Source organism: Arthrobacter sp. W4I7 (assembly GCF_030816215.1).
Lineage (GTDB): Bacteria > Actinomycetota > Actinomycetes > Actinomycetales > Micrococcaceae > Arthrobacter > Arthrobacter siccitolerans_A.
In genome coordinates this window covers 2,923,996-2,981,366 of the sequence record NZ_JAUSXU010000001.1, presented here as the reverse complement: position 1 = coordinate 2,981,366, position 57,371 = coordinate 2,923,996, and the positions used below count along the sequence as shown (strand labels likewise).

Below are 57,371 nucleotides of genomic sequence, written 5' to 3'. Positions count from 1 at the left end.
ATCAATGCGTCGATGACCGGGCCGTAGCGGCATGCCCTTGCGGTGGCTGCGACGTGTTTGTCGATCCGGGCAAGGTGCCCGGCGAGCAGTTCGGCCTGCTCCACATCTGCTTCGTAGGTGAACTGCAGTGCCGGTTGCTCAAAGCGTTGGCGATGCAGCCATAGGCTGTGTTCCTTCGTCCATCGGGTGTCGTTGGGGTAGCGGATGCCGTGACGCAGCAGGATGGCGTTGACGTGCTGACGGGCGTGCGCGAGGTCCTTAGCCGTGCCCGAGCGCAGCCGGGACAGATCCCGGAGCGCTTCTTCGTCCGGGTCCGGAATCCGCACCTCGGTAATGGAGCCGACCGCGAGCATCTCGGCCAACACCCTGGCGTCCCGCCGGTCGGTTTTGACCCGGTCGCCGGGAGCCCGCAACAGTTTCGAGGCCGCCGCGACTACACAGTTGATGCCTGCTGCGCGAAGGTACCGGGCAAGGACGAACCCGGTCGGGCCCGATTCGTAAACGACCTTGACGGGCGGCTCGAACCGGTGGACCCATTCCAAAACCATAGGCGGCTCAGAGGCCATGGTGTGGGTGCTGATTTCGCCGGTGGCCGGGCTCAGTGCATGGCCCACGATGTTTACCGCGTGAACATCCAGCCCGATGAAAGTATGCTCAAACATAGCCGGGACCTCCCAAGCTTCACATGTGGCACTACCATTGCACCCCCGATGAGCCGTCAGGCCCAAAGGGCGCCGTTAGTGGTAACCCACGGGACCTGTGACACAGAAGGCCCCGGCCCGTCCGGACAAAGGACATTCCGCCAGGGTTGCAGGCCCGGCAGCGCCGCCGCTCCACCAGAGGCAACTGATCCGGTCAAGCCGGCGCTGGCCGGACCGCCCCGGCGACAATGGCCGGGCCCGGACGGGCAGTCATCCAAGCAACGCGCCCCACTTCATATCGTCTAACCCCGATCAGTCTTTATCGGGCGGCGTGGGGGAGAGCGGCGTGAAATTGCGCCAGAGTTCCATGTAGGTCAGGTAGCCGTGAATCGAACAACCTGTGAGGAAGGCCGTCCCGATCACAGCTCCGACGATGACTGCTGCCACTGTCCCTGCGCCAAGGAGCGTCATCAGCAAGCCCGACAGGATGGCCAGCAGGGCCGCGTTTACGGCGATCATAAACGTCATGCTGCTGCCGGCGATGTGGAGGCGGGGATTCCGGTTTCCGAAAAAGAAATAGGTCCGGTCGGCTCCGGCGCGGTCGTCGTGGGCAGCCGCCATCAAATACGGCTCCACCCCGGGGTCCAGATCTACATAGGCGGCCCGCAGCCGGTTCATGGCGGTTACGTACATGAGGTCTTCCAGGCCAACGTTCGTGACCCGTATCTGTGTGAGCAACCCCATGGCCACGTCGATGCAGAGAACGATCACGGCAGGCATCACGAAAGCTTCCGAGAACTTGGTTGCCTGGCCTACCAGTGCCACGCTCACCACGCTGGCTGAGGTAAAGGTGAGGAACATGCTGATGCGGGTCAGCACCTCGCTCTGGGTGGTGCTGCGGGAGGCAAGCAGGCCCCAGTGCTCAGTGGCCAGCAGTTGCGCCCGCACTGACGCTGGGATTCCGGCCGCTGTGCCGGACGGGCTTTCGCCCTCGGTGGACATGGCGCAATTCTCTCCCATCGCGGGCAGCAGCGCGAGGAACGCGGGGAAAAGGGTTCACTGCAGGGAAAAGCAAAAGGCGGCCGACGGCGGGATCAGCGTTCCGTGGCCAGCGGCCGTTCCGGGGTGTGCAGCCGCGTCATGACCCGGGCCATGGTTTTGGGGAGTCTGTGCGCAGTGGCACGCGAGACGACCACCATCACGGCGAAGGCCGCCGGCACGGTCCACGCAGCCGGCTGGGCCAGCCAGGGCGCAAGGTTCGAAGCTCCCACCAGGGCACCGGCGATCATCGCGCCGCCACAGAGGATCCCGCCCGTGACCATTCCGGCGATGGCACCGGCGTCAGTAAGCCCCCGCCACCAGATGCCCAGCAGGAGTACCGGACAAACGGTGGAGGCAGTAAACGCGAAGACCAGCCCCACGCTGCCGGCCAGGGCCAGTGAGTCGGTCATAAAGGCAAACCCCAGCGGTACGACGGCGGAGATCACCGCCGCGAGCCGGAAGCCGCCCACTTCGCCGCCGAGGACGTCCTGGCTGATGACCCCGGCCAGGGACACCACCAGGCCGGAGGTGGTGGACAGGAAAGCGGCAAAAGCGCCGGCCACCACCAGGGCTGAGAGCAGGTCCCCGGCCGCACCGCCGACGAGTTCGCCCGGCAGCAGCAGCACCATGGCGTCGGCCTGGTGGGCGCGGGCCAGGCCAGGCGCAAACACCCTGGCCACCAGCCCGTACGCGGTGGGAAACAGGTAGAACACGGACAACAGTCCGAGGACGATCAGCGTGGTGCGCCGGGCCGATTGCCCGTCCGGGTTGGTGTAGAACCGGACCAGGACATGCGGCAGTCCGAGGGTGCCAAAGAGCAGGGCCACGAGCAACGAGACGTTCTGGTAGGCCCCGGCAGGGGCCAGGCTGGTGGGATTCACCGCAGGAGGGGACAGCGCGGGTGTTCCGTTTCCGGCCAACATAAAGATGATGAACAGGATGGGAACGGCCAGGGCGGTGAGCTTGAGCCAGTACTGGAAAGCCTGCACGAACGTGATGGAACGCATGCCGCCGGCCACTACCGTCAGGCACACCACGATCACCACCGCCACCGAACCCACCCAGGAAGGCAGTCCGGTGGTGATCCGGATGGTGAGGGCGGCGCCGTGAAGCTGCGGCACGATGTAAAGCCAGCCCACCAGCACCACCACCAGGCTGGTGACCTTCCGTACTACCTGAGAGTCCAGTCTGGCCTCGGTGAAGTCCGGGATGGTGTAGGCCCCGGAGCGGCGCAGCGGGGCGGCAACAAACAGCAGCAGCATCAGGTAGCCGGCGGTGTAGCCCACGGGAAACCACAGCGCGTCCGTCCCGGAGAGCAGGATGAGCCCGGCAACGCCCAGGAAGCTTGCGGCGGAGAGGTATTCCCCGCCGATTGCCGAGGCATTCCACCAGGGCCGGACGGTCCGGGAAGCAACGTAGAAATCGCCCGTGGTGCGGGAGATCCGCAGCCCGTAGAAGCCGATCACCGCCGTGGCCACGGAGACCACGGCGAGCGCAGCTATGGCCACGCCTGGATTCATGCTGCCGTCACCAGTCCCTGCCTATCGATTCCCGGCTTACTGGTTCCCTGCTTGGCTGGTGCCTGCTCACTGGTCACCGGCCAGGTCCCTGTACCGCGCCTCGTTCCGGGCAGCGGTCCGGACATACAGCCAGGCACTGAGCCCGATCAGGGGGTAGATCCCAACGCCCAGGAGGAGCCAGTCGAACGGGATCCCGCCGATCCGGGTCTCCGACAAGCCGGGCACCACGGCGAGCAGCAGCGGGAAGGCGCCCAGGATCAGCAGGAACCCGCCGGCCACCACCAGGGCGAGCCGCAACTGGGACCGGATCAGTGACCTCACAAACACCTGCCCCACCTCGGAGTCCTGCGCAGCCTCGCGGCTGTCCCGGGCGGGGAGGGCCGCGGAGCGCGGAGCAGTCACGCGCACCCGGTTCATGCTTGCGGCCTGATCCGGGTGGCCCCCAGCTTTTCCCGGACCGTTGGCAGGTGGCGTCGGCTGATGGGCAGTCCGGCGCCCGCGACAGTGACGCTGGGCCCGTCTGCTGCCAGCTTCATGGAGGTCACGTGCTTCAGGGCGACGAGGTAGGAGCGGTGGGTCCTGATGAAGCCGGCATCCGCCCACTGCTGCTCAAGATCGGCCAGCGGCACCCTGATCAGGTAACTCGCATCAGCCGTGTGCAGCCTCGCATAGTCACCCTGGGCCTGGACGTACGTCACGTCGTCCCGCCGGATCATCCTGGTGGTTCCGCCCTGGTCCACGGTGATCATCTCCGGTGCCGTCCCGCCGTCGCGCAGTTCACTGATGCGCCCCACTGACCGTGCCAGCCGTTCGGCCCGGACCGGCTTGAGCAAGTAATCCACGGCGGCGAGTTCGAACGCCTTCAGGGCGTGGTCCTCGTCGGCGGTCACAAACACCACGGCCGGCGGATTCCGGCTCCCGCTGATGGCGCGGGCAATATCCAGGCCGGACACCGCCGGCATGTGAATATCCAGGAAAACGGCGTCGACCTGGCCCGCGGCGAGTGCCCGCAGGGCCTCACTGCCGGAGGTGGCGCGCAGGACGGTGCCGATACGGTCGTCCCGGCCCAGGAGGAAAGCGAGTTCCTCAACGGCGGGCAGCTCATCATCGACGACGAGGACGTTAATCATCCTCCAAGGTTAGCGTCCGCCCGCGCGCACCGGATGACGCCCGGATGGGCACACATGGGGCACCGGGCTCAGGCGTCGTGGCCGGGCTGGGACTTCGGCACGCGCATGGTGATCATTGTTCCCTCCCCGGGCGCGGTGTCGATGACCAGCCCGTGGTCGTTGCCGTAGACCTGGCGGAGGCGTGCGTCCACGTTCCGCAGTCCCACATGGATTCCGTCGGTATGGCCGGCCAGCGTCGACTGCAGCTGCGCGGGATCCATGCCCACGCCGTCGTCCTCGATCGTCACCTCGGCGAACGCGCCGGCGTCGTTCGCGGTAATGCTGATATGCCCTGGCCCCTCCTTGGCCTCCAGCCCGTGGCGCACGGCGTTTTCCACCAGCGGCTGCAGGCTGAGGAAGGGGATGACCGTGCTCAGGACCTCAGGCGCCACCCGCAGGCTGACCTGGACGCGCTCGCCGAACCGGGCGCGTTCCAGGAGCAGATAACGGTCGATGCAGCGCAGTTCTTCGGCGAGGGTGGTGAAGTCGCCGTGCCGCCGGAAGGAGTAGCGGGTGAAATCGGCGAACTCCACCACCAGTTCGCGGGCACGGGCGGGATCGGTGTTGATGAAGGATGCGATGGCGTTCAGCGAGTTGTAGATGAAATGCGGGCTGATCTGCGCGCGGAGGGCCCGTACCTCCGCTTCCATCAGCAGGGTCCGGGATGCGTCCAGCTCCGCGAGTTCCACCTGGGCGGCCACCCAGTCGGCCACCTCACTGGTGGCCCGGACCAGCCCCGCACCCGCCGACGGCGCAAAAGCCGCCACCGCCCCCACCACACGCGTGCCCGCCCGCACCGGCGCAATTACCGCGGCGAGCGGACCGCCGGTCCCGTCCTTCGGTGCGCCGTCCGCGCCCGTAGGGCTTCCGGCCGGAAGAACCGCCGTCCGGCCGCCGGCCAGCACCCCTTCCGCCAGGCGCATCACCTGCGGTTTCAGCTCCTCGGACGCGCCGTCCCAAGCCAGTACGCCCGTGGTGTCAGTGATGGCCAGGGCCTCACAGCCCAGCAGCGTCCGCAGGTGCCGGCTGGCTTTGGCCGCCCCGGCCGGGTTCAGGCCGCGGCGCAGATGCTGCCCCGCCTGGGATGCCGCATGAAGGGTGTGGTAGGTGGCCCGCTCGGCGTCCGTGCCCAGGTCCCGGAAGGAGCGGAGCACCTTGAGACCCACGCCGACGACGACGGCGATCGCCATCGCGATGACGGCCACGGCCGCGGCTGTCAGGAGGGGGGAGTCCAACATGGTGCCCAGCGTAGCGTCGGGCGCCGTTTGTCGCAGCATCCCGACCGTTGAGCGACAGCGGCCGGGACAGGTATGGCATGTGATGCATGGCGGAACGCAAAGTGATTGCAGTCACACTTGCAGATTCCCTGTCCGGGATGTGCGGCGGGTGTGTCACAGGCAAGTCTCAATGAGGAGGAACGATGGGTAACGAGGCCCACACTCCGGACGCAGCGGCGTCCGTGGACTTTCAACAGGTCCAGTCGACCGGGCAGTTCCAGGAACTGCGCAAGCGTCACCGCAGCTTTGTCTTCCCCATGGCAGTCGCATTCCTGCTGTGGTACTTCGCGTACGTCCTCCTGGCGGACTACGCGGTGGGCTTTATGTCCACGAAGGTCTGGGGCAACATCAACATCGGCCTGATCCTTGGCCTGCTCCAGTTCGTTTCGACGTTTGCGATCACCGGCTGGTATGTCCACTACTCCAACAAGAGGCTTGACCCCATCGCCAAGGAGATCCGGGACGAGATCGAGGGGCACGAATTTGATAAGCACGGCAACCGGATGGGCGGTGTAGGAAAATGATCGGGATCGCCACAGCGGTGGATGTCACCGCTCTCAAGGACACCACCCTGCTGAACATGGGAATTTTCGGCCTCTTCGTCGCCGTCACCATGGTGATTGTTTTCCGCGCGAGCCGGAACAACAAGACCGCGGCCGACTACTACGCGGCCGGCCGCTCCTTCACCGGTTCCCAGAACGGAACCGCGATCGCCGGGGACTACCTCTCGGCAGCCTCCTTCCTGGGCATTACCGGCGCCATCGCCATCAACGGCTATGACGGATTCATGTACTCCATCGGCTTCCTGGTGGCCTGGCTCGTGGCGCTGCTGCTTGTTGCCGAGCTCCTGCGCAACACGGGCAAGTTCACCATGGCAGACGTCCTGTCCTTCCGGCTCAGGCAACGGCCGGTCCGTATCGCCGCCGCCATCTCCACCCTGGCGGTCTGCTTCTTCTACCTGCTGGCCCAGATGGCCGGCGCCGGAAGCCTGATCTCCCTCCTGCTTGGGATCAGTGACTGGGGCGGACAAGCCCTGGTGATCATCGTCGTCGGCGCCCTGATGATCATGTACGTCCTGATCGGCGGCATGAAGGGCACCACCTGGGTCCAGATCATCAAAGCCATGCTGCTGATTGCAGGCGCCGCCGTCATGACGCTGTGGGTTCTGGCCATCTACGGCTTCAACCTCTCGGCCCTGCTGGGCGGTGCGGTAGAGACGGCCAACAATCCCGCCGTCCTCAATCCGGGACTCCAGTACGGCAAGACCGAGACGTCCAAGCTGGACTTTATGTCCCTGGGCCTGGCCCTGGTCCTGGGCACTGCCGCCCTGCCGCACGTACTGATGCGCTTCTACACGGTCCCCACGGCCAAGGAAGCCCGCAAGTCCGTGGTGTGGTCCATCTGGCTGATCGGACTCTTCTACCTCTTCACTCTGGTGCTGGGTTACGGTGCGGCCGCCCTGGTGGGTGCGGAAACCATCAAGACTGCCCCGGGCGGAGTGAACTCGGCGGCACCCCTGCTGGCCTTCCACCTGGGCGGCCCGCTGCTGCTGGGCTTCATTTCGGCGGTGGCCTTCGCCACCATCCTCGCCGTGGTGGCCGGCCTGACCATCACCGCGGCAGCGTCCTTCGCCCACGACATCTACGCCAACGTCATCGCCAAGGGCAAGGCCGACGCCGACACTGAAGTTAAGGTGGCCCGGCGCACCGTAGTGGTGATCGGCATCCTCGCGATCCTGGGCGGCATCCTCGCCAACGGGCAGAACGTGGCGTTCCTTGTGGCCCTGGCGTTCGCCGTCGCGGCCTCGGCCAACCTGCCCACCATCATCTACTCCCTGTTCTGGCGGCGGTTCACCACGCAGGGCGCAGTCTGGAGCATGTACGGCGGGCTGGGAGCGGCGATTGTCCTGATCATTTTCTCGCCGGTGGTTTCCGGCGGAGCGACGTCCATGATCAAGGATGCCAACTTCGCGTTGTTCCCGCTGAGCAATCCCGGCATCGTGTCCATCCCGCTGGCGTTCCTGCTGGGTTGGCTCGGGACTGTCCTCGACAAGAAGCGCGAAGACACCTCCAAGCAGGCCGAAATGGAGGTCCGCTCGCTGACGGGGATCGGGGCGGAAAAGGCAGTCAACCACTGACCCGGGCTGGCCACTGATGCGGACTACTCCCGGGGGCCTGAACCGTTCCGGAACACGAAAAGAGCCTCTGCGCTTCGGGCGCGGAGGCTCTTTTCGTGTTCCCGGTGCTGTTGTGGCTAGGCCTTGGGCCGGAGTTTGATATTGGTCATCTTCAGCTCATCCGTACCTTCAAAACGGTAGGCGAGGTCCACTTCCTTGCCGTCGCAGGTGATGACGCCGGCCACGTCCGCAGCTTTGACTCCGTTTTCGGTGCTCACTTTGAGGTCGTTATAGGACGGCTTGCATGAGTCGTTCATTTCCAGGCTCTCCACACCGGTGATGAAGGCTTCCTTGGACAGCTGTTGGTACAGGGCCGGGTCCAGGTAGTCGTCATAGGCTTTGGCGTTTTCGCCCGCGATGACCAGTTTGGTGAAATCGTCGGCAAGGCCCCGTGCCTGGTTGGTGGCACTGCCCAGCACGTTCACCAGGATGATGACTCCCAGGATCACGAGCAGCAGGACGCCGCCGATGCTGCCGAGGATAATCCAAAGCTTCCGCCGGCCCTTGGCCGGAGGATGCTGGCCGGGCAAGCCGAACGGACCCGCTTCCTGATATCGCTTGGCGCGGCCCTGATAGGCGCCGTCCGGGGCCTGGTCTGAGGCGGCGGAATCCTGGTAGTCGCCGGCCGGAGCCTGGTCGGCCTGTCCACCTCGCAGCGTCGGCTGCTGCATGGGTACGGGCGGCTGCTGCGGCGCGTAACCGGGCTCTCGCGGCTGGTACGGTTCCTGAGGATTGCCCAAGATGGAGCCTTTCCGGCGGGGTGCATTGCACTGCGTGGTAGCGGGGACCTCTGCGGGCACCCCTGGATAACTTGCAACAGCCTATAGCGGGCATGGCCGCCGTCGTACTTTATGGCGTTGCACACCCAGGCGGGCGGTGCTCGCGGATTGGCACATGCTTTGGCAGGCACAGAGGAACTGTCAGGTGCCCTGCGAACCACGCTCAAGCAGGGGCTCGACCCGGAACGGGATGAGCTCGCCCATGGCCAGGGCCGTGTCCGTGCGGTCCACGCCGTCGCAGGCGAGGATCTTTCCGTTGATCCGGAAAAGGTCCTCCGCGTCCAGGGCCACCACGCGAAGCAGCAGGTCGGCGGAGCCGTGAGTCGTGAGTCCGTAACCTTCGAGGATTTCGGGCACGTCAGCCAGGTCCTTGGCCAACTGGGCAAGCTTTTGCTGCTGGACATGGACGGAGATAAAGGCCATCAGCGGGTACCCGAGGGACACTGGATTGATCCGGCGTTCGAAGGACAGGAAGACGTGCTTTTTCTCCAGTTGGGCCAACCGGGCCTGCACCGTGTTCCTGGACAGTCCGAGCTTTTGGGCCAGGGCCACAACCGTCCGTCGCGGATCCTGGGCCAAGGCCGAGAGCAGGCGGGTGTCAGTGCCATCCAGAGCTTGCATAATGCGCAACGTTAGCACCGTGGAAATCAGCCGGACAGAGCATTTTGCTCACTGACTGCCGCGGTGGTTGTACCCAATGAGCATTGTGAGTAGGGTCACAGTATCCGGGGCAACGGCGCCCGGGAGGCTGGCGGCAGCGGGACCACAAGTCCTCGAACCGCAGGTCAACTTTCGTGAGAGGTTGCGGCTATCGTGTCTACAGACAGAATGGGCCAGGACGGCGCAAGTGCCCCGGGTGCGGCTGGTAACACCGGCGCGGGTACCCCCGTGGAAAGTCCCGGAGCGGGCGCGGGGCTTGTCCAGCTGATCACCCCTTCGGGGGAGCGGGTCAGCCATCCGGAATTCGATCCCTGGTTGCAGGACATCGCCGACGAACAGTTGTGCGCCCTGTTCGAGGACATGACCGTCATCCGGCGCATCGACGTCGAAGCCACGGCCCTGCAGCGGCAGGGTGAGCTCGCGTTGTGGCCCCCGCTGCTCGGCCAGGAGGCCGCGCAGATCGGTTCCGGCCGGGCCCTTCGCCAGGATGATTTTGTCTTCTCCAGCTACCGCGAAAACGGGGTCGCGTACTGCCGGGGCGTGGACCTGACGGACATCGTCCGGGTTTGGCGTGGAAATGCGTCATCCGGCTGGGACCCGTACTCCATCAACATGGCCACGCCGCAAATCATCATCGGCGCCCAGACCCTGCACGCCACCGGCTATGCCATGGGCATCCAGAACGACGGCAGTGATTCTGTGGCGGTCACATATTTCGGAGACGGCGCAACCAGTGAGGGCGACGTCAACGAGGCGATGGTTTTTGCCGCAAGCTTCCAGGTGCCGGTGGTGTTCTTCTGCACGAACAATCACTGGGCCATCTCCGAACCCGTACGCCTTCAGTCGCACATCCAGCTGGCGGACCGGGCAGCCGGGTTCGGCATCCCCAGCCTGCGGGTGGACGGCAATGACGTCCTGGCCGTAATGGCGGCCACCAGGGTTGCCCTGGACCGCGCCCGGCGCGGCGGCGGTCCCACTTTCATTGAGGCGGTCAGCTACCGGATGGGTCCGCACACCACGGCCGATGACCCCACCCGCTACCGGGACGCCAATGAACTGGAGGACTGGGCTGCAAAGGACCCGATCAGCCGCATGGAGGCATTACTGGACCGCAAAGGCCTCCTGACGGCAGAACTGCAGCAGCAGGTCCGGGACAAGGCCGACGCCGTGGCACGGGAAATGCGCACAGGCTGCACCACCATGCCGGATCCGCAGCCGCTGGACGTTTTCAAGCACGTCTACAGCACGCCCAACAGCTGGCTGGACCGGCAGCAGGACCACTACGCCCGTTACCTGGCTTCTTTCGGTGATCCCACAGAAGCCGTATCAGAAGAAGGTGCACGCTGATGACCCAGATGACCTTTGCCCGAGCCATCAATACCGGCCTGCGCAGATCTTTGGAAAACGATCCCAAAGTGGTCCTCCTGGGTGAGGACATCGGCGCGCTGGGCGGTGTGTTCAGGGTGACTGACGGGCTGCAAAAGGACTTCGGAAAGCACCGTGTTGTGGACACCCCACTGGCTGAATCGGCCATTGTGGGAACAGCCGTGGGGCTGGCCTACCGCGGCTACCGGCCTGTGCTGGAGATCCAGTTCGACGGCTTCATCTACCCGGCCTTCGACCAAATCGTCAGCCAGGTGGCCAAGCTGCACTATCGCACCCGGGGAGCCGTCAAAATGCCCATCACCATCAGGGTTCCGTTCGGCGGCGGCATCGGTTCCCCTGAGCACCACTCCGAATCGCCGGAAGCGTACTTCACCCACACTTCCGGGCTGCGCGTTGTGACAGTCTCCAACCCGCAGGACGCCCATACCGTCATCCAGCAGGCCATTTCCTGCGACGACCCCGTGCTCTACTTCGAGCCCAAGCGCCGTTACCACGACAAAGGCGAGGTGGACGAGAACCTGGATCCACGGGCAGCCGTGCCCATGGACCAGGCCCGCGTGGTCAGCCAGGGCACGGACGTCACCCTGGTGGCCTACGGCCCGCTCGTCAAGACCGCCCGGGACGCCGCACTGGCTGCCGCGGATGAAGGGATTTCCATCGAGGTCATCGACCTGCGCTCGCTGGCCCCGGTGGATTACGACACCGTTGTGGCCTCGGTCCGCAAAACCGGCCGCCTGGTTGTGACGCATGAAGCCGGCCAGTCCGGCGGCCTCGGCGCTGAGGTGGCTGCCAGCATCACGGAACGGTGCTTCTACTATTTGGAGGCGGCTCCGGTCCGGGTGACCGGCTTCGACATCCCGTACCCGTATTCAAAGCTGGAAATGCACCACCTGCCGGGCTTGGACCGGATCCTTGATGGTGTGGACCGTGCCCTCGGCCGGCCGAACTCCCTCAGCGGGCTGGAAGGATGAGCGGCACCATGATCAAGGAATTCCGGCTGCCGGACCTGGGTGAAGGACTCACCGAATCGGAAATCCTCAGCTGGAAGGTGGGGGTGGGGGATACCGTCAGCCTGAACCAGGTGATTGCCGAGGTGGAAACCGCCAAAGCAGTGGTGGAACTGCCGTCCCCTTTTGCGGGGGTCATCAAGGAACTGCATGAGCAGCCCGGCACTGTTGTGGAGGTGGGCAAGCCGATCGTCTCGTTCGAAGTAGCGGACGACGTCGGGGCATCCTCTGGCGTGTCCGCCGCCCCTGCTTCGTCCCCGACTGGGCAGGAGCAGGAACCGGAGCAGGAGCAGGATGCGAAGCCGGCAGCAGCCAAAAGGGAACCGAACCTGGTGGGGTACGGCGCCGTCGTCGAAAGTACGGGCCGGCCGGTACGACGCCCGCGCAACCTACCCCCGGTGGTTGAGCATGTCGCAGCGCGGCCTGTCGAAACCAAAGCCCCGGTGGTTGAGCCTGTCGAAACCCAGCCTGTCGAATCCAAAGCCCCGGTGGTTGAGCCTGTCGAGACCAGGCCTGTCGAGACCAAAGCCCCGGTGGTTGAGCCTGTCGAGACCAGGCCCACTGATATCACGCCCGGAGTAACCCGGCCCCGGTCCACTCCGCCGGTTCGGAAGTTCGCCAGGGACCTCGGTGTCGACCTCGCCGTGGTGTCCGGGACCGGCCCGCGAGGACTGATCACGCGCGAGGACGTACAGCACTTTGTGGACGGGCAACAAACGGATGCTGGCTCTCCACAACCGGAGACAGTTGTTCCGGCAGGCGTCCAGTCCCACGGTGCCCGGGAAACCCGGACGCCTATCAAGGGAGTACGGAAGTTCACTGCAGCCGCCATGGTGGAGAGTGCCTTCACGGCCCCGCATGTCACGGAGTTCCTGACGGTGGACGTCACTCCGGCCATGGACCTGCTGGTCAAGCTCAAGGGCAGCCGCGAGTTCGCTGGCCACAAGCTGACGCCGCTCACACTCGCGGCGAAGGCAGTGCTGATCGCGCTGCGGCGCAACCCCGCCCTCAACGCCCGCTGGGATGAGGCGAACCAGGAGATCGTGACCTTCAACTATGTGAATCTGGGCATTGCGGCCGCAACGCCGCGCGGACTGACCGTTCCCAACATCAAGGATGCCGACGCGCTGTCCCTCCTTCAGCTCGCGGACGCTTTGACCGACTTGACGGAAGCCGCGCGTGCCGGCAAGACCACACCAGCCGACCTGTCCGGCGGGACCATCTCTATTACTAATATCGGCGTCTTCGGGATCGATGCGGGCACTCCCATCCTCAATCCGGGGGAGGCCGCCATCCTCGCCGTCGGGGCCGTGCGGAATACGCCATGGGAGTACCAGGGTGAAGTGGCCCTTCGCCAGGTCCTCACACTGAGCCTGTCCTTTGATCATCGCCTGGTGGACGGGGAACAAGGCTCGCGCTTCCTGGCGGATGTGGGCGCCATCCTCGCGGACCCCGGAATGGTCCTGGCCATGGTCTAGGGTCGGCTCCCGTAGTGCACCCGCGGCCCTGGGCCGCATACGCGTTGCTGCCCTGCACCGCCTGTGCGGCCCGGGGCCGTCCTGACGCCTCGCACGCCGGGAACCGGCAGGGGAGCAACAGGTGGGTTTCAAAACGCGTGGTGCCACCAACGAGTGGGTTCCGAAACGGCTTGGGCTTCCAGAACGCCGCGGTTCTTTAGTCCTGTGGGGCCTCGACCAGCAGCGCGGCCAGGGCCATGCTCTCCAGCAGCGGCCGGGCGGAGCGGGCCGCCATTTTCCGGCCGTGGCTGCGCACCGAGTGGGGCGTGGAGTTGATCAGCCCGAACGTTGCGTGCGCCCGCATCCGGAGCTCGGCGATGCCGGTGTCCGGGTGCAGCTTGGCGAGGACGCCCACCCACACCTCGACGTAATCCAGTTGGAGCGCCCTGACTGCCGACTGGTCCTGCTCCGAGAGGTTGCTGAAATCCCTGTCCTGGACGCGGATGACGTCCGGCTTGCCCAGGGCGAAGTCCACCTGGAACTCCACCAGGCGCCGCAGGGCCGAGGCAGGGTCCGGGGTGCGGGCTACAACCTCGCGGCCGCCGTCGAGCAACTCCTGGCTGACCGTGACCAGGAGGTCGGCGAGGACTGCCTGCTTGCCGGGAAAGTGGCGGTAGACCGCTGGTCCGCTGACCCCGGCAGCCGAGCCCAGGTCCTCGAGCGAAACACGGTTGAATCCATTGACTGCAAACAGCGCCGCGGCAGCCGAAAGCAATGCCTGCCTGCGGCTCTCTTTCGCTTGCCCGCGCTGGGTGGGGAAGCCGGGTTGCGTGGTGGCGTCGGTGCTGCGCACATTTCCTCCTCGGATCCCGCAGATCTTAGCAAGAGCAGCTATGTGTTGGACTTCACAGTTAATACAGACTAACCTGAATTTCAGTTATTGGGCGCTAACCGAGTTGCTGTAGAAGGGCTCGGATCGGAACAGGAACGGACCGTCAATGGAGACCCTTGCCACCGGGCTCGATGCAACTGCCGAGGCATATGCATCCAACCGTGCCGCCCAGCTGGAACTCAGCGAAGAGCTGCGGAAGAAACTGGCTGACGCAGCCCTCGGCGGACCGGAGAAATCCAGGCAGCGCCACGTGGCCAGGGGGAAGCTGTTGCCGCGGGAACGCATCGACCAGCTGCTGGATGACGGCAGCCCGTTCCTGGAAATTGGGCCGCTCGCAGCCAACGGGATGTACAACAACGAGGCCCCGGGCGCGGGAGTGATTGCCGGCATCGGACTGGTCCACGGCCGCCACGTGCTGGTGATCTCCAACGACGCCACGGTCAAAGGCGGAACCTACTATCCAATGACCGTCAAGAAGCACCTCAGGGCCCAGGAGATCGCCCTCGAAAACCGGTTGCCCTGCATTTACCTGGTGGACTCCGGCGGCGCCTTCCTGCCCAAACAGGATGAGGTCTTTCCGGACCGCGACCACTTCGGCCGGATCTTTTACAACCAGGCGCGGCTGTCCGCGGCCAAGATTCCGCAGATCGCCTCGGTGATGGGATCCTGCACCGCCGGCGGAGCCTACGTTCCCGCCATGAGCGACGAAACGGTGATCGTCCGTAACCAGGGCACCATCTTCCTGGGTGGTCCGCCGCTGGTAAAGGCTGCAATCGGGGAGATCGTCAGCCCGGAGGAGCTGGGCGGCGGGGAAGTGCACTCAAGGATTTCCGGTGTGACGGACCACCTTGCTGAAAATGACGAACATGCGCTGCAGATTATCCGGGACATCGTGGCCACGCTGCCGCCTCCCGCGGCGCCAGCCTGGGACGTAACTGCCGCCATCGAACCCGCCGCGGACCCCGACGGGCTCTATGGTGCGGTACCCACGGACGTCAACGCCCCCTACGACGTCCACGAGGTCATTGCCCGGCTGGTTGACGGCAGCCGGTTCCACGAATTCAAGAAGGAGTACGGCACCACCCTGGTGACCGGGTTCGCCCGGCTGCACGGCCACCCGGTGGGCATCGTGGCCAACAACGGCGTGCTGTTCAGTGAGTCCTCGCTCAAAGGCGCGCACTTCATCGAACTGTGCGACCAGCGTGGGATCCCGCTGGTGTTCCTGCAAAACATCTCGGGGTTCATGGTGGGCAAGGACTCGGAACAAGGCGGCATCGCCAAAAACGGTGCCAAGATGGTCACCGCCGTTGCTACCGCGCGCGTGCCCAAACTGACCGTGGTCATCGGCGGTTCCTTTGGCGCCGGCAACTACTCCATGTGCGGCCGGGCGTACTCGCCGCGGTTCCTGTGGATGTGGCCGGCGGCCCGCATCTCCGTGATGGGCGGCAACCAGGCGTCCAGCGTCCTGGCCACCGTCAAGCGTGACCAGTACGAAGCGGCCGGCCAGGAGTGGTCCGCCGAGGACGAGGAAGCCTTCAAAGCCCCCATCCGCCGGCAATACGAGGACCAGGGCAGCCCGTACTATTCCACGGCCCGGCTGTGGGATGACGGCGTGATAGATCCCGCCGCCACCCGGACCGTCCTGGGCCTGGCCCTGGACGTTGTGTCCCGCGCCCCGCTGCCGGAAACCTCCTTCGGCCTTTTCAGGATGTGAGCCGGATGACCACGCCTTCCCTCACCAGCACCCCCACGGCCCGCAAGCCGCTCTTCGGGACAGTCCTCGTGGCCAACCGTGGCGAGATCGCCTGCCGGGTGATCCGTACCCTTCGCGCCCTGGGCATCCGTTCGGTCGCCGTTTACAGCGATGCCGACGCCGGTGCCCGGCACGTGCGCGAAGCTGACACTGCCGTGCGGATCGGCCCCGCCGCGGCAGCAGAGAGCTACCTGAAGATCGAGGCCATTGTCGACGCCTGCCTCAGGACCGGAGCGGAAGCCGTGCACCCCGGCTACGGCTTCCTAAGCGAAAACGCCGAGTTCGCCCGCGCCCTGGACCAGGCCGGCATCACCTTCATCGGCCCCGGCGTGGAGGCGCTGAACATGATGGGGGATAAGATCCGCTCCAAGAACCACGTATCCGGTTACGGCGTCCCCGTGGTCCCCGGGGTGGCGCAGCCGGGTATGACGGACCAGCAGCTGGTCCAGGCCGCCGACGCTGTGGGATTTCCGCTGCTGATCAAACCGTCCGCGGGCGGCGGGGGCAAGGGCATGCACGTGGTGGAACACCCGGAGGACCTCCACGCGACGCTGGCCACTGCCCGGCGCGTTGCCGCAAGCGCGTTCGGCGATGACACGCTTTTCCTGGAACGGCTGGTGTCCACGCCACGGCACATCGAGGTGCAGGTGCTCGCCGACAACCACGGCAACGTCATCCACCTGGGCGAGCGTGAATGCTCCCTGCAGCGGCGGCACCAGAAAGTCATCGAGGAGGCGCCCTCGCCACTGCTTGAAGCGCATCCGGAGGGCGGCTCCATCCGCGCCCGCATCGGCGAAGCCGCCTGCAACGCTGCCCGCAGCGTCAATTACAGCGGCGCCGGAACGGTGGAGTTCCTCGTCTCAGACGAGGCGCCGGATGAGTTCTACTTCATGGAGATGAACACCCGGCTGCAGGTGGAGCATCCGGTCACCGAGATGGTCGCCGGGGTGGACCTGGTCGAATGGCAGGTGCGGATCGCCGCCGGCGAGGAACTCACGCTCCGGCAGGCCGACGTCGAACTTAACGGGCATGCCGTGGAGGCGCGCGTTTACGCCGAGGTCCCCGAGAAGAACTTCCTGCCGTCCACGGGGACGGTGCTCCTCCTGGATGAGCTGCCCGCGGGGACGGCAGGCACGGGGACGGCCGGTACAGGGACAGTCCGGGTGGATTCCTCCCTCGTGGAGGGGCTGCAGCTTTCCGCCAGCTACGACCCCTTGATGTCCAAGGTCATCGCCTGGGGCGGCGACCGCGCCGCCGCCCTCGACACGCTGGACACGGCGCTCGGCGGCTACACAGCCTTGGGGCTCGACACCAACGTCGAATACCTGCGGCTGCTGATCAACGATTCCGACGTCCGCGCCGGCCGCCTCGACACGGGCCTGATCGAACGAAAACTTCCGGATCTCGCCTTCCGACGCGCAGCCGACGCCGAACTGGTGGCAACCGCGCTCTTCACCCTTGCTGTGGAGGGGCAGGAGAACACGCCGCCCCCGGGCCCGTGGCACACCCGCAACGGCTGGCGGCTGGGCACCCCGGCACCCCGCCGGATCAGCCTGGGAACGCCCGACGGCGGCATCGCCACTTTGCGCATTAGCGGCAACGCTGGTGCGGGCCCGGCAGGGAACGGAGAAGTGATGGTCTCGGTAGACGACGGGCCGTCACGTCCGGCCCGGCTGGAGTTCCTCGCGCGCGGGCAGGCTGTCCTGACCCTGGACGGGCGCAGCATTACCTACTCCTTGGCACCGGTCTTCGGGGAAGCCGTAAGCCCTGCCGGTGGACCCCCCATAAACCCCGCACCCGCAGGACTGTTCCTCGGAAATGGCGGCTGGTCCTGCCGGCTCGAGGTACTGACCCGGGAGTCGCGGCTTGAGCGGGTGCTCGCAGCCATCCAGCGCGAGGAGGGCGCTGCCGACCCGGCCGTACGTTCGCCCATGCCGGGAACGGTGGTGTCCGTTCCGGTCATTGACGGGGATGCCGTCATCACGGGGCAGGTGCTCGTTTCCGTGGAGGCGATGAAGATGGAGCACCAATTGCTGGCTCCGCTGGACGGAACAGTACATCTCAGCACCCGGCCGGGTGACCTGGTCAAGGCGGACCAGGTGCTCGCCACCATTCATCCGCATCCCGCCGCTGACAGCAGCACCAACCCCGCAGACACAATCGCAACCCCAGGCAAAGGAGCCTAGCCATGGCAGGTTTTGAACTCAGCGAGGAATACCAGGACCTCAGCAACACCGTCCGCGAATTCGCCGACGAAGTGGTGGCCCCGGTATCGGCCAAGCACGACGAGGAGCACAGCTTCCCGTACGAGGTGGTCAAACAGATGGCCGAGATGGGCCTGTTCGGACTGCCCTTCCCGGAAGAGTTCGGCGGGATGGGCGGGGACTACTTCGCACTGGCCCTCGCGCTGGAGCAGCTGGGCCGCGTGGACCAGTCGGTGGCGATCACCCTCGAAGCGGGCGTGTCTTTGGGCGCCATGCCCGTCTACCGTTTCGGTACTGAGGAACAGAAGCAGGACTGGCTGCCCCTGCTCGCGTCAGGCCAGGCGCTCGCCGGCTTCGGCCTGACTGAACCGGAGGCAGGATCGGACGCCGGCGGCACCAAGACCCACGCCCGGCGGGAAGGCGGCGAGTGGGTGATTAACGGCAACAAGGAGTTCATCACCAACTCGGGCACGGATATCACCCGCCTCGTCACCGTCACCGCCGTCACGGGGCAGAAGGAACGCGGGGACGGATCGGTCCAGAAGGAGATCTCCACCATCCTGGTCCCCACCGACACGCCCGGATTCAAGGCGGAGAAGCCGTACAACAAGGTGGGCTGGAACGCCTCGGATACCCACCCGCTGACCCTGAAGGACGTCCGCGTCCCGGAAGCCAACCTCCTGGGCGTGGAAGGCCGCGGTTACGCCAACTTCCTGTCCATCCTTGACGAGGGCCGCATCGCCATCGCAGCCTTGGCCACCGGTGCCGCCCAGGGCTGTGTGGACCTGTCGGTCAAATACGCCAAGGAACGCAGTGCCTTCGGCCACCGGATCGGCAAGTACCAGGCCATCTCGTTCAAGATCGCCCGCATGGAAGCAAGGGCGCACACAGCCCGCCTTGCCTACTACGATGCGGCGTTCCGCATGCTTGCCGGAAAGCCGTTCAAGACCCAGGCGGCCATCGCTAAGATGGTCGCAGGCGAGGCGGCCATGGACAATGCGCGGGATGCCACCCAGGTGTTCGGCGGCTATGGCTTCATCAACGAGTTCACCGTGGCACGCCACTACCGCGACTCCAAAATCCTTGAAGTGGGGGAGGGCACCACGGAGGTCCAGCTGATGCTGATCGCTCGCGAACTGGGTCTGTAGTAACCGGGACTGTAGCAACCGGGTTTGGATGGAGACTGTAGCCGGCCTGAAAGGATCACCGATGATTAACAAGGTTGTTGCCACCGCCGAGGAAGCCGTGGCGGACATCCCGGACGGTGCTTCCTTGGCCGTGGGCGGTTTCGGTCTGTGCGGCATCCCGGTCACCCTCATCGACGCCCTGCACAAGGCAGGAACCTCGGAGCTGGAAACGGTGAGCAACAACTGCGGCGTGGACGACTGGGGCCTGGGCATCCTGCTGCGCGACGGCAGGATCCGCCGCACCATCAGCTCCTATGTCGGCGAGAACAAGGAGTTCGCCCGGCAGTACTTGGCGGGCGAACTTGAGGTGGTCCTCACGCCGCAGGGGACGCTGGCCGAAAAACTCCGTGCCGGCGGTGCCGGTGTTCCGGCTTTCTACACCAAGGCGGGGGTGGGCACGCAGGTGTCCGAGGGCGGCCTGCCGCAAAAGTACGACGCCGAGGGCCGGGTTGCGATCGCGTCCGCACCGAAGGAGGTGCGCTCCTTCGCCGGAGTCGACTATGTGCTGGAGGAGGCGTTGACTCCGGATTTCGGGCTGGTCCATGCATGGAAGGGCGACCGGCACGGGAACCTGGTCTTCCACGCCACGGCCATGAACTTCAACCCCCTCTGCGCCATGGCGGGCCGGATCACCATTGCCGAGGTGGAGGAACTGGTGGAGCCGGGAGAGCTGGACCCGGAACACATCCATACCCCCGGGATCTTCGTCCAGCGCGTGGTCCTGGCCGCCAATGCCGCGAAGCGCATCGAGAAGCGGACAGTCGCCCTCGCGCAGCCCGCGGGGAGCGGCACTTATCCGAAGGCTTCCAACCCAAACGTCTCCAACCCGAACGTCTCCAACCAGACCGGCAGCACCCCGCAGGCAGGAGCTTAACCATGGACCCGAACAGCCCCTACGCCCCGCGTCCCGAAGGTGTCCGCCCCGAGTACCGACGGGCAGCCGGGCAGCATGAAATGGCCGCGGACGGGAGCGGCACCAAAGGCTGGACCAGGAACGAACTGGCCGCCCGGGTGGCGCGCGAGCTCCATAACGGCCAGTACGTCAACCTTGGCATCGGCATGCCCACCCTGATCCCCAATTACATTACCGCCGGCGTGGAAGTTGTGCTGCACTCCGAAAACGGGATTCTCGGCGTCGGCCCTTATCCCGCGGAGGATGCCGTTGACCCGGACCTGATCAACGCGGGCAAGGAAACTGTCACGGTCAACAAGGGGGCGGCATTCTTCGATTCGGCGGCTTCCTTCGGCATGATCCGGGGTGGCCATGTGGACGTCGCCGTCCTGGGCGCGATGGAGGTGGCCGAGAACGGTGACCTCGCCAACTGGATGATTCCCGGCAAGATGGTCAAAGGTATGGGCGGCGCCATGGACCTGGTTTTTGGCGCCAAAAAGGTCATCGTGATGATGGAACACGTTGACCGGAACGGGAAGCCCAAGATCGTCAAGCAATGCTCCCTGCCCTTGACCGGCAAGGGCTGCGTGGGCCGGATCATCACGGATCTGGCAGTCATCGACGTCGTCGCAGACCGCTCAGGTTCCCGGCTGGTACTGCGGGAACTGGCGCCAAACGTGTCTGTGGAGGATGTAGCGGCGGCCACCGGCGCCGAGCTCTTCGAGGAAGACCGGGAACTGACGGTATGAGCAGTGAGAACGGGGTTTCGACCGGCCCAACCACCGGGAACGGGGTTTCGACAGGCTCAACCACCGGCTCTGACACGGGGGAGCGGCGCGTCGTTGAGCAGCGCGGGCTGTACTTCGATGAGCTGGAGGAGGGGGTGCTGTACGCCCACCGGCCCGGCCGGACGGTCACCGAAGCGGACAACGTCCTGTTCACCACCCTCACCATGAACACCCAGGCCCTGCACCTCGATGCGGCCTGGAGCGCCGGGCAGCCGTTCGGCCAGCGGCTGGTCAACTCGATGTTCACCCTGTCCACAGTGGTGGGCCAGTCCGTGTCGCAGCTGACGCAGGGAACCATCATCGCCCAGCTGGGCCTGACTGACGTTTCCTTCCCGCATCCGCTGTACCACGGCGACACTCTCTACACCGAGACCGTGATCAGCGGGAAGCGGCTCTCCTCGTCCCGGCCCGGCCAGGGCATCGTCACCATGGAGCACACCGGCCGCAACCAGGACGGCACCGTGGTGGCACTGGCCAAACGCAGCTGCCTGATGTGGACCCGTGAAGCGCACCGGCAGCAGGCCGGCGGCGAAAGGGGCACAATACCGGTATGACCTTTGTGATGGGCCCCGCCCTGCTTTTCTGCCCTGCCGACCGGCCGGAGCGCTACCAGAAGGCTGCCACCCGCGCGGACGCCGTGATCCTCGACCTTGAGGATGCCGTGGCCCCCGGGGATAAGCAACGAGCCCGCGGTGCTATCCTGGCCCAGTTGGGAACCACGGGTGTGGAACCGGAGCTCGAACCCAGCTGCACCATTGTCAGGGTCAATCCCGTTGGTACCGCGGACTTCGAAAAGGACCTGCACTGCCTGGCCCACACGCCCTACCGCACGGTGATGCTGGCCAAGGCCGAATCGGCCGAACAGCTTAAGGCGCTGGAGGGCTACCATGTGATCGCGCTGTGTGAAACGGCCTTGGGCGTGCTCAACGCCCCGGCCATCGCCGCCGCTCCCAACGTGGTGGGCCTGATGTGGGGAGCGGAGGACCTGCTGGCCACCCTGGGAGGTACCTCCAGCCGGACCGACGACGGCGGCTACCGGGCGGTGGCGCTGCACGCCCGCTCCAGCGTCCTGCTGGCCGCACGCGCTTTTGGTAAGGAAGCGGTGGATGCCGTGTACACCAACATCCCCGACCTCGACGGACTCGCTGCCGAAGCAGCTGATGCCGTGGCCTCCGGCTTCAGCTCCAAAGCGTGCATCCACCCCGACCAGGCCGCCGTGGTCCGCAAGGCTTATGCACCCACTGACGACGAGGTTGCCGCCGCTCAAGCGCTCCTGGAAGCGGCAGTGTCGGCTGGATCGGGAGTCTTCCAGTACCAGGGAAAGATGATCGACGGACCCATCCTCAAGCATGCCCAGGAGATCATCCGCCGCGCCGCTGCGGGCGCATAACCCGGCACGAAGTCATCACGGACGTTCAGCTACCGTTGCCGTCCCTGCGGCCGCCGCAGCGAAACGGGCGGAATTGGCTCGTGGATCAGCGTCCGCACCCAACGGTTCCCCGTTTCCCGGAACTCCTTCCGCGTTGAGAACCGGTAGTGGTAGCTGCGCACGCGCACCAAATGCGGGGCCACGCCGTCGAACGGGGCATCACGGAGGAGCCGCAGCATCTGGCGGTCCGCCTCCAGCAGCTTGCCCAGGAAGGCGTAAAACCACTCCTCGTGGACAGTCCTCAACGGCAGGAACCACATCAGCCAGTCCAGCCGCAGGTGGTAGGGCGCCCACTGCCGGGGGAGCCGCCGAAGGTCCCCGGGCTTGCCTTTGAAGCCGTACTCGCGCCAGTCCGAGGAGTCGTCCGGCTCGTCGTCAAGCGTTCCCTCCACGACGATTTCGATGCGCTGCTTCGTCACCGATCCGAACGCCCCGTATGTGTTGACCAGCTGCCAGCGGTTGAAGCTGGCGTTCATCAGCTGGCGTTTGGAGAACAGGTTCCGCAGCGGCCAGTAACTGAGGACCACCAGCAGCAGGGTGGCCGCCAGGGTGACCACCAGCCACCACACCGGGGTCTGCCGGTCCACACCTGCGTCGCCGTGCCAGTCCAGCGGGATCACCGGGAACACGGCGTGGGCCGCCGGGTCGCTCACCGCGGCGAAGGCCAGCACAATGGCGATCCAGTTCAGCCAGGCGAAGTTCCCGGTGGCCACGAGCCACAGCTGGGTGGCGATGACCACAGCCGCTGCCACGCTGGCAACGGGTTGCGGCGCGAACAGGAAGAAGGGCACCACGAGCTGGGCGAAATGGTTGCCCAGGACTTCCACCTTGTGCAGGGGCTTGGGCAGCAGGTGCGCCTGCCGGCTCAGGGGCCCGGGCATCGGCTGCGTCTCATGGTGGTAGTACAGGGCGGTCAGGTCGCGCCATTCCCTGCCGCCGCGGATCTTGATCATTCCCGCGCCGAATTCCAGCCGGAACACGAGCCAGACAATCAGGATCAGGATGGTGCGCGGCGGCTCCGTCTGGTTGGAACCCAGGAAGGCCACCGTGAACCCCGACTCCAGCAACAGCATTTCCCAGCCGAAGCCGTAGAACGTCTGGCCCACATTCACCACGGACATGTAGAGCAGCCACAGGGCCAGGAACGCAATCAGCGGAACCCATGGCGGCCCGAGCTGCGGGATTCCGGCCACGAGCAGGGCCGCTATCAGAAGCCCCGCCGCGCACACCCAGCGCAACAGCCGGTCAGAATACCGCCAGCGGAAAAGGGTGGGCCGGCGCAAACGGCTGAACCCCGCAAGGTACTCCGGCACCGGCAAAAGGCCCCGCTCACCCAGCAACGCCGGGAACTGGTTCAGCGAGGACAGGAACGCAACAAAATACAGTGCTGCCACCCCGCGCTGCAGCACCTGCCGGGCGAACTCGTACTCCGGCGCATCAAACCATGAGAGCCAGTCCACGCAATCCACGTTACGCCCGGCCCTGCTGGGGTCAAGGCGCTGCGGGTCAAGGATGGTGCGCGATACTTAACCAATGCAGCCACGCAAGATCGCCCTCCTCGGATCCACCGGCTCCATCGGCACCCAGGCGATTGACGTCGTCGACGGCGCCGCGCACCTTTTCGAAGTGGTGGCGCTCAGCGCCGGGGGAGGAAACCTCGAACTCCTCGCCCGCCAGGCCGTCCACACCGGCGCCCGCGCCATCGGCATTGCCGGCGGGGACGCCGGCCAACTCGCGGCGCTCGTGGCCGACGCCGCTGCCGCAGCAGGCAAGCGCGGCTACCGGCCCGAGATCTTCGCCGGGCCGGACGCCTCCACCAGGATCGCCGAAGCCGAGGCGGATGTGGTGCTCAACGGCATCACCGGATCCATTGGACTCGCACCGACGCTCGCGGCGCTGAAGTCCGGCGCCACGCTCGCCCTGGCGAACAAGGAATCCCTGATTGTGGGCGGCGAACTGGTCAAGGCTGCTGCCAGTGAAGGCCAGATCGTTCCCGTGGACTCGGAGCATTCAGCCATCGCCCAGTGCCTGCGTTCCGGGTCGGCAGAAGAGGTGGACAAACTGATCCTTACGGCCTCCGGCGGCCCTTTCCGGGGCCGGAACCGGGAGGAGCTGCACGACGTCACGCCGCAGGAGGCGCTGGCGCACCCCACCTGGGACATGGGGGTCATGGTCACCACAAACTCCGCCACCCTCGTCAACAAAGGGCTGGAAGTGATCGAGGCTCACCTGCTCTTCGACGTGCCGTTGGACCGGATCGACGTGGTGGTCCATCCCCAGTCCGTGGTGCACTCCATGGTCCAGTTCATTGACGGATCCATCATTGCGCAGGCCTCGCCGCCGGACATGCGCCTCCCCATAGCGCTGGGCCTGGGCTGGCCGGACAGGGTCCCCAAAGCGGCCGCTGCCTGCGACTGGACCCAGACCGCAACCTGGACCTTCGAGCCCTTGGACGTATCCGCCTTCCCGGCGGTGGATCTTGCCAAGGACGCCGCGAAGCAGGGCAGCACGTTCCCTGCAGTCTTCAACGCCGCCAACGAAGAAGCCGTCACGGCGTTCCACGCGGGCCGTATCCGGTTCACTGACATCGTGGACACCATCGCGGCCGTTCTCAGCGAACACTCAGGGTCCTCCGGGCTGACGGTGGAATCCGTACTGGATGCTGAGAGCTGGGCACGTGCGCGCGCCAATGAACGTTTAGCAGTCAGCAGTCTCTAAGGAAGCAGCAATACCTCCATGACCCCCGTTCTCCTTTTTGTTCTCGGTGTCGTCTTTGTGGCCATCGGCATCGCGGCCTCCATCGCGCTTCACGAGGTGGGCCACCTCCTGCCCGCCAAGCTCTTCAGGGTCCGCGTCACCAAATACATGATTGGCTTTGGCCCTACCCTGTGGTCGCGGCGGAAGGGCGAAACTGAGTACGGCGTGAAGGCGATCCCCTTGGGCGGCTACGTGTCCATGATTGGGATGTACCCGCCCAACAAGGAGGACGGAACGGTCCGCCCGTCCAGCACGGGGATGTTCCAGACCCTGGCCACCGAAGCCCGGTCCATGGCGCACGAGGAAGTGGGGCCGGGCGATGAAAACCGCGTTTTCTACCGGCTTCCGGTGTGGAAGAAGATCATCGTTATGCTCGGCGGTCCGGCCATGAACATAGTCCTCGGTGTGATCCTGACGGCCGTCCTGCTGATGGGATTCGGTATGGCCACAGCTACCACCACCATCTCTGATGTTTCCAAATGCCAGGTAGCCGCGGGTGAGACGGTGGATCCGGATTCCGCCGACTGCCAGCTCACCCCGGCCGCCGCTGCCGGCCTGAAACCGAATGACACTGTCACCTCCTTTGACGGCAAGACGGTCACCAGCTGGGACCAACTGACCGAGTGGATCCGTTCCTCCGCCGGACGGGAGGTAGCGATCACCGTCGAGCGTGACGGCTCACCCGTGTCCACCACCGTGACCCCCGTGCTGTCCGCCCGGCCCATCATCGGTGCGGACGGCCGGCAAGCGAAGGACGACGGCGGCAATCTCCTTTACCAGGACGTCGGCTTCCTCGGCATTGGTGCGCAGACTAAACTCGTGGCCCAGCCGGCGTCGTCCGTCCTGCCCATGGCCGGCGAGAACATCAAGCAGGTGGCCGGCGTGATTCTTAACCTTCCGGCCCGGGTGGTGGGCGTGGCGAAGGCTGCCTTCAGCGAGGAACCACGGGACCCCAACGGCCCCATCAGCGTGGTGGGCGTCGGCAGGGTGGCCGGTGAAGTCGCCGCCATGGAGGAGATCCCCGTCCAGTCTCGGGTGGCCACCCTGATCGGACTGCTGGCCGGGCTCAACTTTGCGCTGGCGGTCTTCAACCTGGTCCCGCTGTTGCCGCTTGACGGCGGGCACGTTGCGGGCGCGCTCTATGAAGGGGCCCGGCGCAAGGTGGCCAAACTGTTCGGCAGGCCGGACCCGGGAGCGTTCGATATAGCCAAGCTCCTCCCGGTGACCTACGTGGTGGCCGCGTTGCTGATGGGCATGAGTGCACTGCTCATTTATGCCGACATCGTGAAGCCGGTGAACCTCTTCGGCTGATACTGGAGGTACGTCGAGGGGCAGGCCAGCCACCCCCGCCGGGAGAGAGGTGGACACAGTGAACACGCAAGACACCAGCCGCTGGACCCGGGCAGGATTGTGGGCACTGCCCGTCGCATGGCTCGTCACAGCATGGGGCGGGCTCGAGCCACAGCCTGACCAGGAGGAGGACCCGGGGTCCTGGGCCCGTTTTGTCAGCTCCGATTCGTACCAGTTAGGCCACCTGCTCGGCGCTACCGCAGGCACCATCCTGGCCCTCTTCGGAGTCTTCGCCTTAGGCTGTTTCCTGGCCAACAGCCGGTCAGGGCGCCTTGCGTTGCCCGCGATGATGACCGCTGCTGCCGGTACCACTTTGCTGCTGGTTCCGGCAGTCATCTCCACGTTTGCCACTCCGGCCATTGGAGCGGCCTACCTCAAAGGCAACGAGGACGTGATGCAGTTGGAGTTTCCGGGGTCCATGACCGGAGCCTTCCTGCTCGGACTCCTGCTTGCCTTCGTGGGTTCAGTCCTCCTGGGCGTCGCGGTATGGCGTTCCGGGGTTCTGCCGCGCTGGGCAGGGGCACTTTGGGCAGCAGGCGCCGTCGTGTTTTACGTCCTGGGCGTTGTCCTGGGACTGGCTACGACAGGCAGCAGCCTGCCAACGCAATCCGCGGGCGCAGTGTTCCTGGCAGCGGCCGGGGGATGGATCGCCTGGAAGGTATCCCGGCAGGTTCCCTTACCCGCCACAGGGTGAGGATCAGACATCAGCCACTTTCGGCTGATAGTAAATAATCAGCTATTTATGATTGATTATTACCAATCAGCTGCGTACGGTTAGGGCATGTACGTTCTGACCGTTGACCAGAGGGGCAGCACCTCCGACGTCGATCGCGTGCCGGAGCTGATTTCCGCACTGCAAAGCCTCACGCCCGCGCGCTTTGAACGTTCGGTAGGTGACGAGCTCCAGGGCGTCGTGGAGCAACCCGACGAAGTGGTGGATATCGCCCTGCATGCCCTCCGCAGCGGGTACTGGTACGTCGGAATCGGTATCGGTGTGGTGCAGCTGGTTCCGGGAGGCAGCCCCCGCGAAGGGTCCGGAAGCGGATTCGTCGCCGCGCGCAAAGCCGTGGAGCTCGCGAAGAGCGCCGCGGGACAGGTGCCGTTGTCAGTGGTGGCGGGCACTATTGGCCGTGGCAAGGAAATCCCGCCCCAAGCCAAGGAAGGTGCCATGGCCGGTGCAAACGCCCAGGCTGTGCTTCGGTTGATTGGACGTCTTGTCCAGCAACGGACGCAGGCCCAGTGGCGGGTAGTGGACAGCCTTCGCGCCCTGCAGGCGGGCGACGGCAAACACGGCAGCCAGAAGCATGTAGCCCACCAGCTGGGAATAACGGAGCAATCGGTGAGCCGTGCCGTCCTTCGCTCGGGCTGGCAGGAAGAATGGGCAGCCAGGCCGGCGGCAGCAATGCTCCTCGACTACGCCCAAAGCCGGATCGTAGCTACCCAAACTGCCCCGACCCAGACTGCCGCGACCCAAACAGCCCAGCCTCAAAGCGACCCGCCCCAAACTGCCCGGCCCCGGAATGAAGGAGACATGTGACCGCACTCTGGATCACCGTCGCACTGCTCGTGGCCGGCTTCGCCGGCTGGCCGGTGACGGCCCTGGTGTTCCGGCTCGCCCGGACCATCGACGACAGGGCGGATGCCGCCAAAGCTGCAGAAGAGGCCGGGAGGGCAGCGGAGGACCCCTCGGCAGACGTCACTGTTGATTCCCCACACATCGAAACGCAAAGCGTGGACGGTGAGCTGACAGCGGCCACTGACGCGCCGCCGTCGGCCGGATCTGCTGCGGAACCGCCGGCGCCAACCCAGCGCATCCTGCGCGGCGGGGCGATCATCGGAATCCTCGAAAGGCTCGGGGTTTGCCTGGCCATCCTGACCGCGCAGCCGGTGGCAATCGCCTACATTGTGGCCATCAAGGGCCTGGGCAGGTTTGCGGAGTTGAAGGAAACACCCGTGGCGGCCGAACGCTTTATCATCGGGACACTGGCCTCCATGCTCTGGGCGGCCGGAACGGCAGCGGCCGTCAAAGTTTTGTTCCTGTCCTAGGAACAAATTGCCGATGTCCTGGGAACAAATGCCGATGCGGGTGTGGGAAGAATCCCGTTCGGGCCTCCGGATGCGTGCAACGGCAGGCAGGGCGATAGGGTAGCCGTATGACAGTTTTTGCCGTTGAGTACGTTTACGCCGCCGATTCCACCGAAGCCCGCAACGAGTCCAGGCCAGCACACCGCGAATGGCTCGCGGGCTTGGCGCAGGACGGCGCCCTCCTGGCCAGCGGTCCGTACGGCGACGGCGCCGGGGCGCTCCTGATCTTCAAGACAGCAGACGAGGCCGCCCTCAACTCGATTCTCAAGCAGGACCCCTTCGCCGCCGCCGGAGTCATCGCCGGGACCCGCATCACGGAGTGGTCACCCATCATCGGCGTGCTCGCCGGACTCGTCGCGTAGCCGCCTCAACACCTTCAAATTCTAGGAGTCCACGTGACCTCGGTCAGCTTGGGAATGCCTGCAGCACCGCCGCCCGTCCTTGCCCCCCGGCGCAAGACCCGCCAGATCAAAGTCGGTTCAGTGGGGGTCGGTTCTGATTCCCCCATCAGTGTGCAGTCCATGACCACCACGCCCACCACCGACATCAATGCCACCCTGCAGCAGATCGCGGAGCTCACGGCGTCCGGCTGTGACATCGTGCGCGTCGCCTGCCCTTCGGCAGACGACGCCGAGGCGCTGCCCATCATCGCCAGGAAGTCCCAGATCCCGGTCATCGCGGACATCCACTTTCAGCCGAAGTACGTCTTCGCCGCCATCGAAGCCGGCTGCGCCGCCGTGCGCGTGAACCCCGGAAACATCCGCAAGTTCGATGACCAGGTCAAGGAAATCGCAGCAGCAGCACGCGATCACGGGACGTCCATCCGCATCGGTGTGAACGCCGGCTCACTGGAGCCGGGCATCCTCAAGAAATACGGCAAGGCCACCCCTGAGGCGCTGGTGGAGTCTGCCGTCTGGGAAGCGTCCCTGTTTGAAGAGCACGGCTTCCACGACTTCAAGATCTCTGTGAAGCACAACGATCCCGTGATCATGGTGGCGGCTTACGAGATGCTGGCGGAGAAGGGCGACTGGCCGCTGCACCTCGGGGTGACCGAGGCCGGGCCGGCGTTCCAGGGAACCATCAAGTCCGCCACGGCCTTCGGTGCGCTCCTGTCCCGGGGCATCGGCGACACCATCCGGGTTTCCCTCTCCGCTCCGCCGGTGGAGGAAATCAAGGTGGGCAACCAGATTCTCCAGTCCCTGAACCTCCGCCCCCGGAAGCTGGAGATTGTCTCCTGCCCGTCCTGCGGCCGCGCCCAGGTGGACGTGTACACGCTCGCCGAGCAGGTGACTGCCGGCCTGGAAGGCATGGAGATCCCCCTGCGCGTGGCCGTGATGGGCTGCGTGGTGAACGGTCCGGGCGAGGCCCGCGAGGCAGATCTTGGCGTTGCTTCCGGCAACGGCAAGGGCCAGATCTTTGTGAAGGGTGAAGTCATCAAGACTGTGCCCGAGAGCCAGATTGTTGAGACACTGATCGAAGAGGCCATGCGTATCGCGGAAGAGATGGGGGAGGCCGATGGCGAAGATGCTGTCAAGGGTAGCCCCGTGGTTAGCGTCTCGTAAGGACGTCCCGGACCCGCCGGGACTTTCCGTCCGCACCCTGGACGGGACGGATACTGCCGCGCTCAGGCTGCTGGCACAGCAGGATCCGGTCGCCAATGTCTTTATCCTTGCCCACCTGCATGCCGCCGGCACTGCCGCGCCCACCAGCGGCGGCGCCGGCGTTATTGGTGTTTTTGACGACGGCATCCTGGTGGGGGCGTGCTGGGCAGGGGCCAACCTGGTTCCGGTCCAGCTGGACCCCGAGCTGGCAGGTGTGGTCGCGGAAGTAGCCAACACCTCCGGCCGCCGGTACGCCTCAGCCTTTGGCCCGGCCGAGTCGGTCCTGGCCCTGCACGCCGAACTCGTGGAACTGGGCCACCGGGCCCACGAAGTCCGCGCCGAACAGCCCCTCATGACCATCACGGGCCCGCCGTCGATCGCACCGGACCCCGGCCTGGCCCTGGGAAACCTCGCCGACTTCGACCGCATCCTTCCTGCCTGCGCCGCCATGTTCGAGGAGGAAGTGGGGTATTCCCCGTTCCTCGGCGGCAGGGAGTTCTACAGCCGGCGCGTGGAAGGGCTGATCCGCCAGGGCCATTCCCTGGTCCACTTGAATAACGCCCGCGAGGTGGTTTTCAAAGCCGAACTGGGCGCCGTTACCTCCGAGGTCACCCAGATCCAGGGCGTCTGGATGAACCCGCTCTACCGGGGCCAGGGCTTGAGTGCCGGGTACATGGCCGCCGTGGTGGAGCAGGCGCGGAAAGTTGCGCCCATCACCAGCCTGTACGTCAATGGCTTCAACCTGCGCGCCCGCGCCACCTACGAGCGGGTCGGCTTCCAGCAGGTGGGCACGTTCGCTACTGTTCTTTTCTAGCCGCCTGTTCCAGCCGCAGAGGTGCCGTTAGCAGCCAGGTCGCCGGTCAGGTACCGCTGTACATTCGGTGCCACGAGCCTGACGACCTCCTCCCGCGCAGCCGATGCCATGGGTTCCAGGCGGACCACATAGCGGACCATCATGAGTCCCACCATCTGCGTCGCCACCAGGTCTCCGCGCAAGGCAACTTCCTGGGGCGGCCCAGGCACTCCTGCCATAATCCGGCTGACGACAGTCCGGGTCACCAGTTCGCGGAGGAGTGCCGTCCGGGCCTTTGAGCTAAGGGTGCCGCGCAGGAAGGCCAGCAGGCTTGGCTGGGCGGGACTTTCCCAGAGGCGCAGGACGGCGCGGACGATCAACTCGGCCCGCTGTTCCGGGCGGGCGGCCGAAACATCCGCCAGCACGTCCTCCGGGTCGGCTGGGAGTTCCACACTCTGGGCGAAGAGCTCATCCTTGCCGTTGAAGAAATGGTGGACCATGGCAGGATCCACCCCCGCCGCGCGTGCCACCTGCCGCAGGCTGGTGCCCTCGAAACCGTGTTCGGCGAACAGCCTCCGGGCGGCATCCAGGATCCGGTCCCTGGACTCCGTTGTTCCGCCGCGCCGACCCCGCCGTGCGGGCAGGGAATCTCCTTCCTGCGCCCTCATGCAGTCCGCCTGCGCAGCGTCAGCGACGCAAGCACCAGGACGCCCAACACGATGGCACCCATGACGGCCGCATCCTGCCACATCCGTTCAGTCGCCCCCGGGTTGGCCGCAATCTCCTGCAGGGCATCCACGGAGAACGTCAACGGAAGAATATTCGAGATGGCCTCGAGGACATCATTCATGCGGTCCCGCGCCACGAACAGTCCGCATAGGAGGATTTGCGGCACCACCACTACCGGCATGAACTGGACCGCCTGGAATTCGGTGCGGGCAAACGCTGAGCAGAGCAGGCCCAGGGCCACGCCCAGGACTGCGTTGATGACGGCGATCAGGACCACGAAGCCAGGCGGGCCTTCAATATCAAGATCGAAGATCCAGTACGCCACGGCTGTGGCCACCAAGGATTGCAGGGCGGCCATGATGGAGAACGCGAGGCCATAGCCAAAGAGCAAGTCGGATTTATGGACGGGTGTGGTGAGCAACCGCTCCAAGGTCCCCGAGGTCCGCTCACGCAGCATAGTGATGGAGGTGACCAGGAACATCACCACAAACGGGAAGATGGCCAGCATCATCAGCCCTACGCGGTCGAACGTGCGCGGCGCCCCGGGCGGCAGGGTCTCATTCTCGAAGAGGAAATACACCGCCGTCAGCAGAAGCGCCGGGACCACCAGGATCATGGCGATACTGCGGTGGTCGTGCCGGAGCTGCTCCAGCACCCGGCGGGTGGTTGCGAGCATCATCAGGACATCCATCACCGCACGCTCCTGTCCTGAGTTGCCCTGTCCTGAGCTGCCTTGTCCTGAGTTGTACCACCCTGCGCGGCCCCGTCCTGGGCAAGATCGTCCTGGCCCGGATCGTCCTGGTCCGGATCGTCCCGGGCAAGGGGAGCCCGTTCTCCTCCCGCCTCCTGGATGATGTGCAGGAAGGCTTTCTCCAGGTCGGCGCTGTGCCCGCGCCGGCTCAGCTCTGCCGGCGTCAGCTGGGCCAGCAGCCGGCCTTCCCGCAGGAGAAGGAGCGTCTCGCAATGGCTTGCCTCCTCCATGACGTGGCTTGATACGAGCAGCGTGGTCCCTTGCGCGGCCATGGTGCGGAAACGGCCCCAGAGGTCCGCCCGCAGCACAGGGTCCAGCCCTACCGTCGGTTCATCCAGCACCAGCAGGCGCGGGCGGGCCACCAGCGCGCAGGCGAGGGATACGCGGCTGAGCTCGCCCCCGGACAGATCCGAGGTCTTCTGCCGCGCCAGCGGTTCCAGTCCGACGGCGGCAATCGCCTCCGCTGCGTCGGCCGCCCCTTTGCGGTGCATGGCCCCGAAGTAGCGCACGTTGCCTTCCACGGTGAGATCAGGGTAGACGCTGGGCAACTGCGTCACATACCCCACCTGGTGCCGCAGCGGGCTGCTGCCCGCAGGCTGCCCCAGGACACGCACAGAGCCTGAGGTGATGCGCTGCACCCCGACGATGGCCCGCATCAGCGTGGTTTTCCCGCTTCCGGAGGGACCCAGGAGTCCGGTAATTTGTCCGGCAGGAATAGCAAAGTCAAGGTCCCGAAGGACATGAGTCCTGCCCCGCACAACCGTCACGGCGCTGGCTGCCACCGCAGCGGTGTTGCCCTCAGTGAATGCGCTTTCGGGTGCCGAACGTGACATGGCCGCCTCCGTTGAACTGCAGGTGGTCCGGGGCCGGAAAGCCCGTTAATTCATCACCTGATGAATTAACGCTAAGCCTGCAGGTGCCCGTAATCAACCGCATTGAATGGAAAAGTACTTGATAAATGTGGGCGCTATCACTTAGGTTCGATCTAGCTGCGCTGGAGTGGCGTGGGCGGTCTCACCAGTCCTCACCAGTACTTAGGCGATAACGGCGTTGAGCCACGCCCGGATGCGATGACCAGCCTCGAGGGGGGCCAGGGGCTTTGTATTCCCGGGCGTGGCTCTACTGTGTCCGGAGGAGCCGGGGGCCTACCCGGGGAGTGGGGGCCAGGTGTCCAGTGCCGGTAGATTAGTACCCAGACGAATTTGTCCGGCCCTGCTGATCCAGCACCTCCCCAGAAACGGATATCCTCCCGTGGTTACAAGACTGTCCCAGCTTTTCCTGCGCACGCTGCGTGAAGATCCCGTCGACGCCGAGGTGGCCAGCCACCGGCTCCTGGTCCGTGCGGGCTACATCCGCCGTGCTGCCCCCGGAATCTACACCTGGCTTCCGCTGGGCCTCAGCGTCCTCCGCAAGGTCGAGGCCATCATCCGTGAGGAAATGGCGAATATCGGCGCTCAGGAAGTCCACTTCCCGGCCCTCCTGCCGCGTGAACCCTATGAGGCCACCAACCGCTGGACCGAGTATGGCGAAGGCTTGTTCCGCCTCCAGGACCGCAAGGGCGCGGATTACCTGCTGGCCCCCACGCACGAGGAAATGTTCACGCTGCTGGTCAAGGACCTTTACTCCTCCTACAAAGACCTCCCGCTCAGCCTGTATCAGATTCAGAACAAGTACCGCGATGAGGCCCGCCCCCGGGCCGGCCTGCTGCGCGGACGCGAGTTCATCATGAAGGACTCGTACTCTTTCGACGTTGACGACGCCGGCCTGGACGCCAGCTACACTGCCCACCGTGGTGCCTACCTGCGCATCTTCGAGCGCCTCGGCCTGGAAGTCATCCCCGTCACCGCAACGGCGGGGGCCATGGGCGGATCCAAGAGCGAGGAATTCCTTCACCCCACCGATGTGGGCGAGGACACCTTCGTCCGCTCCGCCGGCGGCTACGCAGCCAACGTTGAGGCGGTCACCACGGTTGTCCCTGCCGACATCGACTACAGTGACGCCCCGGCGGCTGAAGTCCTTGACACCCCGGATACCCCCACCATCGACACGCTGGTGGCTGCAGCCAACGAGCTGGCTCCCCGCAGCGAGGCCGACGGCGGTGCCTGGACCGGGGCGGACACGCTCAAGAACGTGGTGCTCGCCGTTACCCTGCCCACCGGGGAACGCCAGCTTGTGGTCATCGGACTGCCGGGCGACCGTGGCGTTGACCTGAAGCGCGTCGAAGCCAACATCGGCTCCTTCCTGCCCATCGCCGGCGAGATCGGCCTGGAGGCAGCCAACGACGACGACCTCAAAAAGCAGGCCCTCATCGTCAAGGGCTACCTCGGCCCCGGCCTCACGCTGGGCGAACCCCTGCTTGGCAGCGAAAGCGCCACCAAGCTCCTGTACCTCGTGGACCCCCGCGTTGTCAGCGGCACCACCTGGATCACCGGTGCCAACGAAGCCGGCAAGCATGTGTTCGGCCTCGTGGCCGGCCGCGACTTCACCTGGGACGGCGTCATCGAATGCACCGACGTCCACGAAGGCGATCCCGCCCCTGACGGCTCCGGTCCTTTGGAAATCGCCCGCGGCATCGAGATGGGCCACATTTTCCAGCTGGGCCCGCAAGTATGCCGCGGCCCTGGACCTGAAGGTCCTGGACCAGAACGGCAAGCAGGTGGTGGTCACCATGGGTTCCTACGGTGTGGGCGTGACCCGCGCCGTGGCAGCACTGGCCGAATCCAACCATGACGGCAAGGGCCTGGTGTGGCCCCGCGCGGTGGCACCCGCAGACGTCCATGTGGTGGCTGTGGGCAAGGGTGAGGACATCTTCGCCACCGCCGAGCAGCTGGCAGCGGAACTTGAAGCCGCAGGCCTTGACGTCCTTCTGGACGACCGGCCCAAGGTCTCGCCGGGCGTGAAGTTCGGGGACGCCGAACTCGTGGGCGTCCCCACCATCCTCGCCGTGGGCCGCGGCCTGGTGGACGGTGTTGTCGAGATCAAGGACCGCCGCAGCGGCGAAGCCGAGAACGTTGCCGTGGACAAGGCGGTTGACTACGTGGTCAACGCTGTCCGCGCCTCCTGACCCCGGAAGTGCTCCTGGGGATTGAGTCCATCCAGCTCACCACGCTGGTCCTGATCGTGGTGGCCGGTTTCGCCGCCGGCTGGGTGGATGCCGTGGTGGGCGGGGGCGGGCTGATCCAGCTCCCCGCCCTGCTGCTGGTACCGGGCATCACTCCCGTCCAGGCGCTGGCAACGAACAAGATGGGGTCCATTTTCGGTACCGCCACCAGCGCCGTCACCTACTACCGGCGGGTGGGACCGGACCTCCGGACGGCGGTGCCGATGGCCGTCATTGCCCTGGCCGGCAGTTTCGGCGGCGCCGTCCTTGCCGCCAGCCTGCCGTCCAGCGTCTTCAAACCCATCATTGTCGCCGCACTGGTGGCAGTCGCACTCTTTACGGCGCTGAGACCCGACGCCGGCCACATCACCGCGCTGCGGCACGAGGGCCACAAACACTATGTGGTGGCCTGTCTCATCGGTGCTGTGATCGGCTTCTATGACGGCCTGATTGGCCCGGGGACCGGTTCCTTCCTGGTCATCGCCCTGGTCTCGGCTATGGGGTACGCGTTCCTGGAAGCCAGCGCCAAGGCGAAGATCGTGAATATGGCAACCAACGCCGGTGCGCTGCTGTTCTTCCTGCCGCACGGTTCCATCCTGTGGGCCCTGGGCCTGCTGCTCGGCGCAGCCAACATGGCCGGCGGATACCTCGGGGCACGGACGGCGGTGGCGCAGGGCAGCAAGTTTGTCCGCGTGGTCTTCCTGGTGGTGGTAGCTGCCCTCATCATCAAACTCGGCTTTGACGTCTGGCAGGAAAATTTCGCCACCCAGGGCGTAAACGCAGCAAGGTAACGCCCACGAAGTGCAGCGGGCACCAGGGGAAGCCAAGGCTCGTGGCGGTGAACGGCCGGGCGTAGCATGCAGGTATGCCACAGGGTGACGATGAATACGCCAGCGCTTTGTCTGCAGCGGCTGGCCACGCCACGGCATGGCTTCGCAGCCTGCCTGACCGGCACGTCGGCCCCCGTGTACCGGCCCATGACCTGACCGGGGCGTTCGGCGGCCCGTTGCCAATCTCCGGCATGCCCGCGGCAGACGTCGTCGACCTCCTCGCCCGGACAGCCGAGCCCGGGCTCATGGCCATGCCGTCCGGCCGCTTCTTCGGCTGGGTCATCGGCGGAACCTTGCCCGCGGCCCTTGCCTCCGACTGGCTGGTCAGCGCCTGGGACCAGAACGCCGGCCTGCGCTATGCCACCCCCGCCATGGCAGCCATCGAGGAAATCGCCGGAACCTGGCTGCTGGAACTGCTGGGGCTTCCCGCCGGGTCCGACGTCGGCTTTGTCACCGGAGCCACGATGGCCAACTTCACCGGGATGGCAGCGGGACGGTGGCGGCTCCTCGCGGACGCCGGCTGGGACCTTGACCGTGACGGGTTGAGCGGCGCTCCCCGCATTCGCTGCTTCGTTGGCAGGGAGCGGCACGACACCGTAGACCTCGGCCTCCGATACCTCGGGCTGGGCAGGCCCGTGATCGTGGATGCCGATGACCAGGGACGCCTGATTCCCTCAGCCCTGGAAGCAGCGCTCTCTGAAGGTACCGGGCCGGCCCTCGTGTGCCTGCAGGCAGGAAACCTCCATTCGGGTGCCTTTGATCCATTTCCCGAAGCCATCCGAATCGCCAGGAAGCACGGTGCCTGGATCCACGTCGACGGCGCTTTTGGCCTCTGGGCGGCGGCCGCCCCGGACCTGCGTCATCTCATCCGCGGCTTCGAGGACGCCGATTCGTGGGGAACTGACGCGCACAAGACCCTGAACGTGCCCTACGACTGCGGCATCGCGGTGGTGCGGGACGCGTCCGCCCTCCGGTCCGCGATGGGCCTGCACACCAGCTACCTGATCCATGACGCCGAAGGGCCTGGCGACCCCTTTGAGAAGGTACCCGAGCTGTCACGCCGCGCCCGGGGCGTGCCGGTGTGGGCGGCACTGAAGAGCCTGGGCCGTGACGGCGTGGCAGCCCAGGTGCGGGGGCTGGTGGATGCCGCCTCGTCGATCGCCGCAGGGCTCGCGGATCTGGACGGCGTGGAGGTGCTGAACGACGTCGACTACACCCAGGTGAGCGTGGCGTTCGGCGACGACGCCACCACCCGTGCCGTGACGGCGCGCATCATCGAGGAGGGCAGGGTGTGGATGTCCGGCTCCCGCTGGCGGGACCGGGACATCCTGCGCGTGTCCGTGAGCAACTGGCGGACAGGGGAGGACGAAGTGGCGACTGCCGTTGCTGCTGTCGGCTCCGCCCTTGCTGCAGTGAAGGGTGCTTGATCAACTGAAAGCCTTCAGCTGACGCCTGCAGCCTTGCCGGGCTCCGGCAGACGGTGGGCCGGGGGAAGCCCGTCAAGGGTTCTGCCAGCGAGGGTGCTGGCCACCCAGAGGGAGCGGGCCAGATCGCCGCGATGGTCGGGCTTGCCCGCATACCCCAAGGCGTTTGCCACTTCCCGGGCGATGCCCCACTGCCGGGCCACGTCCGGGTCCATGCCCGCCGCAGAACTGAACTCGGCGCAGCGCCGGCGAAGACCGGCCGCAGGGTCGTCCAACGGCAAATCGGACAGGCGGTTCCACAGCAGCGGCGCCACGGCAAACTCCGGCTCCCCGATCATCGGTTGGGGATCGATGGCGGCGTAACCGGCCGCCGTCGTAAATTCCGTCTCTGCCTGTCCGGCTACTGCTTGTCCGGCCGATGCCTGTCCGTCTAGGCGCGCCAGGACGTTGAGGTAATGCAGGTCCGTATGCACCAGGGCATCACGCGCCGAACGCCGGCCCACCGCACCCCGGGTCTGGCACACCTCCAGGGCGGCCTCGAGGAGCCACCGGGGGAAGGGGCGCCTCAGCTGTTCCCAGTCGGCAGGCAGGTCATCGCTCCATTGCTCCGCCCGGGCGGCGATGTGCTCGAACTCAAACCACTGCGGCCGGTCGTCGGGGGTGAGGCTCAACTGCCGCACCAGCCCGGCCCAGACCACCACGGCGTCTTCCATGGGTACGGTGGCGAGCGAGCGTCCGCCGTCGAGCCGTTCCAGGAGCATGGCGCAGGTGCCGGCGTCGGAGGCGAGCAGCGCTACCGCGCCCCGGCCCTGCCAGAGGGCCAGGGCGTGCCGCTCGACCCTGGCTTCGTCGTGCGGAAAGGCGATCTTCAGGGCAGCCGGGGCGCCATCCTCCTGCCGGACCGGGATGACTATTCCGCCGTGGCCGTTCCAGGGCAGGGCGCCGGGGAGCAGGTCCGGGGTCAGCTGCCAGTTTTCCAGGCGGCCCCGGATGAGGTCCGGCAGCGACGCGAGCCATGCGCGCCCGGCACTGCTGCGGGTGTAGCGGGCAGCGAGGTCCGGAGGGATGGGTACTACAGCTGGCTGGCTCATCAATCCCAGCCTAAGTCCACGGGCGCGGCCAGTACCGCAGGTCCCGGTCAGACCACGCCCGTGGCCCCCAGCAGGTTGCCGATGCTGAAGGTTGCGGCGAGTGCCAGGGCTCCGCCCACCACCACGCGTACGGCGGCGCGGAGCCTGGATCCGCCGCCGATCCAGGCACCCAGTGCTCCCGTCAGCGCCAATGCCAGGAGCACAGCGACGAAGGTGACCTGAACCCGGACGTCCGGCGGCGGGAGAAGGATGGCCAGCATGGGCAGCGTTGCCCCGATCACAAAGGCCACCGCCGAAGCAAAGGCCGCATGCCAGGGGCTGACAATATCGTCTTCGTCAATGTTGAGCTCAGCGGAAAGGTGTGCCGCGAGGGCGTCGTGCGCGGTCAGTTCCGCCGCCACTTGCCCGGCCGTTTCCGCACTGAGGCCCTTGGCCTGGTAGATCGCCGTGAGTTCTGCCAGTTCCAGCTCAGGTTCTTCGGCCAGCTCGCGGCGTTCCTTGTCGATCAGGGCTTTCTGGCTGTCGCTTTGGCTGCTGACCGAGACGTACTCGCCAAGCGCCATCGACACGGCACCGCCCACCAGGCCGGCTGCTCCTGCGGCAAGGATCGCGCCGGACGCGGCAGTTGCTCCGGCGACGCCCACCACAATCGCTGCTACGGAAACGATCCCGTCGTTGGCGCCCAGGACACCGGCGCGCAGCCAGTTCAGGCGCTGGGCCATGTCGTTCCGGTGGGGTTCATTGTCGTGAAAGGAGGATGCGCCCGCGGTGTCCATCCCTACAGCAAACCATCCGGCGCCCCGGCCTGCCAGCACCCGGGGAGAAGGGGCCGGCGATCAATGTGCAGTGTGCGAGCTGCTCCCGGCCCAAGCGGAAGCTGCCCGTCGCCCGGGACAAGTGCGCCCGCCATCACTGGGGCAAGCGGAAGCTGCCCGTCGCCCGAGACAAGTGCGCCCGCCATCACTGGGGCAATGGCGGAAGTCGCCCCTCGCCCAGGACCAGCCCGCCATCACTGGGGCAATGGCGGAAGTTGCCCTTCATCCAGCACAAGGCCCGGTAGCGGGTTCGGGCCGGCGCCCCAGTGCTGTGCGCGCCGCGCTGCTGCCTGGAGGGCCGACAGGGCCCACGCCCTCGTGGCCCCGTCAGCCAGGGCCACGACGTCGCCGTAGGACGGCAAAGTGTCGGTCTCCAAGGCAGCAAGTCCGGAGGCGGGAGCGTCGAGGAACCCCGGGGCCAGGACGTACCCGGGCGGCTGCGGTGGCAGGGCCCCGCACTGCACCAGCGCATACTCGTCGGCCTGGGCTGCGAGCCCATGGTGCTGCGCCAGGAATTCCGACGCCGGGCCGGCAGCTTCCGGAGGAAGGCGGGTGAGTGCCGCCTGGTAGCCGTACACCGTCTGCAGCTCGGCGCCAGCGGCGGCGACGAGGGCGGTCCCCAGGCTGGCGGCAGCGGGAGGGGAAGTCGAGGCGGAATTGGCAGGGGAGGGCGTGGCCGGGCATGCAGGGGCGGGCAAGGTGGCGTCTTGACGTGCAGTCACTTGCGGTTCAATTTCAAGGGCGCCTGCCGCGCCAAGCCGTTCTGCTGCGAGGAGTTGCGCCGTCCCGGCGCCGGCAAGCAGACGTGCCATGCCGCCGTCGGCCGTTTCCGCGTCCTTGAGGCGCTGCCGGCCGCTGGCAGCGAGGTCTGCCGCGAATTCCGCAATTGGTACTGCGCCACGAGGGCTGGGGGATGTGGGAGCTGCGGTGGGCCGCACACTGGCCGGCGGCGCCGCTTGGGGTGAAGCTGCAGCTGCGGATGCCGCATTTCCCGGCGGCAGCAGCGCCCGGGCGTGGATGGTCAGCAACGTCACAACCTGGCCCATAGCGTCGGCGGCCGGAGTGCCGGCCGCTCCGCCCATTTCCGCAGCTGCCAGCTCCTGCCCGGCTGACCGCAGCTCCAGGGCCTCCTCCAGCGCGGCCGCCCGGGCCTGCTCGGAGAAGGGTGGTTCCGCAGGAGCAGGCGGTTCTGGCGGGATCAGGGCGAAGCCGAGGCTAAGGACAAGAAGGGCCGCGAGCGAAAAAACGGCGTACCGGAAATAGCGCATCCGCCTGCGGTTTTCCTGGTTGTCGTCTTTCACAACAGACCATGGTGTCACGTCGGGGAGGAATCTCCGTGCACCAATGAACCGGTAAAATAGCTACGCTAGTACACACAACATCATCTATAGGGAGGCGGCCGGCATCGTGAGCAATGCAGAAGCCACGGCTTCATCAGACCATACCGGAACGGGTAAGGCTGAGGCCGCACACAATCCGGAAGCTGCACGCCTCAGGGCGCTCCTTGAACCCTCGGTCCAGGCCAACCGCCTGTACCTGGAGGACGTGGCCATCCTTCCCGGATCCCACCGTGTAGTCCACGTAGTGGTGGACCTGCCGCAGGAGGAGACCGGCGGCGTCAGCCTTGATGTCATTGCCGACATCTCGAAGGTGCTCTCCGATGTTCTGGACAACGATCCCGGAGATGACGGCCGTCCCTACGATCTTGAAGTCTCCTCGCCGGGCGTCGGCCGCCCGCTGACAGAGCCCCGCCACTGGCACCGCGCCAAGGGCCGGATGGTCAAGGTCAACGTGCTCCAGGGCGACAACGTCACAGGCCGCATCCAGGCCGTTGACAATTCCGGCGTGACCATCGTGCCTGAGATCGCCGTCAAAAAGGGGATGAAGCCCAAGCAGGGCGATCCCATCAAGCTTCCTTTCGACAGGATCCGCAACGGAAAAGTCGAGATCGAATTCAGCCACCTCCTCGAGGATGGTCTGGAACCTGGACACAATGGACCTTCTGAGGAGGCCTGATGGATATTGACATGAGCGCACTGAGACTTCTGGAGCGTGAGCGTGAAATCCCGCTGGACCTCCTGATCCCCACCATTGAGCAGGCGCTCCTGGTGGCCTACCACAAGTCGCCCGGCGCCTTCGAGAAGGCCCGCGCGGAACTGGACCGCAAGAGCGGCCATGTGACCATCTGGGCTGTGGAGATTGACGACGACGGCGCCCCCATCGGCGAGTTCGAGCACACCCCGGAGGGTTTCGGCCGCATTGCTGCCAGCACCGCACGGCAGATCATCCTGCAGCGGCTCCGCGACGTTGAGGACGACAACGTACTGGGCGAGTTCAAGGGCCGTGAAGGCGAACTGGTGGCCGGCACCATCCAGCAGGGTCACAACCCGCACATGGTCCAGGTCAACCTGGGCACTGTTGAAGCGCTCCTGCCCCCGCCCGAACAGGTGCCGGGGGAGAAGTACCTTCACGGCAACCGCCTGCGCGCCCTGGTGATCGACGTGCACCGCGGCTCCAAGGGCCCGTCCGTCACGCTGTCCAGGTCCCATCCGGGGCTCGTCCGGAAGCTCTTCGAACTGGAAGTTCCCGAAATCGCCGACCGCTCCGTCGAGATCGTTGCCCTGGCCCGTGAAGCCGGGCACCGCACCAAGATCGCCGTCAAGGCCAACATCCCCGGCATCAACGCCAAGGGCGCCTGCATCGGTGAGATGGGTTCCCGGGTGCGGGCCGTGATGACGGAACTGAACGACGAAAAGATCGACATCGTCGACTTCAGCGAGAACCCCGCCACGTTCATCGCCAGTGCACTGTCGCCGTCGAGGGTGAATTCGGTCACCATCACTGACGAAGCCACTCGTTCCGCCCGCGTGGTGGTTCCCGATTACCAGCTTTCCCTGGCCATCGGCAAGGAGGGCCAGAACGCCCGTCTGGCGGCCAAGCTGACCGGCTGGCGGATCGATATCATTTCCGACGCAGCCACCACGCGCGAAAACTAGGCAGGCACGCTCCCGGGGCGGCCACGCCCCGGGAGCGTTGCGGTTTCGGGCAGAACGGCCCGGAGGGGCTAGAATAGAGAAGGCCGCGCCCAACGGCCGGCAGCCGTGTGCCTTGAGCATGCCCCTTCCGCTGACACAGCGGAGGTCAGGCATTCCCCGGGCCAGCAGATATGAATGTCAGGAAGATGACCGTGGCAGTGCTTTCCACCGGAAATCAACCGGAGCGTACCTGCATCGGATGCCGGAAGAAGGGCCTGCGGTCGGAATTGCTCCGGCTCGTCGCCGAAGGCAGCGGGTCAACCGCTGTCCTGGTGGATGAACGACGCCGGCTGGCTGGCCGGGGTGCTTGGTTGCACCCCAGCGAATCGTGCCTGGCTCTGGCGATCAAACGGCGGGCTTTCGGACGTGCCCTTCCGGGCGCAACCGGAACTGCCGCCGTCGAACACTGGATCAAGCCGGACACGAACGTTGCAGGCACCACGGCAACTGCAACACCAACCGTCCAACCTGAAAGCGGGTCAGAAATCTGATGGAAACCCGATGAGTTCCCAGCGATGAGTGCGCAACGATGACAACTTTGTTGCGCTCTGCAATGGGCCCTTCCGCAGTAATCGCGGCTGGGGTCCGCAGTAAGAAGTAGACGGTTCGTGCCTGGCTCGGTGCGGACCGAGACAGGAGAAATGTGGCCAAGGTCCGCGTACATGAGCTCGCCAAAGAGCTCGGTATTACTTCCAAAGATGCAGTGACTAAACTGCAGGAACTGGGCGAATTCGTTCGCTCCGCCTCTTCCACCATTGAGGCCCCCGTTGTGCGTAAACTCCGCAACGCCTTCCCCGACGCTGCTGCCAAGGCCTCAGCACCGGCGGCCGCGCCCAAGGCGACCGCCCCGGCCGCAGAAGCACGTCCTTCAACTCCAGCCCCCGGCCCGGCAGCTCCCAAGGCTCCGGCTCCCGCGGCGCAGGCACCGGCCCCCGCCGCTCCTGCGGCTCCGGCCCAGCCTGCTGCTTCGGCTCCGGCGGCACCTGCTGCCAGCAGGCCCTCGGCTCCGGCGGCCCCCGCTGCCGCGTCCACCGGCACTGCTCCGTCCACCGGCGCAAAGCCCGGCGCACGTCCGGCTCCCAAGGCCGAAGCTCCCGCTGCCCCCACCCGCTCCGGCGGTCAGGGCGGTTCGGCAGGCAGCTCCGCTCCCCGTCCCGGCGGTCCCCGTCCGGGCAATAACCCCTTCGCTACTTCGCAGGGCATGCCCCGCGGCCGTGGCGGCGACGGCGAGCGTCCTCCCCGTCCGGGCAACAACCCGTTTGCCACCTCACAGGGCATGCCCCGCCCCGGTGGAAGCCGCACTGACGGCGACCGTCCCGGCGGTCCCCGTCCTGCAGCTGGTGCCGGCGGGCCCCGTCCCGGCGGGCCGCGTCCCGCAGCCGGTGCGGGCGGTCCCCGTCCCGCCGCAGGTGCCGGTGGACCCCGCCCGGGTGCCCCGCGCCCCGGCGGCGCCGGTGGAAACCGTCCTACTCCGGGCATGATGCCCAACCGCACTGAGCGTCCCGCACCCGCAGGTGCAGGCCGTCCCGGTGCCGGCGGCCGCGGCCCCGGACGCCCCGGTGGCGCTCCCGGAACCGGTGGTCCCGGTGCCGGTGGCGGAGCTCCCGCAGGCGGTGGCTTCGGCAAGGGTGGCCGCGGACGCGGTGGCACCCAGGGTGCTTTCGGCAAGGGCGGCGCAGGCCGCGGCAAGCAGCGCAAGTCGAAGCGTGCAAAGCGCCAGGAACTTGAGCAGATGAGTGCCCCGTCGCTGGGTGGCGTGAGCGTACCCCGCGGCGACGGCAACACCGTCATCCGCCTCCGCCGTGGCTCGTCCATCACGGACTTCGCCGACAAGATCGAGGCGAACCCCGCCGCTCTGGTTACCGTGCTGTTCCACCTCGGTGAAATGGCAACGGCCACCCAGTCGCTGGACGAGGAAACCTTTGCGTTGCTGGGCGAAGAGCTTGGCTACAAGCTCCAGGTCGTCTCGCCGGAGGACGAGGAGCGCGAGCTGCTCTCCACCTTCGACATCGACTTCGAAGCAGAGCTTGAGGCTGAAGGCGACGAAGACCTCGAGGCACGTCCTCCGGTTGTCACGGTCATGGGCCACGTTGACCACGGTAAGACCCGCCTGCTCGATGCCATCCGCAAGTCCGACGTTATGGCGGGCGAGCACGGCGGTATCACGCAGCACATCGGTGCCTACCAGGTCACGCACAACCACGAAGGCGACGACCGTAAGATCACCTTCATCGATACCCCGGGCCACGAGGCGTTCACCGCCATGCGTGCCCGTGGTGCGAAGGTCACCGACATCGCCATCCTGGTGGTCGCAGCGGACGACGGCGTGATGCCCCAGACCGTTGAAGCCCTCAACCACGCCCAGGCCGCCAACGTGCCCATCGTGGTGGCCGTGAACAAGATCGACAAGGAAGGCGCCAACCCGGACAAGGTCCGCGGCCAGCTGACCGAGTACGGCCTGGTTCCCGAGGAATACGGTGGCGACACCATGTTCGTTGAGGTCTCTGCCCGCCAGAACCTCAACATCGACGAGCTGCTCGAGGCAGTCCTGCTCACCGCAGACGCTGCCCTGGACATGCGCGCCAACCCGAACAAGGACGCCCGCGGTATCGCCATCGAAGCCAACCTGGACAAGGGCCGCGGTTCCGTGGCCACCGTCCTGGTGCAGTCCGGCACCCTGCGCGTCGGCGACACCATCGTGGCAGGCACGGCCCACGGCCGCGTCCGTGCGATGTTCGACGACGACGGCAGCGCCCTGACCGAGGCCGGCCCGTCCCGCCCCGTCCAGGTGCTGGGTCTTTCCAACGTCCCGCGTGCAGGCGACACCTTCTTCGTGACCGCTGACGAGCGCACCGCCCGCCAGATCGCCGAGAAGCGTGAAGCTGCGGACCGCAACGCCGCCCTGGCCAAGCGCCGCAAGCGCATCAGCCTCGAAGACTTCGACCAGGCCGTCGCCGAAGGCAAGATCGACACCCTCAACCTCATCCTCAAGGGTGACGTGTCCGGTGCCGTGGAAGCCCTCGAAGACGCCCTGCTCAAGATCGACGTCGGGGAAGGCGTGCAGCTGCGCGTCATCCACCGCGGTGTTGGTGCCATCACGCAGAACGACGTCAACCTGGCAACAGTGGACAGCGCCGTCATCATCGGCTTCAACGTCAAGCCTGCCGAGCGGGTTGCCGAACTGGCAGACCGCGAAGGCGTGGACATGCGCTTCTACTCCGTCATCTACTCCGCGATCGATGACATCGAGATGGCGCTCAAGGGCATGCTCAAGCCGGAATACGAAGAATTCCAGCTGGGCACCGCCGAAGTCCGCGAAGTCTTCCGCTCCTCCAAGTTCGGAAACATCGCCGGCTCGATCGTCCGCTCGGGCATCATCCGCCGTAACACCAAGGCACGCATCAGCCGCGACGGCAAGATCATCGGTGACAACCTCACCGTTGAGACGCTCAAGCGCTTCAAGGACGACGCCACCGAGGTCCGCACGGACTTCGAGTGTGGTATCGGCCTTGGCTCGTACAACGACATCACCGAAGGCGACATCATCGAGACCTTCGAGATGCGTGAGAAGCCGCGCGTCTAGTCTGAAGTCAGTTTCATAAAGGTGCGGGGCCGTTGGAATTTTTCCGGCGGCCCCGCCCCTTCGCTGGGTGGCCTACGTCTAACGACATCGGCCACCCAGCTTTGGCAGGCCCGATGCCACTCCCTGGCCGCCGGAAAAATCCCAACGGTGCGTCGTTGACTCGCCTTTCGTGCGTGGCATCAATCCAATCGGGGTACGTCTGCTGCATCAGGCCGTTGTACCCCCAAATTTTTCTTCTTATAGGAGTTGTTCATGGCTGATCCGGCACGTGCTGCCAAGTTGGCGCAGCGGATTAAGGTTGTTGTTGCTGAGGCTTTGGGCCGGAAGGTTAAGGATCCCCGGCTGGAGGGTATTACTGTTACTGATGCCCGGGTGACCAATGATCTGCAGCATGCCACCGTGTATTACACCGTCCTGGGGGACCAGGCCGTTCAGGCTGACGCTGCCAAGGGCCTGGAGAAGGCCAAGGGTGTGCTTCGGCAGGAGGTGGGGCGCAACCTCAGTATCCGGCTGACTCCCACCCTTGAATTCGTCTCCGACGAGATTCCCGTTATCGCGTCCAACCTCGAGGAGCTGCTCCGGGAGGCCAAGAAGCGCGACGCCGAAGTGGCCGCCCTTGCCGCGCAGGCCCGGCACGCCGGGGATCCCGATCCCTACAAGAGCGACGCGTCCGCCGACGTGGACATCGACGAAGACGACTTCGACGAGGAGGACCTCGACCTCACCGACGCCGGGGAACCCGACGAAGACGGCAGCAAGTAACCGGCGGACATCACGCCAGCATGAAACAGGACCCGGATGCATATCCGGGTCCTGTTTCGTTAAGCCCTCCCCTGATCAACCGTCGACTTCAATGACCCTGCCTTCAGGCTTGGGTGCGGGGGCCTCTGGCATTGACGGATCCGGCTCCGACGGCAGTGCATCCACAGTGGCGAACACGTCGCCATCCCTAAACTCAACATCGGCGGGCTGGTTCACAGCCAGGAACTGGGACCGCTCTGACCTGGAGTCAAACTTCAGGATCTCACCGCCGAATAGGGACGCCACATACACGTCGCCATTGTCCGCCACGGCCAAACCGGTTGGGCTGAGGATGTGGTCCGCCCAGACGGTCGTGTCACCGTTCCACGGGTTGATCTTGAAGATCGCGCCACGCTTGCCCAGTTCGGGTACCTCGGGGCCGCCGGGCAGCGACGTGACGTACAGCCAACCATCCGGACCAATCTCCACATCCGTGGGGACCGGTTCGAAAGCGTACTCGAACCCTGTGCACTCAGGCACGCCCAAAAACTCTGAAACGTCCTTGGAGATCGTAGCCGGCCGCGGTGGAAGGACCACCAGCGTTGACACCTTGCCGGACTCCAGATCAACCTTGAGGACAGCATTCATGCCGGCATCGGCAACGTACGCTGTATCATTCCGGATGGCCAGGGCGTACGGATGCGAGTCGACGATTCCCGTGTACTGGGGTGGAGGGGCATCCGGAAGGGACGCTATTGCAGCAATGCATTCCTCGCTTGTGCCATCCTCCAAGCCGTAGTGCTGGTCCGCGTCCGGGTTGTGCTTCCGTTCGAAGTCCGCGAAGCTGGCGATGGTGCGGACGTCCTTCTCCGGCCCCAGAACCTTCAGATAGCCCTCGAGCTTTTCCGGGTCGCCCTGGCTGGCTCCAACACTCTCCAGGAAATAGGTGCTGGAATCATGGATTTCCACGCCGGCCACTTCCCAACCCGGTGTGGCCGTGTATACATCTTTCGTATCACCATTGGGTTCCACCCGGGTGAGTATGCCGGCGAAGTCCTGGCTGACGCGCACGGATTCGCCGCTTCCGACAGCCAGGTGGAGGGGCGAGAAGAGGCCGGTGGCCATAACCTCGATATCAGGTTCCTGGCTGGATGCGAAAGCCGGAGCGGCCGGGACCATCGTCACGGCCAGGCAGGCAATAAAGGCGAGTTTTCGTTTCATAATTGGGTACTCCGGTTTGGCGCCCTTCACGGGCCGGATAAGGAGCCTCGCGAGAGGCATAAAATTCGGAAACCCCCGGCTCAGGTTAGGCCTGCCGGGCAAGGAATGTCGCTCGGATTTCCCCCTATTGCACCCCCTAGTTTCATCCCCTAACACCAACCCTTTGGCTAGGATCGAGCTATGAACCAGGCGGACAACGGCGATGCCAACCAGTACCTCGAACGGGCGGTGGCCCTGGCCACCCGGAACGTTGCCGACGGCGGCGGTCCCTTCGGTGCTTTAGTGGTGACCAAGGACGGACGGGTACACGAAGGCGTCAACCGGGTCACGCGCGATAACGACCCCACCGCCCATGCCGAGGTGGTGGCCATCCGCACCGCCGCTGCCGCCATCCGGCACTTCGACCTGCGCGGGGCAGTCCTCTACACCAGCTGCGAGCCGTGCCCGCTGTGCCTGGCGTCTGCCCTCTGGGCACGGATCGACCGTGTCTACTTCGCCGCGGACCGCTACGGCGCTGCTTCCGCCGGCTTTGATGACGCCATCTTCTACGACTACTTCTCCGGTACGCGTCCCGAACTCCTCCCGGTCAGCAGGGGAGACGTGCCGGCGCCGGACGCCCCGTTCCTGGCCTGGGGCGAGCACAAAAGCAGGAAGGACTACTAGGTATGGAAGCGTCCCTCATCAAATGTCCGCACTGCGGGAAGACCAACCGGATCCCGGCCAGTGCCGCCGGCCGGCCCCGCTGTGGAAGCTGCCATCGCGGACTGCCGTGGATCGTGGAGGCCGGTGATGCCGATTTCGGCCCGGTGGCCGAACAGTCGCCTGTTCCGGTACTGGTGGACTTCTGGGCTGAGTGGTGCGGGCCGTGCCGCATGGTCAGCCCCGTCCTGGACAAGCTGGCCCGGGAACGGGAGGGAGCCGTCAAACTGGTCAAGGTCGACGTCGACAGGAATCCGGGACTGTCCCGCCGGTTTGATGTGCAGGCCATTCCCACGCTGATGGTTATCGTTGACGGCAAGGTCGCGGCCCGCCAGGCGGGGGCCGCGCCGGCGGAGGTGTTGCGGACGTGGCTGGACGGGGCGCTGGCCGGAACGCGGCGCTAGCGGGAAAGCCGATTAAAGGCGCCCCGGGAGCCTGGACAGGCCTTCCAGCAGTTCCTCGCGCTTGCCACACAGCGCAATCCGCACCCAGCCCTCGCCAATGGAACCGAAGGCCGTCCCTGGTGCGAGGGCCACGCCTGACTCCGCAAGGAAGCGCCGGACCCAGACGCGGACGTCCCCGCCGCTGGCATGGGACACGTCCGCCCAGAGGTAGAACGCGCCGTCGGCCTTCAGGTACGGAATGCCCTTGGAGTCGAGCACCGCGGACGCGGCGTCCCGGTTGGCCCGGTAGTGTCCGTGCGCGTGCTGGACGTAATCCTGCGGCCCGGTGAGGGCGGCGAGCGCCGCATACTGTGACGGCGACGCCACGCACGAGACGATCGACTCCATCACGTTGTTCATCTTCTGCTCCAGCCCCGGTGGGCATACCAGCGCGCCGATCCGGAGCCCCGTGAGGCCGTACGTCTTGGAAAGTGTCAGCGAAGTGAAGACGCGCGCTTCGCCCGGCAGCCCGCCGTCGAACCTTGCCGGACTCACGTGCGGCACATCGTAGGTGAACGCTTCGTAGCACTCGTCCGAGATGACCCAGAGATCGTGCTGCCGGGCCAGTTCCAAGAGTTCCCGCGTCAGCTCTTCGCTGAGGACCGCGCCCAGCGGATTGGACGGCGAGTTCAGGACCAGTACGCGGGTCCGGTCCGTGATGAGCGCCTCGATGTCCCGGGTCCTGGGCTGGAAGCCCTGCTCCGGGTACAGCGGGTAGCCCACGGGAACAGCATTGAGGAGCCGGCTGGTCATGGCAAAAGTGGGGTAGCCCGGGTTCGGGATCAGGATCTCGTCGCCGGGGGAGAGCAGCAGGCTCATGGCGAAGTGCAGCCCCTGCTGGGCGCCGTCCACCACGTACACGCGGTCGGCGTTAATATCGCAGCCCTGCTGCGCCCGGAACCTGGCTGCGAACGCTTCGCGCAGGGCGGGAATGCCGGCGTTGGGGGTGTAGTTGGTTTCGTCGCGGTCGAGGCAGGCCATGCCGGCGTCGAGGACGTGGCGGGGAAGCGGGAACCCGGGCTCGCCGATGCTGAGCACCAGGGCGCCGGGGGTGCACCACGCGGCCTCGGTGATCTCACGGATCTGATTGACGGGCACGTCGCGGACATGGGCGGCAAGCTCAGGCATGCCTGCCATCCTAACCGGCTCTTCAGCAGCTGCGTTCAAGCTGCGGCAGCGCCTGGTGGGGCGTGGGCGGGGGCCGGGACCAGCGCCGATATACTGGGAAGCGTGCTTTCTGGACTGGTGATAGTGGACAAACCGCAGGGATGGACCAGCCATGATGTGGTTGGCCGGATGCGGCGCATCGCCGGTACCCGGAAAGTAGGGCACGCCGGCACCCTGGATCCCATGGCAACCGGCGTCCTGGTGGTGGGCATCAACAAGGCCACCCGCCTGCTCACCTACATCGTGGGCACCTCCAAGACGTATACGGCCACCATCAGGTTGGGCCAGTCCACAGTGACGGACGACGCCGAAGGTGAAGTCACTGCCACAGCCGCCGCTGCCGGGGTGGACGAGCAGGCAATTCACCGCGGTGTCGCCGATCTCACCGGGCAGATCCAGCAGGTGCCCAGCAGCGTGAGCGCGATCAAGGTCAACGGCGAACGTGCCTACGCCCGTGTCCGCTCCGGTGAAGAGGTCAAGCTCGCGTCCCGCCCGGTCACTATCCACAGGTTCGAGGTGCACAGCATCAGCAGGGATAACGGGGCGGACGTGGTGGACCTGGACGTCACCGTTGAATGCTCGTCGGGAACCTACATCCGCGCGCTGGCCCGCGACCTTGGCAACGCCCTCGGCGTCGGCGGACACCTCACCGCCCTGCGGCGCACCCATGTGGGACCATACTCCCTGGAGCAGGCGCGCACCCTCGAGCAGCTTGCGGAAGAGCTCGACGTCCTCGACATGGCCGAGGCTGCCCGGGCGCTGATGCCCAACCGAGAGCTCAGCCCGGAGGAAACCACCGAGATTTCATTCGGCCGCCGGATCGCCGCCGGTGCAGCCTCAGGCAGCCCTGCCGCTGCCACTGCCGAACACCCCGCGGCCGCCTTCGCCCCTGACGGAAGCCTGGTGGCACTGCTGGCCGATGCTGGCAGCTTCGCCAAACCCGTATTGGTCTTCGCCCCCGGCACCGGCGGATCCGCGAACGGCCCGGGCACGGGCGCCCCTGGGGCGGCCTGAGCGTGGACGCGTATTTTTACATCATCCTGGTGGTGGGTCTCCTGTCCACCGGGATCTGCCTGCTGGCCGGCATCCTGAAGAAGGCGCCGAACGACGTCACCATCCTCTCGGTGGCCGCCGTCGAGGTGGCACTCCTGGTGTACCTGGTGGGATCTATCGTGCGGGTCATCGCGGGTGAGCCTATCGCCGGGGAGGCGTGGGAGTTCTGGGGCTACCTGGCCACGGCCATGCTCCTGCCGCCCGCCGCCGTCTACTGGTCCGTCCTGGAGCGGACCCGGTGGAGCAACTTTGTCCTGGCCGCCGTCGGCGTCACCGCACTGGTGATGGCCGCCCGAATGAACCAGATCTGGTACTGAAGTGGAAGAAGCACGCAACGTGAAAAACCAGAAACCCGCCGCCAAGGGCGCATCCGCCGCCGTGGCTAGCAAGCAAGCTCCGGTGCGGAACACCCGCAACACCGGGCCGGGCCGCCTGCTGATCGCCGTCTATGCGGTGTTCGCCATCTCAGCGACGGCCCGCGCCGGGTACCAGATCTTCACCAAGTTTTCCGAGGCGCCGCTGGCCTACCTGCTGTCCGCGTTCGCCGCGCTGGTGTACGTGGTGGCCACGGTGTCTCTGGCCAAAGCCGGCAGCACGTGGTTTAAGGTGTCCGTCGCAGCGGTGCTGGTTGAACTGGTGGGCGTCCTGGTTGTGGGTGCCCTGAGCGTCGTTGACTCCGTCCAGTTCCCGCACGAGACGGTTTGGTCCCTGTTTGGCCGCGGCTACGGATTCATTCCGCTGCTCCTGCCGGTCCTGGGCCTGGTGTGGCTGTACCGCCGCCGGCCCTCACGTACAGACTCCAAACGCCGCTAGTCCCACCTACTCTGGTTTAGCGTTGACAGGACGGCCTGCAGCGTCATAAGCAGTTTGTCGGTAGCAGCGCGGGCTTCCGGGTGGTGGTGTCCGTACTTATTTTGGAGTTCAGCTACATTCAACAGTTCCAGCTCGATGGCGTCCTCGTAGCGGAACGGATCCGGCAGCCTCTCGCGCAACTCAGTCTCGGTCACTTCCTGCGGGAGTGGGAATTGGTCGGACAAGATACTGATCACTCGCCGATAAGCCTCCGGCACATCTGTTGACCGCCCGCTTTCACGCAAGGTGTCCGCGAGGGTCCGCAGCATGGGCAGCACACTAACCAGTCCACCTCCGGTGCGCGCATGGTCATCCACGGCCGCTTGGAGAATTTCCACCGATTCGTGAGCATGACCAGCGTCTGCAAGGGCATTTGCCAGGCTGTAACGGATTCTCGTGGTGTCGCTGTGTTCCTCTCCCAGAATCCGTGTTGACTCCACCACGTTCCACCTCAGCAACTCAAAGGCCTGCTCATGTTGGCCCTCTTCGTACAGGCTGCGGGCAAAATCGTTCCTCGCCGCCAGTAGTCGGGCATCATCCGGCAGGAGCCGCACCGCCAGCTCATAGTTGGAACGGAACGTCTCATGCGCCTCGGAGAGCCCCAGCTCATGCTGCAAGTGCGCGAACTCCAATCGGGATTCCAGAGATTCAGGCGTGTCCTTGCCGTCGCTGTTTCGCTGCGCCTTGATCAGGTGCTCATAGTGGGGCACCGCATCGCTTGGTTTGTCGGATCGAAGGTAGAGGCGGGCTACCGCCTGTTGAACGCGGACTGTCCGCGGGTGGGCAGCGCCGAGCGTCGCCCGTTGAGTATCGAGTAGGTGTCCAAGGCGTTCTTGCGCCTCTTCATCCTTGCCTGCGGCAGCCAAGGCGTCGGCCAACGCGAACTCAAGGTCCTGGACAATCCGGATGTCAGCCGCTTCACTCATGACCTCTTTCAACGCTTTGCGCCGCAACGAGATCAGGGCCTCCCACTCACCCTGCAGTTCAAGCAACCTGGCAAGAGTTGCATGCGACTTTAGAGTCTTCTCATCCGTTCCGCCGAGCCGCTGACAGCGGTCATCGTAGAAACCAGCTGCTTCCCGCGCCGCCGTACCGAGGTCTCCAAACATCACGTACGCAGCTATCAGGCACTCTTCTCCCTCTAAAGTCTGTTCACTGTCGGGCCCAGTCGTCAGACGCCACGACCGAAGTAACCGGCGACGGGAATCCAGGGCCTGGTCCGGAACCTCCAAACCCTCACACCACTCCGCAAGCACTGTAAGGGCGTCGACGGTCTGCTGGGCAGAACTACCGAAACAGGTTTCAACAAGGTTCGCCCAGCGGGAGGTATGCTCCAGTGCCGATTCCCAATCGCCAGCCTCATACAAATTGCGCGCAAAGAGGGAAAGCATTTTGAGGCTAACGTCGTCATGCTCTCCGTGAGCTGCTATTTGGTTTTGCAACGCGGTGGTCAAGAGGGGCAGTGCATTTTCCTGCTCCCCGGCCTTGAATAGTTGCCGCGCCGCGCTCCAGCGGTTTTTTATCACATCGCGGTCAGATTCCCCCCGCTGCCTGCTCAGAAGGTCCGCTACGTAGCCGTACTGGTCTGAAGCTTCATGGTGCCTTTTCAACCAGGCAAGCGTGTGTGCTACTACTATCTCGGACTCCACAGTCCCCTGGTGATCAGGGCCCAGCAGGCGCCGTCGGCCTGATGCAGCCAGCAGTGCAAATTCCAGGCCCTCCGCGTGTTCTTTAGCCCAACTCAGGCCTGATGCCAGGATATGGTGCGCCCAAAACTTCATGAGGTGGCATTCGCTGAAAGCCTCCATCGCTGCTGCATGGATCGTGCGTCTCACCGCCGTGGCGGCTGGTATCTCGCCCCTTTCGACAAGCCGCTCGGCCATGGACTCATGGCAAAAGAGAGTCGTCGGGTGTGCGAAACCGTACGCTTCTATGCAGTCCTCGCTGATTTTCGTATGGAGCGCGAAGGCTTCCTCCTTCAAGCCTGAGAACCATAGGAGCGCAACCAACTCCAGTTTCGCCTGGGTCATCTGGGGATGTTTGGCACCCAGATTTCCCGATGCGCTGTCGATGGCTCCCTCGAGGATGTTCAGGGCTTCGGTGTAGTCCCCAAGTTCCCTCAGTTGTCCGCAGAGGTTCATCGTGGACCGCAAAATCATGACCTGGTTCGGTTCTCCGGTCCGGAGGCGTTCGCCATAGACATGCCCGTGGACGGCTGCACTTTCGGCGTGTCGCCGAACGGCGCCAAGCGCATTTGCGTAATTGTTGCGAATGCTTAGAAGAAGGGAGGAATCTGCATCAAAAGTACCTTCGGCAGTTGGCAGTAACTCCTCATAAAGTCCAACAGCTTCGTGTTGGCGATTAAGTGTGGCCAGAGCCATTCCCACGCCGTTCCGCGCAAGCAGGGTTTCGCGGCTGGTGGGGCCGCTCAAGCGGAGCCGGGCTGCATACAGTTGCTCGTACGTGGACAAAGCAGCGGGGCCGTCGGAGAGGGCGCGGTGCCTTGCGCCGATGCTGTCCAGGCTCTCAAGGGTGTCCTTGTGGTCGGGACCAAGTACCCGGACACGAAGATTGTGGACCCGCTGATGCAAATTCAGAGATTCCACATCCCTGGATACTGCACCTAGGGCTTCTGCATGTTCGTGGGCCAAGGTAAGTGTTAGTGGATGTTCCAGGCCTAACACCCGCTGGGCCCGGTTGAAGAGTTCGTCCGTGGAAGAAACCAGAGTGTGCCGGAGCCCGGCGTCGCTGGATGCAGTGAAAAGTGCGAGGTGGGCGGCAAACACATCGGGATGCTCCGGGCCATGCTGAGTCGTCAGCGTGAGGATCATTTCCTGCGCGCGAGAGATGGCACTTTTCATTGCTTGAACCCCCAGGTTATGCCTGCGGCGGCCGCAGAAACACAGTTCCGCCTATTGAGTGCAACAGTATCCGAACCGCAAGGTCTAAATCTGAGACAGACTCGTCAGGCAACAGAAGTACCGGCAGCAATAGAACGAGGTCAAAGTCGAGGGCGAATGTGACAGAAGCCTGGCCAGCGCCTCAAACGGGCGACTGTCTTGCTCGTCAAAGTGGCCCACTAACTACAGGTAATCTTTAGAGAGTTCCGTGGCCGCTACGGTCCTGAACGTTGATACTTGCACGCAGTTAAAGGCGAGGGTGATGGTCTACATCTGGAACGATCCGTCCGAGGTCCCGGCGGACTTCGGCCCATCTGTTGTCACCTTCGGGAACTTCGATGGGGTGCACCGCGGCCACCAGCAGGTGCTGTCCGAACTGATCCGCACCGCCAGGCTCACCCAGTCCAAGTCCGTGGCCGTCACCTTTGATCCCCACCCGGCCCTCATCCACCGGCCCGAGTCCGCGCCCGAGCTGATCATGGGGCTGGAGGACAAACTGGAGGCACTGGGGGAGCTGGGCCTGGACGGGATCCTGGTGATGAAGTACTCCCTGGACCTCGCCAGCCTCACCTCTGAAGAATTCGTGGAGCAGTTCCTTGTGGACTGCCTGCACGCCAGCCACGTCGTCATCGGCCATGACGCCAGGTTCGGACGCGGCAACTCGGGCGACCTGGACACCATGAAGGCGCTCGGCGGAAAGTTCGGTTTCGAGGTCCACGTCATAAGCGAGTTCGGTTCAGAAGGCTACCCGCTGCATGACGACGACGGTACGGACCGTCGCTGCTCCTCAACCTGGGTGCGCGAAGCCCTCCAGGAAGGGGACGTGTCCACTGCCGCCGCGGTGCTCGGCCGCCCGCACCGGATGCGCGGCGAAGTGGTCCATGGCGCCGCCCGCGGCCGTGCCCTTGGCTTTCCCACTGCCAACCTTGCCTCCGCCGCCAGCGGACTCATTCCCGCTGACGGCATTTACGCCGGCTGGCTGGTTGACCAGGCCGGGACGCGCTGGCCCGCTGCCATCTCCGTCGGTTCCAATCCCACCTTCGACGGCGTCAGCCGCCAGGTAGAGGCCCACGTCATTGACCGGCCGCGGGAAGCCGTGGAGGACTTCGATCTGTACGGCCAGACAGTAGTTGTTGAATTTGTGGCGCGGCTGCGGGGCATGGTGGCCTACCGTGGGCCTGAGGCGCTGGTGGACCAGATGCGGCTGGACGTGGTCCAGGCCCACAACCTGCTGGCCAGGCGCTAACCGTCCGCAGGGCGAACCCCGCAGCGAAAGGCAGCACCGTGTCCGTTGAGAAGAACACCAGGAAGCTGGACGAAGGCATCGTCCGTGATTTCAGCTCGCGGATGAGCTATGCCTCCTATCTGCAACTGCCAACCCTGCTCAGCGCACAGCACCCGGTCAGCCATCCGGAACACCACGACGAAATGCTGTTCATCATCCAGCACCAGACCACCGAGCTGTGGCTCAAACTGGTACTTCATGAGCTGCGCAGCACCTCCGCCTGGCTCCGGGACGATGACCTGGGTTCGGCGCTCAAGGGCATTGCACGGGTCAAGCACATCCAGAAAACCCTCACCGAACAGTGGTCGGTGCTGGCTACCCTGACCCCCACCGAGTACTCGCAGTTCAGGGGTTTCCTGGGGAATGCCTCCGGGTTCCAGTCGAGCCAGTACCGCGCCGTGGAGTTCATCCTCGGCAACAAGAACGGCAAAATGCTTTCGGTCTTCGAGTCCGATCCGGAGGCCCACGCCATGCTCGAGCAACTGCTCAACGCACCGAGTATCTATGACGAATTCTTGGCCTACCTGGCGCGCCAGGGTTTCGAGGTGCCGCGGTCCGTGCTGGAACGGGACGTCACCCAGGCCCACGAATTCAGGCCGGAACTCGTTCCACTGTTCAAGCACATCTACGAGAACGCTGCGGAAAACTGGGCTGCCTATGAAGCCTGCGAGGAACTGGTGGACCTGGAGGACAACTTCCAGCTCTGGCGCTTCCGGCACCTGCGCACCGTTCAACGCACCATCGGCATGAAGACGGGAACCGGCGGCTCCAGCGGCGCTGCGTTCCTGCAGAAGGCCCTCGAACTGAC

The 57,371-nt window shown here is 65.4% G+C and carries 53 protein-coding genes and 1 pseudogene (2 of these 54 only partly in view); 35 read left to right on the top strand and 19 right to left on the bottom strand.

Annotated features, from left to right (window positions below; genetic code table 11):
- The 6 genes from QF047_RS13620 to QF047_RS13595 all read right to left on the bottom strand — a co-directional run.
- Positions 1-662, bottom strand: the 5' portion of a protein-coding gene (locus QF047_RS13620; RefSeq protein WP_307273914.1) for an IS110 family transposase. 445 nt of this gene lie to the left of the window's left edge; only the first 662 of its 1,107 coding nucleotides appear in the window; its start codon is at positions 660-662; its stop codon lies beyond the left edge, outside the window.
- A gap of 291 nt (positions 663-953) precedes the next feature.
- Positions 954-1,643, bottom strand: coding sequence for a hypothetical protein (locus QF047_RS13615; protein WP_307277930.1), 690 nt, complete (start codon positions 1,641-1,643; stop codon positions 954-956).
- A gap of 92 nt (positions 1,644-1,735) precedes the next feature.
- Positions 1,736-3,202 carry a cation acetate symporter gene (locus tag QF047_RS13610; RefSeq protein ID WP_307277927.1) on the bottom strand — a complete coding sequence of 489 codons (1,467 nt, stop codon included), beginning with the start codon at positions 3,200-3,202 and terminating at the stop codon, positions 1,736-1,738.
- Between the two features lie 66 nt (positions 3,203-3,268).
- A complete protein-coding gene (locus QF047_RS13605; protein ID WP_307277925.1) occupies positions 3,269-3,619 on the bottom strand; it encodes a hypothetical protein in 351 nt (116 codons plus the stop codon).
- Positions 3,616-4,332, bottom strand: a complete 717-nt coding sequence (locus QF047_RS13600; RefSeq protein WP_306638858.1) for a LytTR family DNA-binding domain-containing protein — start codon at positions 4,330-4,332, stop codon at positions 3,616-3,618. Before QF047_RS13600 ends, QF047_RS13605 begins: the two co-directional genes overlap by 4 nt.
- Positions 4,333-4,400: 68 nt before the next feature.
- On the bottom strand, positions 4,401-5,609 hold the full coding sequence (locus QF047_RS13595) for a sensor histidine kinase (protein WP_307277920.1): 1,209 nt from the start codon (positions 5,607-5,609) through the stop codon (positions 4,401-4,403).
- A gap of 182 nt (positions 5,610-5,791) precedes the next feature.
- Between QF047_RS13595 and QF047_RS13590 the strand changes: the two genes are divergently transcribed.
- Entirely contained in the window at positions 5,792-6,172 is a 381-nt protein-coding gene (locus tag QF047_RS13590; protein WP_306638860.1) for a DUF485 domain-containing protein, read from the top strand.
- Positions 6,169-7,785 carry a cation acetate symporter gene (locus QF047_RS13585; RefSeq protein ID WP_306638861.1) on the top strand — a complete coding sequence of 539 codons (1,617 nt, stop codon included), beginning with the start codon at positions 6,169-6,171 and terminating at the stop codon, positions 7,783-7,785. The genes QF047_RS13590 and QF047_RS13585 overlap by 4 nt, the downstream gene beginning before the upstream one ends.
- A 116-nt stretch (positions 7,786-7,901) precedes the next feature.
- Here QF047_RS13585 and QF047_RS13580 read toward each other — a convergent pair whose 3' ends face one another.
- Together QF047_RS13580 and QF047_RS13575 are read right to left on the bottom strand one after the other, a co-directional pair.
- Positions 7,902-8,564, bottom strand: a complete 663-nt coding sequence (locus QF047_RS13580; protein ID WP_307277914.1) for a hypothetical protein — start codon at positions 8,562-8,564, stop codon at positions 7,902-7,904.
- 180 nt (positions 8,565-8,744) lie between these two features.
- A complete protein-coding gene (locus QF047_RS13575; protein WP_307277911.1) occupies positions 8,745-9,224 on the bottom strand; it encodes an Lrp/AsnC family transcriptional regulator in 480 nt (159 codons plus the stop codon).
- A 192-nt stretch (positions 9,225-9,416) separates the two neighbouring features.
- Between QF047_RS13575 and pdhA the strand changes: the two genes are divergently transcribed.
- Genes pdhA through QF047_RS13560 form a run of 3 tightly spaced genes read left to right on the top strand, consistent with a single transcriptional unit; the run spans position 9,417 to position 13,134 of the window.
- Positions 9,417-10,610 (top strand): pyruvate dehydrogenase (acetyl-transferring) E1 component subunit alpha, encoded by a 1,194-nt coding sequence (gene pdhA, locus QF047_RS13570; protein ID WP_307277908.1) that lies wholly within the window; start codon positions 9,417-9,419, stop codon positions 10,608-10,610.
- Entirely contained in the window at positions 10,610-11,620 is a 1,011-nt protein-coding gene (locus QF047_RS13565) for an alpha-ketoacid dehydrogenase subunit beta (RefSeq protein ID WP_307277905.1), read from the top strand. Before pdhA ends, QF047_RS13565 begins: the two co-directional genes overlap by 1 nt.
- 8 nt (positions 11,621-11,628) lie before the next feature.
- Positions 11,629-13,134 (top strand): dihydrolipoamide acetyltransferase family protein, encoded by a 1,506-nt coding sequence (locus QF047_RS13560; protein ID WP_307277903.1) that lies wholly within the window; start codon positions 11,629-11,631, stop codon positions 13,132-13,134.
- A gap of 196 nt (positions 13,135-13,330) precedes the next feature.
- On the opposite strand, the gene QF047_RS13555 is transcribed toward QF047_RS13560, so the two are convergent.
- Positions 13,331-13,966: a TetR/AcrR family transcriptional regulator gene (locus QF047_RS13555; RefSeq protein ID WP_307277900.1), complete on the bottom strand. Its 636-nt coding sequence runs from the start codon at positions 13,964-13,966 to the stop codon at positions 13,331-13,333.
- Positions 13,967-14,111: 145 nt separating this feature from the next.
- Here QF047_RS13555 and QF047_RS13550 point away from each other — a divergent pair, with 145 nt between their 5' ends.
- The 7 genes from QF047_RS13550 (at position 14,112) to QF047_RS13520 (ending at position 22,219) form a co-directional block, all read left to right on the top strand.
- Positions 14,112-15,719 carry a carboxyl transferase domain-containing protein gene (locus QF047_RS13550; RefSeq protein WP_307277897.1) on the top strand — a complete coding sequence of 536 codons (1,608 nt, stop codon included), beginning with the start codon at positions 14,112-14,114 and terminating at the stop codon, positions 15,717-15,719.
- 5 nt (positions 15,720-15,724) lie between these two features.
- Complete coding sequence (locus QF047_RS13545; protein ID WP_307277894.1) at positions 15,725-17,944, top strand: biotin carboxylase N-terminal domain-containing protein; 2,220 nt, start codon at positions 15,725-15,727, stop codon at positions 17,942-17,944.
- A gap of 2 nt (positions 17,945-17,946) precedes the next feature.
- Complete coding sequence (locus QF047_RS13540) at positions 17,947-19,110, top strand: acyl-CoA dehydrogenase family protein (protein WP_307277891.1); 1,164 nt, start codon at positions 17,947-17,949, stop codon at positions 19,108-19,110.
- A gap of 61 nt (positions 19,111-19,171) precedes the next feature.
- Positions 19,172-20,023, top strand: coding sequence for a CoA transferase subunit A (locus tag QF047_RS13535; protein ID WP_306638876.1), 852 nt, complete (start codon positions 19,172-19,174; stop codon positions 20,021-20,023).
- Between the two features lie 2 nt (positions 20,024-20,025).
- The gene (locus tag QF047_RS13530; RefSeq protein ID WP_307277886.1) at positions 20,026-20,790 is read left to right on the top strand and encodes a CoA transferase subunit B; all 765 of its coding nucleotides are present in this window, start codon (positions 20,026-20,028) and stop codon (positions 20,788-20,790) included.
- Positions 20,787-21,383 (top strand): MaoC family dehydratase, encoded by a 597-nt coding sequence (locus QF047_RS13525; protein WP_307277879.1) that lies wholly within the window; start codon positions 20,787-20,789, stop codon positions 21,381-21,383. Before QF047_RS13530 ends, QF047_RS13525 begins: the two co-directional genes overlap by 4 nt.
- On the top strand, positions 21,380-22,219 hold the full coding sequence (locus QF047_RS13520; RefSeq protein WP_306638881.1) for a CoA ester lyase: 840 nt from the start codon (positions 21,380-21,382) through the stop codon (positions 22,217-22,219). The genes QF047_RS13525 and QF047_RS13520 overlap by 4 nt, the downstream gene beginning before the upstream one ends.
- A 29-nt stretch (positions 22,220-22,248) precedes the next feature.
- Here the strand turns inward: QF047_RS13520 and QF047_RS13515 are convergent, their stop codons facing one another.
- On the bottom strand, positions 22,249-23,718 hold the full coding sequence (locus tag QF047_RS13515) for a lipase maturation factor family protein (protein WP_307277874.1): 1,470 nt from the start codon (positions 23,716-23,718) through the stop codon (positions 22,249-22,251).
- A gap of 73 nt (positions 23,719-23,791) precedes the next feature.
- On the opposite strand from QF047_RS13515, the gene dxr reads away from it, so the two are divergent.
- The 8 genes from dxr to QF047_RS13475 all read left to right on the top strand — a co-directional run bounded on the left by dxr (position 23,792) and on the right by QF047_RS13475 (position 30,865).
- Positions 23,792-24,976 carry a 1-deoxy-D-xylulose-5-phosphate reductoisomerase gene (gene dxr / locus QF047_RS13510; protein WP_307277871.1) on the top strand — a complete coding sequence of 395 codons (1,185 nt, stop codon included), beginning with the start codon at positions 23,792-23,794 and terminating at the stop codon, positions 24,974-24,976.
- Between the two features lie 18 nt (positions 24,977-24,994).
- Entirely contained in the window at positions 24,995-26,326 is a 1,332-nt protein-coding gene (locus QF047_RS13505; protein WP_306638885.1) for an RIP metalloprotease, read from the top strand.
- Positions 26,327-26,384: 58 nt separating this feature from the next.
- On the top strand, positions 26,385-27,059 hold the full coding sequence (locus tag QF047_RS13500; RefSeq protein ID WP_307277868.1) for a hypothetical protein: 675 nt from the start codon (positions 26,385-26,387) through the stop codon (positions 27,057-27,059).
- Positions 27,060-27,146: 87 nt separating this feature from the next.
- Positions 27,147-27,902: a MarR family transcriptional regulator gene (locus QF047_RS13495; protein WP_307277864.1), complete on the top strand. Its 756-nt coding sequence runs from the start codon at positions 27,147-27,149 to the stop codon at positions 27,900-27,902.
- Entirely contained in the window at positions 27,899-28,411 is a 513-nt protein-coding gene (locus QF047_RS13490) for a hypothetical protein (protein WP_307277861.1), read from the top strand. Before QF047_RS13495 ends, QF047_RS13490 begins: the two co-directional genes overlap by 4 nt.
- 107 nt (positions 28,412-28,518) lie before the next feature.
- Complete coding sequence (locus QF047_RS13485; protein ID WP_307277857.1) at positions 28,519-28,812, top strand: YciI family protein; 294 nt, start codon at positions 28,519-28,521, stop codon at positions 28,810-28,812.
- Between the two features lie 33 nt (positions 28,813-28,845).
- Complete coding sequence (gene ispG, locus QF047_RS13480) at positions 28,846-30,012, top strand: flavodoxin-dependent (E)-4-hydroxy-3-methylbut-2-enyl-diphosphate synthase (protein ID WP_235521789.1); 1,167 nt, start codon at positions 28,846-28,848, stop codon at positions 30,010-30,012.
- Positions 29,975-30,865 (top strand): DUF4081 domain-containing GNAT family N-acetyltransferase, encoded by an 891-nt coding sequence (locus tag QF047_RS13475; RefSeq protein WP_307281949.1) that lies wholly within the window; start codon positions 29,975-29,977, stop codon positions 30,863-30,865. The genes ispG and QF047_RS13475 overlap by 38 nt, the downstream gene beginning before the upstream one ends.
- Here QF047_RS13475 and QF047_RS13470 read toward each other — a convergent pair.
- The 3 genes from QF047_RS13470 to QF047_RS13460 are packed head-to-tail and all read right to left on the bottom strand — an operon-like array spanning position 30,862 to position 33,157.
- Positions 30,862-31,512 carry a TetR family transcriptional regulator gene (locus tag QF047_RS13470; protein WP_307277854.1) on the bottom strand — a complete coding sequence of 217 codons (651 nt, stop codon included), beginning with the start codon at positions 31,510-31,512 and terminating at the stop codon, positions 30,862-30,864. The two genes, QF047_RS13475 and QF047_RS13470, sit on opposite strands and share 4 nt — an antisense overlap.
- On the bottom strand, positions 31,509-32,252 hold the full coding sequence (locus QF047_RS13465) for an ABC transporter permease (protein WP_307277851.1): 744 nt from the start codon (positions 32,250-32,252) through the stop codon (positions 31,509-31,511). The genes QF047_RS13470 and QF047_RS13465 overlap by 4 nt, the downstream gene beginning before the upstream one ends.
- An 11-nt stretch (positions 32,253-32,263) precedes the next feature.
- Positions 32,264-33,157 (bottom strand): ABC transporter ATP-binding protein, encoded by an 894-nt coding sequence (locus tag QF047_RS13460; RefSeq protein ID WP_307277848.1) that lies wholly within the window; start codon positions 33,155-33,157, stop codon positions 32,264-32,266.
- A 418-nt stretch (positions 33,158-33,575) separates the two neighbouring features.
- Between QF047_RS13460 and QF047_RS13455 the strand changes: the two are divergent.
- From QF047_RS13455 to QF047_RS13445, 3 genes and pseudogenes are all read left to right on the top strand, one after another.
- A pseudogene (locus QF047_RS13455) lies at positions 33,576-35,388 on the top strand (proline--tRNA ligase).
- An 8-nt stretch (positions 35,389-35,396) separates the two neighbouring features.
- Positions 35,397-36,215, top strand: coding sequence for a TSUP family transporter (locus QF047_RS13450; protein WP_306638901.1), 819 nt, complete (start codon positions 35,397-35,399; stop codon positions 36,213-36,215).
- A gap of 74 nt (positions 36,216-36,289) precedes the next feature.
- A complete protein-coding gene (locus QF047_RS13445) occupies positions 36,290-37,681 on the top strand; it encodes an aminotransferase class V-fold PLP-dependent enzyme (protein ID WP_307277843.1) in 1,392 nt (463 codons plus the stop codon).
- A gap of 14 nt (positions 37,682-37,695) precedes the next feature.
- Here the strand turns inward: QF047_RS13445 and QF047_RS13440 are convergent, their stop codons facing one another.
- From QF047_RS13440 to QF047_RS13430, 3 genes are all read right to left on the bottom strand, one after another.
- Positions 37,696-38,769 (bottom strand): aminoglycoside phosphotransferase family protein, encoded by a 1,074-nt coding sequence (locus QF047_RS13440; RefSeq protein ID WP_307277839.1) that lies wholly within the window; start codon positions 38,767-38,769, stop codon positions 37,696-37,698.
- A gap of 47 nt (positions 38,770-38,816) precedes the next feature.
- The gene (locus QF047_RS13435) at positions 38,817-39,545 is read right to left on the bottom strand and encodes a VIT1/CCC1 transporter family protein (RefSeq protein ID WP_307277836.1); all 729 of its coding nucleotides are present in this window, start codon (positions 39,543-39,545) and stop codon (positions 38,817-38,819) included.
- A gap of 233 nt (positions 39,546-39,778) precedes the next feature.
- Positions 39,779-40,885, bottom strand: a complete 1,107-nt coding sequence (locus QF047_RS13430; RefSeq protein ID WP_307277833.1) for a DUF4439 domain-containing protein — start codon at positions 40,883-40,885, stop codon at positions 39,779-39,781.
- Positions 40,886-40,991: 106 nt separating this feature from the next.
- Here QF047_RS13430 and rimP point away from each other — a divergent pair, with 106 nt between their 5' ends.
- The 5 genes from rimP to rbfA all read left to right on the top strand — a co-directional run bounded on the left by rimP (position 40,992) and on the right by rbfA (position 46,964).
- Positions 40,992-41,600 carry a ribosome maturation factor RimP gene (gene rimP / locus QF047_RS13425; protein ID WP_306638907.1) on the top strand — a complete coding sequence of 203 codons (609 nt, stop codon included), beginning with the start codon at positions 40,992-40,994 and terminating at the stop codon, positions 41,598-41,600.
- Positions 41,600-42,580, top strand: a complete 981-nt coding sequence (gene nusA, locus QF047_RS13420) for a transcription termination factor NusA (protein WP_306638909.1) — start codon at positions 41,600-41,602, stop codon at positions 42,578-42,580. Before rimP ends, nusA begins: the two co-directional genes overlap by 1 nt.
- 170 nt (positions 42,581-42,750) lie before the next feature.
- Positions 42,751-43,110, top strand: a complete 360-nt coding sequence (locus QF047_RS13415) for a YlxR family protein (protein ID WP_306638911.1) — start codon at positions 42,751-42,753, stop codon at positions 43,108-43,110.
- 152 nt (positions 43,111-43,262) lie between these two features.
- Positions 43,263-46,202, top strand: coding sequence for a translation initiation factor IF-2 (infB, locus tag QF047_RS13410; protein WP_307277827.1), 2,940 nt, complete (start codon positions 43,263-43,265; stop codon positions 46,200-46,202).
- Between the two features lie 252 nt (positions 46,203-46,454).
- Positions 46,455-46,964, top strand: a complete 510-nt coding sequence (rbfA, locus tag QF047_RS13405) for a 30S ribosome-binding factor RbfA (RefSeq protein ID WP_306638914.1) — start codon at positions 46,455-46,457, stop codon at positions 46,962-46,964.
- 75 nt (positions 46,965-47,039) lie between these two features.
- Here rbfA and QF047_RS13400 read toward each other — a convergent pair whose 3' ends face one another.
- Entirely contained in the window at positions 47,040-48,164 is a 1,125-nt protein-coding gene (locus QF047_RS13400) for a ScyD/ScyE family protein (protein WP_307277822.1), read from the bottom strand.
- A 180-nt stretch (positions 48,165-48,344) separates the two neighbouring features.
- Between QF047_RS13400 and QF047_RS13395 the strand changes: the two genes are divergently transcribed.
- Positions 48,345-48,827, top strand: coding sequence for a nucleoside deaminase (locus tag QF047_RS13395; protein ID WP_307277819.1), 483 nt, complete (start codon positions 48,345-48,347; stop codon positions 48,825-48,827).
- Positions 48,828-48,829: 2 nt separating this feature from the next.
- Positions 48,830-49,267, top strand: coding sequence for a thioredoxin (gene trxA / locus QF047_RS13390; protein WP_307277817.1), 438 nt, complete (start codon positions 48,830-48,832; stop codon positions 49,265-49,267).
- 12 nt (positions 49,268-49,279) lie between these two features.
- Here trxA and QF047_RS13385 read toward each other — a convergent pair whose 3' ends face one another.
- Entirely contained in the window at positions 49,280-50,434 is a 1,155-nt protein-coding gene (locus QF047_RS13385; RefSeq protein ID WP_307277815.1) for a pyridoxal phosphate-dependent aminotransferase, read from the bottom strand.
- 102 nt (positions 50,435-50,536) lie between these two features.
- Between QF047_RS13385 and truB the strand changes: the two genes are divergently transcribed.
- The 3 genes from truB (at position 50,537) to QF047_RS13370 (ending at position 52,339) form a co-directional block, all read left to right on the top strand.
- On the top strand, positions 50,537-51,487 hold the full coding sequence (gene truB / locus QF047_RS13380) for a tRNA pseudouridine(55) synthase TruB (protein WP_307277812.1): 951 nt from the start codon (positions 50,537-50,539) through the stop codon (positions 51,485-51,487).
- Between the two features lie 2 nt (positions 51,488-51,489).
- Positions 51,490-51,843 (top strand): hypothetical protein, encoded by a 354-nt coding sequence (locus tag QF047_RS13375; protein WP_306638925.1) that lies wholly within the window; start codon positions 51,490-51,492, stop codon positions 51,841-51,843.
- A gap of 61 nt (positions 51,844-51,904) precedes the next feature.
- Positions 51,905-52,339: a hypothetical protein gene (locus QF047_RS13370; protein WP_306639289.1), complete on the top strand. Its 435-nt coding sequence runs from the start codon at positions 51,905-51,907 to the stop codon at positions 52,337-52,339.
- On the opposite strand, the gene QF047_RS13365 is transcribed toward QF047_RS13370, so the two are convergent.
- A complete protein-coding gene (locus QF047_RS13365; RefSeq protein WP_307277804.1) occupies positions 52,336-55,239 on the bottom strand; it encodes a tetratricopeptide repeat protein in 2,904 nt (967 codons plus the stop codon). The genes QF047_RS13370 and QF047_RS13365 overlap by 4 nt on opposite strands.
- Before the next feature lie 301 nt (positions 55,240-55,540).
- Here QF047_RS13365 and QF047_RS13360 point away from each other — a divergent pair, with 301 nt between their 5' ends.
- The gene (locus QF047_RS13360; protein ID WP_307277799.1) at positions 55,541-56,524 is read left to right on the top strand and encodes a bifunctional riboflavin kinase/FAD synthetase; all 984 of its coding nucleotides are present in this window, start codon (positions 55,541-55,543) and stop codon (positions 56,522-56,524) included.
- A 38-nt stretch (positions 56,525-56,562) separates the two neighbouring features.
- Positions 56,563-57,371, top strand: partial view of a tryptophan 2,3-dioxygenase gene (kynA, locus tag QF047_RS13355; protein WP_307277796.1) — the 5' portion only. 46 nt of this gene lie beyond the right edge of the window; the window shows 809 of its 855 coding nt (coding positions 1-809); the start codon lies at positions 56,563-56,565; its stop codon lies off the right edge, out of view.

Bases quoted from the DNA above. Each gene is read 5' to 3' on its own strand.
- QF047_RS13615 (WP_307277930.1), bottom strand. From the start codon at position 1,643: ATGTCCACCGAGGGCGAAAGCCCGTCCGGCACAGCGGCCGGAATCCCA.
- QF047_RS13610 (WP_307277927.1), bottom strand. From the start codon at position 3,202: ATGAATCCAGGCGTGGCCATAGCTGCGCTCGCCGTGGTCTCCGTGGCC.
- QF047_RS13605 (WP_307277925.1), bottom strand. From the start codon at position 3,619: ATGAACCGGGTGCGCGTGACTGCTCCGCGCTCCGCGGCCCTCCCCGCC.
- QF047_RS13600 (WP_306638858.1), bottom strand. From the start codon at position 4,332: ATGATTAACGTCCTCGTCGTCGATGATGAGCTGCCCGCCGTTGAGGAA.
- QF047_RS13595 (WP_307277920.1), bottom strand. From the start codon at position 5,609: ATGTTGGACTCCCCCCTCCTGACAGCCGCGGCCGTGGCCGTCATCGCG.
- QF047_RS13590 (WP_306638860.1), top strand. From the start codon at position 5,792: ATGGGTAACGAGGCCCACACTCCGGACGCAGCGGCGTCCGTGGACTTT.
- QF047_RS13585 (WP_306638861.1), top strand. From the start codon at position 6,169: ATGATCGGGATCGCCACAGCGGTGGATGTCACCGCTCTCAAGGACACC.
- QF047_RS13575 (WP_307277911.1), bottom strand. From the start codon at position 9,224: ATGCAAGCTCTGGATGGCACTGACACCCGCCTGCTCTCGGCCTTGGCC.
- QF047_RS13565 (WP_307277905.1), top strand. From the start codon at position 10,610: ATGACCCAGATGACCTTTGCCCGAGCCATCAATACCGGCCTGCGCAGA.
- QF047_RS13560 (WP_307277903.1), top strand. From the start codon at position 11,629: ATGATCAAGGAATTCCGGCTGCCGGACCTGGGTGAAGGACTCACCGAA.
- QF047_RS13550 (WP_307277897.1), top strand. From the start codon at position 14,112: ATGGAGACCCTTGCCACCGGGCTCGATGCAACTGCCGAGGCATATGCA.
- QF047_RS13545 (WP_307277894.1), top strand. From the start codon at position 15,725: ATGACCACGCCTTCCCTCACCAGCACCCCCACGGCCCGCAAGCCGCTC.
- QF047_RS13540 (WP_307277891.1), top strand. From the start codon at position 17,947: ATGGCAGGTTTTGAACTCAGCGAGGAATACCAGGACCTCAGCAACACC.
- QF047_RS13535 (WP_306638876.1), top strand. From the start codon at position 19,172: ATGATTAACAAGGTTGTTGCCACCGCCGAGGAAGCCGTGGCGGACATC.
- QF047_RS13530 (WP_307277886.1), top strand. From the start codon at position 20,026: ATGGACCCGAACAGCCCCTACGCCCCGCGTCCCGAAGGTGTCCGCCCC.
- QF047_RS13525 (WP_307277879.1), top strand. From the start codon at position 20,787: ATGAGCAGTGAGAACGGGGTTTCGACCGGCCCAACCACCGGGAACGGG.
- QF047_RS13520 (WP_306638881.1), top strand. From the start codon at position 21,380: ATGACCTTTGTGATGGGCCCCGCCCTGCTTTTCTGCCCTGCCGACCGG.
- dxr (WP_307277871.1), top strand. From the start codon at position 23,792: ATGCAGCCACGCAAGATCGCCCTCCTCGGATCCACCGGCTCCATCGGC.
- QF047_RS13505 (WP_306638885.1), top strand. From the start codon at position 24,995: ATGACCCCCGTTCTCCTTTTTGTTCTCGGTGTCGTCTTTGTGGCCATC.
- QF047_RS13495 (WP_307277864.1), top strand. From the start codon at position 27,147: ATGTACGTTCTGACCGTTGACCAGAGGGGCAGCACCTCCGACGTCGAT.
- QF047_RS13485 (WP_307277857.1), top strand. From the start codon at position 28,519: ATGACAGTTTTTGCCGTTGAGTACGTTTACGCCGCCGATTCCACCGAA.
- QF047_RS13475 (WP_307281949.1), top strand. From the start codon at position 29,975: ATGCTGTCAAGGGTAGCCCCGTGGTTAGCGTCTCGTAAGGACGTCCCG.
- QF047_RS13470 (WP_307277854.1), bottom strand. From the start codon at position 31,512: ATGAGGGCGCAGGAAGGAGATTCCCTGCCCGCACGGCGGGGTCGGCGC.
- QF047_RS13465 (WP_307277851.1), bottom strand. From the start codon at position 32,252: ATGATGCTCGCAACCACCCGCCGGGTGCTGGAGCAGCTCCGGCACGAC.
- QF047_RS13460 (WP_307277848.1), bottom strand. From the start codon at position 33,157: ATGTCACGTTCGGCACCCGAAAGCGCATTCACTGAGGGCAACACCGCT.
- QF047_RS13445 (WP_307277843.1), top strand. From the start codon at position 36,290: ATGCCACAGGGTGACGATGAATACGCCAGCGCTTTGTCTGCAGCGGCT.
- QF047_RS13440 (WP_307277839.1), bottom strand. From the start codon at position 38,769: ATGAGCCAGCCAGCTGTAGTACCCATCCCTCCGGACCTCGCTGCCCGC.
- QF047_RS13435 (WP_307277836.1), bottom strand. From the start codon at position 39,545: ATGGACACCGCGGGCGCATCCTCCTTTCACGACAATGAACCCCACCGG.
- nusA (WP_306638909.1), top strand. From the start codon at position 41,600: ATGGATATTGACATGAGCGCACTGAGACTTCTGGAGCGTGAGCGTGAA.
- QF047_RS13415 (WP_306638911.1), top strand. From the start codon at position 42,751: ATGAATGTCAGGAAGATGACCGTGGCAGTGCTTTCCACCGGAAATCAA.
- rbfA (WP_306638914.1), top strand. From the start codon at position 46,455: ATGGCTGATCCGGCACGTGCTGCCAAGTTGGCGCAGCGGATTAAGGTT.
- QF047_RS13400 (WP_307277822.1), bottom strand. From the start codon at position 48,164: ATGAAACGAAAACTCGCCTTTATTGCCTGCCTGGCCGTGACGATGGTC.
- QF047_RS13395 (WP_307277819.1), top strand. From the start codon at position 48,345: ATGAACCAGGCGGACAACGGCGATGCCAACCAGTACCTCGAACGGGCG.
- trxA (WP_307277817.1), top strand. From the start codon at position 48,830: ATGGAAGCGTCCCTCATCAAATGTCCGCACTGCGGGAAGACCAACCGG.
- QF047_RS13385 (WP_307277815.1), bottom strand. From the start codon at position 50,434: ATGCCTGAGCTTGCCGCCCATGTCCGCGACGTGCCCGTCAATCAGATC.
- QF047_RS13365 (WP_307277804.1), bottom strand. From the start codon at position 55,239: ATGAAAAGTGCCATCTCTCGCGCGCAGGAAATGATCCTCACGCTGACG.
- QF047_RS13360 (WP_307277799.1), top strand. From the start codon at position 55,541: ATGGTCTACATCTGGAACGATCCGTCCGAGGTCCCGGCGGACTTCGGC.